46 protein-coding genes and 3 rRNA genes (2 of these 49 only partly in view) are annotated in these 57,671 nt (G+C 68.9%); 19 read left to right on the top strand and 30 right to left on the bottom strand.

Annotated features, from left to right (window positions below; all coding sequences use genetic code 11):
• The 3 genes from ACQPWU_RS12105 to dxr all read right to left on the bottom strand — a co-directional run.
• Positions 1–228 carry the 5' end (the start) of an alpha/beta hydrolase gene (locus ACQPWU_RS12105; RefSeq protein WP_433439228.1) on the bottom strand. The gene continues 1,347 nt to the left of window position 1, outside the view, so only the first 228 of its 1,575 coding nucleotides appear in the window; it begins with the start codon at positions 226–228; the stop codon falls past the left edge of the window.
• Positions 229–443: 215 nt separating this feature from the next.
• Positions 444–1,607, bottom strand: coding sequence for a flavodoxin-dependent (E)-4-hydroxy-3-methylbut-2-enyl-diphosphate synthase (gene ispG / locus ACQPWU_RS12100; protein WP_433439226.1), 1,164 nt, complete (start codon positions 1,605–1,607; stop codon positions 444–446).
• Positions 1,608–1,638: 31 nt separating this feature from the next.
• A complete protein-coding gene (dxr, locus tag ACQPWU_RS12095) occupies positions 1,639–2,817 on the bottom strand; it encodes a 1-deoxy-D-xylulose-5-phosphate reductoisomerase (protein ID WP_433439224.1) in 1,179 nt (392 codons plus the stop codon).
• 198 nt (positions 2,818–3,015) lie between these two features.
• Between dxr and ACQPWU_RS12090 the strand changes: the two genes are divergently transcribed.
• Entirely contained in the window at positions 3,016–4,017 is a 1,002-nt protein-coding gene (locus tag ACQPWU_RS12090; RefSeq protein WP_433439221.1) for a trypsin-like serine peptidase, read from the top strand.
• 55 nt (positions 4,018–4,072) lie between these two features.
• Positions 4,073–5,137, top strand: coding sequence for a trypsin-like serine peptidase (locus tag ACQPWU_RS12085; protein WP_433439218.1), 1,065 nt, complete (start codon positions 4,073–4,075; stop codon positions 5,135–5,137).
• A 33-nt stretch (positions 5,138–5,170) separates the two neighbouring features.
• Here ACQPWU_RS12085 and ACQPWU_RS12080 read toward each other — a convergent pair whose 3' ends face one another.
• Complete coding sequence (locus ACQPWU_RS12080) at positions 5,171–6,598, bottom strand: aldehyde dehydrogenase family protein (RefSeq protein WP_433439217.1); 1,428 nt, start codon at positions 6,596–6,598, stop codon at positions 5,171–5,173.
• A 291-nt stretch (positions 6,599–6,889) separates the two neighbouring features.
• Between ACQPWU_RS12080 and ACQPWU_RS12075 the strand changes: the two genes are divergently transcribed.
• Together ACQPWU_RS12075 and ACQPWU_RS12070 are read left to right on the top strand one after the other, a co-directional pair.
• Positions 6,890–7,516, top strand: a complete 627-nt coding sequence (locus tag ACQPWU_RS12075; protein WP_433439215.1) for a TetR/AcrR family transcriptional regulator — start codon at positions 6,890–6,892, stop codon at positions 7,514–7,516.
• Positions 7,517–7,564: 48 nt separating this feature from the next.
• Complete coding sequence (locus tag ACQPWU_RS12070; RefSeq protein WP_433439212.1) at positions 7,565–8,677, top strand: extracellular solute-binding protein; 1,113 nt, start codon at positions 7,565–7,567, stop codon at positions 8,675–8,677.
• Positions 8,678–8,774: 97 nt separating this feature from the next.
• Here ACQPWU_RS12070 and ACQPWU_RS12065 read toward each other — a convergent pair whose 3' ends face one another.
• On the bottom strand, positions 8,775–8,975 hold the full coding sequence (locus ACQPWU_RS12065; protein ID WP_433439210.1) for a hypothetical protein: 201 nt from the start codon (positions 8,973–8,975) through the stop codon (positions 8,775–8,777).
• A 210-nt stretch (positions 8,976–9,185) separates the two neighbouring features.
• Positions 9,186–10,514: a 4-aminobutyrate--2-oxoglutarate transaminase gene (gabT, locus tag ACQPWU_RS12060; protein ID WP_433439208.1), complete on the bottom strand. Its 1,329-nt coding sequence runs from the start codon at positions 10,512–10,514 to the stop codon at positions 9,186–9,188.
• 90 nt (positions 10,515–10,604) lie between these two features.
• Between gabT and ACQPWU_RS12055 the strand changes: the two genes are divergently transcribed.
• A complete protein-coding gene (locus tag ACQPWU_RS12055) occupies positions 10,605–12,452 on the top strand; it encodes a PucR family transcriptional regulator (protein ID WP_433439206.1) in 1,848 nt (615 codons plus the stop codon).
• A gap of 3 nt (positions 12,453–12,455) precedes the next feature.
• Here the strand turns inward: ACQPWU_RS12055 and ACQPWU_RS12050 are convergent, their stop codons facing one another.
• Together ACQPWU_RS12050 and ACQPWU_RS12045 are read right to left on the bottom strand one after the other, a co-directional pair.
• Positions 12,456–13,961 carry a CoA-acylating methylmalonate-semialdehyde dehydrogenase gene (locus tag ACQPWU_RS12050; protein WP_433439203.1) on the bottom strand — a complete coding sequence of 502 codons (1,506 nt, stop codon included), beginning with the start codon at positions 13,959–13,961 and terminating at the stop codon, positions 12,456–12,458.
• The gene (locus ACQPWU_RS12045) at positions 13,958–15,238 is read right to left on the bottom strand and encodes an aspartate aminotransferase family protein (protein ID WP_433439200.1); all 1,281 of its coding nucleotides are present in this window, start codon (positions 15,236–15,238) and stop codon (positions 13,958–13,960) included. Before ACQPWU_RS12045 ends, ACQPWU_RS12050 begins: the two co-directional genes overlap by 4 nt.
• 385 nt (positions 15,239–15,623) lie before the next feature.
• On the opposite strand from ACQPWU_RS12045, the gene ACQPWU_RS12040 reads away from it, so the two are divergent.
• Complete coding sequence (locus ACQPWU_RS12040; RefSeq protein ID WP_433439197.1) at positions 15,624–16,322, top strand: alternative oxidase; 699 nt, start codon at positions 15,624–15,626, stop codon at positions 16,320–16,322.
• On the opposite strand, the gene ACQPWU_RS12035 is transcribed toward ACQPWU_RS12040, so the two are convergent.
• Positions 16,319–17,692: an MFS transporter gene (locus ACQPWU_RS12035; protein WP_433439195.1), complete on the bottom strand. Its 1,374-nt coding sequence runs from the start codon at positions 17,690–17,692 to the stop codon at positions 16,319–16,321. The two genes, ACQPWU_RS12040 and ACQPWU_RS12035, sit on opposite strands and share 4 nt — an antisense overlap.
• Before the next feature lie 133 nt (positions 17,693–17,825).
• On the opposite strand from ACQPWU_RS12035, the gene ACQPWU_RS12030 reads away from it, so the two are divergent.
• The 4 genes from ACQPWU_RS12030 (at position 17,826) to ACQPWU_RS12015 (ending at position 23,203) form a co-directional block, all read left to right on the top strand.
• Entirely contained in the window at positions 17,826–18,527 is a 702-nt protein-coding gene (locus ACQPWU_RS12030) for a TetR/AcrR family transcriptional regulator (protein WP_433439192.1), read from the top strand.
• An 81-nt stretch (positions 18,528–18,608) separates the two neighbouring features.
• Positions 18,609–20,312: an AMP-binding protein gene (locus ACQPWU_RS12025; RefSeq protein WP_433439190.1), complete on the top strand. Its 1,704-nt coding sequence runs from the start codon at positions 18,609–18,611 to the stop codon at positions 20,310–20,312.
• A 57-nt stretch (positions 20,313–20,369) separates the two neighbouring features.
• Positions 20,370–21,986 (top strand): PucR family transcriptional regulator, encoded by a 1,617-nt coding sequence (locus ACQPWU_RS12020; RefSeq protein WP_433439188.1) that lies wholly within the window; start codon positions 20,370–20,372, stop codon positions 21,984–21,986.
• Positions 21,987–22,168: 182 nt separating this feature from the next.
• Positions 22,169–23,203, top strand: coding sequence for a methyltransferase (locus ACQPWU_RS12015; protein ID WP_433439185.1), 1,035 nt, complete (start codon positions 22,169–22,171; stop codon positions 23,201–23,203).
• Here the strand turns inward: ACQPWU_RS12015 and trpS are convergent.
• Positions 23,190–24,152, bottom strand: coding sequence for a tryptophan--tRNA ligase (trpS, locus tag ACQPWU_RS12010; protein ID WP_433439183.1), 963 nt, complete (start codon positions 24,150–24,152; stop codon positions 23,190–23,192). The two genes, ACQPWU_RS12015 and trpS, sit on opposite strands and share 14 nt — an antisense overlap.
• Positions 24,153–24,421: 269 nt before the next feature.
• Here trpS and ACQPWU_RS12005 point away from each other — a divergent pair, with 269 nt between their 5' ends.
• Positions 24,422–25,891, top strand: a complete 1,470-nt coding sequence (locus tag ACQPWU_RS12005; RefSeq protein WP_433439181.1) for a phosphodiester glycosidase family protein — start codon at positions 24,422–24,424, stop codon at positions 25,889–25,891.
• 116 nt (positions 25,892–26,007) lie between these two features.
• Here ACQPWU_RS12005 and ACQPWU_RS12000 read toward each other — a convergent pair whose 3' ends face one another.
• On the bottom strand, positions 26,008–26,466 hold the full coding sequence (locus tag ACQPWU_RS12000) for an Lrp/AsnC family transcriptional regulator (protein WP_433439179.1): 459 nt from the start codon (positions 26,464–26,466) through the stop codon (positions 26,008–26,010).
• A gap of 96 nt (positions 26,467–26,562) precedes the next feature.
• Here ACQPWU_RS12000 and ACQPWU_RS11995 point away from each other — a divergent pair, with 96 nt between their 5' ends.
• Positions 26,563–27,189 (top strand): LysE family translocator, encoded by a 627-nt coding sequence (locus ACQPWU_RS11995; RefSeq protein WP_433439177.1) that lies wholly within the window; start codon positions 26,563–26,565, stop codon positions 27,187–27,189.
• A gap of 45 nt (positions 27,190–27,234) precedes the next feature.
• On the opposite strand, the gene rrf is transcribed toward ACQPWU_RS11995, so the two are convergent.
• The 3 genes from rrf to ACQPWU_RS11980 form a co-directional block, all read right to left on the bottom strand.
• Positions 27,235–27,351: ribosomal RNA gene (gene rrf, locus ACQPWU_RS11990) — 5S ribosomal RNA — on the bottom strand.
• A 62-nt stretch (positions 27,352–27,413) separates the two neighbouring features.
• Positions 27,414–30,519 (bottom strand): 23S ribosomal RNA (locus tag ACQPWU_RS11985).
• A gap of 303 nt (positions 30,520–30,822) precedes the next feature.
• Positions 30,823–32,342 (bottom strand): 16S ribosomal RNA (locus ACQPWU_RS11980).
• Together the 16S, 23S and 5S rRNA genes form the textbook arrangement of a ribosomal RNA operon.
• Positions 32,343–32,781: 439 nt before the next feature.
• Here ACQPWU_RS11980 and ACQPWU_RS11975 point away from each other — a divergent pair.
• On the top strand, positions 32,782–33,822 hold the full coding sequence (locus ACQPWU_RS11975) for an AI-2E family transporter (protein WP_433439175.1): 1,041 nt from the start codon (positions 32,782–32,784) through the stop codon (positions 33,820–33,822).
• Here the strand turns inward: ACQPWU_RS11975 and ACQPWU_RS11970 are convergent.
• Both ACQPWU_RS11970 and ACQPWU_RS11965 read right to left on the bottom strand, forming a co-directional pair.
• Positions 33,808–34,509: a DUF6597 domain-containing transcriptional factor gene (locus ACQPWU_RS11970; RefSeq protein ID WP_433439173.1), complete on the bottom strand. Its 702-nt coding sequence runs from the start codon at positions 34,507–34,509 to the stop codon at positions 33,808–33,810. The genes ACQPWU_RS11975 and ACQPWU_RS11970 overlap by 15 nt on opposite strands.
• A gap of 19 nt (positions 34,510–34,528) precedes the next feature.
• Positions 34,529–35,392 (bottom strand): hypothetical protein, encoded by an 864-nt coding sequence (locus ACQPWU_RS11965; RefSeq protein WP_433439171.1) that lies wholly within the window; start codon positions 35,390–35,392, stop codon positions 34,529–34,531.
• A 52-nt stretch (positions 35,393–35,444) separates the two neighbouring features.
• Between ACQPWU_RS11965 and ACQPWU_RS11960 the strand changes: the two genes are divergently transcribed.
• Positions 35,445–35,873: a hypothetical protein gene (locus tag ACQPWU_RS11960; protein WP_433439169.1), complete on the top strand. Its 429-nt coding sequence runs from the start codon at positions 35,445–35,447 to the stop codon at positions 35,871–35,873.
• A 1-nt stretch (position 35,874) separates the two neighbouring features.
• Here ACQPWU_RS11960 and ACQPWU_RS11955 read toward each other — a convergent pair whose 3' ends face one another.
• From ACQPWU_RS11955 to ACQPWU_RS11915, 9 genes are read right to left on the bottom strand one after another with little or no spacing between them, the layout of a single operon-like run.
• Positions 35,875–37,071, bottom strand: coding sequence for an ABC transporter permease (locus ACQPWU_RS11955; protein WP_433439167.1), 1,197 nt, complete (start codon positions 37,069–37,071; stop codon positions 35,875–35,877).
• Positions 37,068–37,730 carry an ABC transporter ATP-binding protein gene (locus ACQPWU_RS11950; RefSeq protein WP_433445191.1) on the bottom strand — a complete coding sequence of 221 codons (663 nt, stop codon included), beginning with the start codon at positions 37,728–37,730 and terminating at the stop codon, positions 37,068–37,070. The genes ACQPWU_RS11955 and ACQPWU_RS11950 overlap by 4 nt, the downstream gene beginning before the upstream one ends.
• The gene (locus tag ACQPWU_RS11945) at positions 37,730–38,821 is read right to left on the bottom strand and encodes a peptidoglycan-binding protein (RefSeq protein WP_433439164.1); all 1,092 of its coding nucleotides are present in this window, start codon (positions 38,819–38,821) and stop codon (positions 37,730–37,732) included. The genes ACQPWU_RS11950 and ACQPWU_RS11945 overlap by 1 nt, the downstream gene beginning before the upstream one ends.
• Positions 38,818–39,342, bottom strand: a complete 525-nt coding sequence (locus ACQPWU_RS11940; RefSeq protein WP_433439162.1) for a hypothetical protein — start codon at positions 39,340–39,342, stop codon at positions 38,818–38,820. The genes ACQPWU_RS11945 and ACQPWU_RS11940 overlap by 4 nt, the downstream gene beginning before the upstream one ends.
• 23 nt (positions 39,343–39,365) lie before the next feature.
• Positions 39,366–40,781, bottom strand: coding sequence for an ATP-binding protein (locus ACQPWU_RS11935; protein WP_433439160.1), 1,416 nt, complete (start codon positions 40,779–40,781; stop codon positions 39,366–39,368).
• Positions 40,778–41,455 carry a response regulator transcription factor gene (locus ACQPWU_RS11930; protein ID WP_360701233.1) on the bottom strand — a complete coding sequence of 226 codons (678 nt, stop codon included), beginning with the start codon at positions 41,453–41,455 and terminating at the stop codon, positions 40,778–40,780. The genes ACQPWU_RS11935 and ACQPWU_RS11930 overlap by 4 nt, the downstream gene beginning before the upstream one ends.
• 44 nt (positions 41,456–41,499) lie before the next feature.
• Positions 41,500–42,588, bottom strand: a complete 1,089-nt coding sequence (locus tag ACQPWU_RS11925; RefSeq protein ID WP_433439156.1) for a vWA domain-containing protein — start codon at positions 42,586–42,588, stop codon at positions 41,500–41,502.
• Complete coding sequence (locus ACQPWU_RS11920; protein WP_433439153.1) at positions 42,585–43,274, bottom strand: hypothetical protein; 690 nt, start codon at positions 43,272–43,274, stop codon at positions 42,585–42,587. Before ACQPWU_RS11920 ends, ACQPWU_RS11925 begins: the two co-directional genes overlap by 4 nt.
• A complete protein-coding gene (locus ACQPWU_RS11915) occupies positions 43,271–44,332 on the bottom strand; it encodes an AAA family ATPase (RefSeq protein WP_433439151.1) in 1,062 nt (353 codons plus the stop codon). The genes ACQPWU_RS11920 and ACQPWU_RS11915 overlap by 4 nt, the downstream gene beginning before the upstream one ends.
• 254 nt (positions 44,333–44,586) lie before the next feature.
• Between ACQPWU_RS11915 and erm the strand changes: the two genes are divergently transcribed.
• Entirely contained in the window at positions 44,587–45,408 is an 822-nt protein-coding gene (gene erm, locus ACQPWU_RS11910; RefSeq protein WP_433439149.1) for an ErmE/ErmH/ErmO/ErmR family 23S rRNA (adenine(2058)-N(6))-methyltransferase, read from the top strand.
• Here erm and ACQPWU_RS11905 read toward each other — a convergent pair.
• Entirely contained in the window at positions 45,397–46,791 is a 1,395-nt protein-coding gene (locus ACQPWU_RS11905) for a hypothetical protein (protein ID WP_433439146.1), read from the bottom strand. The genes erm and ACQPWU_RS11905 overlap by 12 nt on opposite strands.
• Positions 46,792–46,909: 118 nt before the next feature.
• Here ACQPWU_RS11905 and ACQPWU_RS11900 point away from each other — a divergent pair, with 118 nt between their 5' ends.
• The gene (locus ACQPWU_RS11900; protein WP_433439143.1) at positions 46,910–48,481 is read left to right on the top strand and encodes a molybdopterin-dependent oxidoreductase; all 1,572 of its coding nucleotides are present in this window, start codon (positions 46,910–46,912) and stop codon (positions 48,479–48,481) included.
• Here the strand turns inward: ACQPWU_RS11900 and ACQPWU_RS11895 are convergent.
• From ACQPWU_RS11895 to ACQPWU_RS11885, 3 genes are read right to left on the bottom strand one after another with little or no spacing between them, the layout of a single operon-like run.
• Positions 48,474–50,285 carry a chitinase gene (locus ACQPWU_RS11895; protein ID WP_433439141.1) on the bottom strand — a complete coding sequence of 604 codons (1,812 nt, stop codon included), beginning with the start codon at positions 50,283–50,285 and terminating at the stop codon, positions 48,474–48,476. The two genes, ACQPWU_RS11900 and ACQPWU_RS11895, sit on opposite strands and share 8 nt — an antisense overlap.
• Positions 50,286–50,336: 51 nt before the next feature.
• Positions 50,337–51,749: a carbohydrate-binding protein gene (locus ACQPWU_RS11890; RefSeq protein WP_433439139.1), complete on the bottom strand. Its 1,413-nt coding sequence runs from the start codon at positions 51,747–51,749 to the stop codon at positions 50,337–50,339.
• A complete protein-coding gene (locus ACQPWU_RS11885) occupies positions 51,746–53,308 on the bottom strand; it encodes a chitinase (protein WP_433439137.1) in 1,563 nt (520 codons plus the stop codon). Before ACQPWU_RS11885 ends, ACQPWU_RS11890 begins: the two co-directional genes overlap by 4 nt.
• A 283-nt stretch (positions 53,309–53,591) precedes the next feature.
• Between ACQPWU_RS11885 and ACQPWU_RS11880 the strand changes: the two genes are divergently transcribed.
• The 3 genes from ACQPWU_RS11880 to ACQPWU_RS11870 are packed head-to-tail and all read left to right on the top strand — an operon-like array spanning position 53,592 to position 56,844.
• Positions 53,592–54,503 (top strand): ATP-binding cassette domain-containing protein, encoded by a 912-nt coding sequence (locus tag ACQPWU_RS11880; protein WP_433439135.1) that lies wholly within the window; start codon positions 53,592–53,594, stop codon positions 54,501–54,503.
• Complete coding sequence (locus tag ACQPWU_RS11875) at positions 54,500–55,261, top strand: ABC transporter permease (protein ID WP_433439133.1); 762 nt, start codon at positions 54,500–54,502, stop codon at positions 55,259–55,261. Before ACQPWU_RS11880 ends, ACQPWU_RS11875 begins: the two co-directional genes overlap by 4 nt.
• Positions 55,258–56,844, top strand: a complete 1,587-nt coding sequence (locus ACQPWU_RS11870; RefSeq protein WP_433439128.1) for a CocE/NonD family hydrolase — start codon at positions 55,258–55,260, stop codon at positions 56,842–56,844. The genes ACQPWU_RS11875 and ACQPWU_RS11870 overlap by 4 nt, the downstream gene beginning before the upstream one ends.
• Here the strand turns inward: ACQPWU_RS11870 and ACQPWU_RS11865 are convergent.
• Positions 56,817–57,671: the 3' portion of a BTAD domain-containing putative transcriptional regulator gene (locus tag ACQPWU_RS11865; protein ID WP_433439126.1), read on the bottom strand. It continues 2,211 nt past the right edge of the window; 855 of the gene's 3,066 nt are visible here — the last part of the coding sequence; its start codon lies off the right edge, out of view; its stop codon occupies positions 56,817–56,819. The genes ACQPWU_RS11870 and ACQPWU_RS11865 overlap by 28 nt on opposite strands.

Below are 57,671 nucleotides of genomic sequence, written 5' to 3'. Positions count from 1 at the left end.
GGCCAGCGTGATCGTCTGGCCCCAGGGCTCGTTGTAGTCGAGCGGTACGCGTACCGTGGCGCACTCGAGGTTGGCCGACGTGGCCCTCCCGGCCTCCTTGGGACACGGCTGCCAGGCCACGGTGCCCGGCGCCATCCTCGCGCCGCTGGCCAGCGCCGCCCCATCCGCGCCCACGATCCCGCCGACGAGCACCGCAACACCCGCGACAACCCCCACGACCCGTTTCATCCGGCCCCATTCCCCCGTGTTCATAGGCCTGCGATGCTCCCGTGCGCGGCCGTGGCATCACTCTGGGTATGGGGAAAGGCTTGCCAATTTGTAATTGCCTGATTGCATCCCGTAACCGTCCCACGGCGCGGGCGCCGGGCGCGGGTTATCGCGAGCCGGACGCGCGCAGAGCCCAGGAGCTCAGCCGCGAAGCCCGCAAGCCCCGGAGGAAGGGATCAGCCGACGACGACCTGAGGGCCGGAGTCGTCGTCGAGGTCGACCTCGACGCCCATCTCCTCGGCCAGCCGGAGCGCCTCCTCGATCAGCGTCTCCACGATCTGCGACTCCGGCACCGTCTTGATGACCTCGCCCTTGACGAAGATCTGCCCCTTGCCGTTGCCGGAGGCCACCCCGAGGTCGGCCTCCCGAGCCTCCCCGGGCCCGTTGACCACGCACCCCATCACGGCCACCCGCAGCGGCACCTTGAGCCCTTCGAGCCCCGCCTGCACCTCGTCCGCGAGCGTGTACACGTCCACCTGGGCCCGCCCGCACGACGGGCAGGAGACGATCTCCAGCCCCCGCTCCCGCAGCCCGAGCGACTCCAGGATCTGGGTGCCGACCTTGACCTCCTCCACCGGAGGTGCGGAGAGCGAGACGCGGATGGTGTCGCCGATGCCCTCCGCCAGCAGGGCGCCGAAGGCGACCGCGGACTTGACGGTGCCCTGGAAGGCCGGGCCGGCCTCCGTGACGCCCAGGTGCAGGGGGTAGTCGCACTTGGCGGCGAGCAGCCGGTACGCGTTGATCATCACGACCGGGTCGTTGTGCTTGACCGAGATCTTGATGTCGCGGAACCCGTGCTCCTCGAAGAGCGAGCACTCCCACAGCGCCGACTCCACCAGCGCCTCGGGCGTGGCCTTGCCGTACTTCTGCAGCAGGCGGGGATCGAGCGAGCCGGCGTTGACGCCGATCCGGATCGGCACCCCGTGGTCGGAGGCGGCCCGGGCGATTTCGCCCACCTTGTCGTCAAATTTCTTGATGTTTCCGGGGTTGACCCGGACAGCCGCGCACCCCGCCTCGATGGCGGCGAACACGTACTTGGGCTGGAAGTGGATGTCGGCGATGACCGGGATCTGCGACTTCTTGGCGATGATCGGCAAGGCGTCGGCGTCGTCCTGGGACGGCACGGCCACACGCACGATCTGGCAGCCCGACGCGGTGAGCTCGGCGATCTGCTGCAACGTGGCGTTGACGTCGGCAGTCACCGTGGTCGTCATCGACTGCACCGAGACGGGCGCGTCGCCGCCGACGGGCACGCTGCCGACCATGATCTGGCGAGAGTGTCGGCGTTCGGCGAGCGGCTTGGGACGGACCGTCGGGATGCCGAGAGCTACAGAAGTCATTTCAACCCTTACTGTGACGACGGTTTCCAGTCTAGGTAGTGAGTTCCACCGCGCGGGCCCGGGCCCAGGCATCGGCCGCGAGCACCTCTTCGACGGAGTCGGCCGGGGTCACCTGATGCTCCTCGACGACCTTGGCCACGGTGTCGACGATCGCCAGGAACGGCAGCTCGCCGCGGATGAACGCCTCGAGGCACACCTCGTTGGCCGCGTTGTAGACGGCGGGCGCGGTGCCGCCCGCGCCGCCGACGTGCCTGGCCAGCGCGACCGAGGGGAACGCGACATCGTCGAGCGGCTCGAACGTCCACGTGTGCGCCTTGGTCCAGTCGATGGCCCGCGCCGCGCCGGGGATGCGGTGGGGGTGGCCGAGCGCGAGCGCGATCGGCAGCCGCATGTCGGGCGGGCTGGCCTGGGCGATGGTCGAGCCGTCTACGTACTCCACCATGGAGTGGATGATCGACTGCGGGTGGACCACGACCTCAATACGGTCGAAACCGATGTCGAACAGCAGGTGCGCCTCGATCACCTCGAGCCCCTTGTTGACCAGGGTGGCGGAGTTGATCGTGATCATCGGGCCCATCGACCAGGTGGGGTGGGCCAGTGCCATCTCGGGTGTGACGCCGGCCATCTCCGCGCGCTTCATCCCCCTGAACGGCCCGCCGCTCGCGGTGATCACCAGCTGCTTGACGCTGTCGGGGTCGTAGCCGTCGGGCCCCGAGGCCCACAGGGACTGCTGCAGCGCCGAGTGCTCGGAGTCGACCGGCAGGATCTGCCCGGGCTTGGCCAGCCGCTTGACCAGCGGCCCGCCGATGATCAGGGACTCCTTGTTGGCCAGCGCGAGTATCCTGCCCGCCTCGAGCGCGACCAGCGTGGAGGTCAGCCCGAGCGCGCCGGTGATGCCGTTGAGCACCATGTCGCACTGCCACGCCGCCACCTCCGCGACCCCTTCGGGCCCGCCGAGCACGGTGGGCGTCACGCCGTGCGCGGCCAGCGCGTCCTTCAGCGCGGGAACGGCCGCCGCGTCGGCCACCGCCACCACCTCGACGCCGAACTCGGCCGCCTGCCTGGCCAGCAACTCGACCTTGCCACCCCCCGCCGCCAGCCCGGCGACCTTGAAGCCGCCCGGGTTGGCGGCCACGACATCGAGGGCCTGAGTGCCGATGGAGCCGGTGGAGCCGAGCACGACGACAGTGCGGAGGGTCTCTTCATGCACCTGTCCATTGTCCCCGCTGCGGGACGTACTCAGGCACGCGGCGCCGATCGTGCCAAAATCCCGTCACTTATGTGACCTGAGATAACGCAGTTAATTTATGTCGGAATATTGCTATATCGGTATGCGCAAATCTTGAGAAATCTGGATATTGATACCGCTACCTTCCGAACCTCAGGTCCGGTTTCCGGGAGGTACGTAATGCACCGCAGAGTCGTTCTGCTTTCCATCCTCACCCTCGCCGCGGGGAGCGCCGCCCTGCTCCCGGCGAGCACGGCGCAGGCCAACGTCCAGATGCGGCCGAAACCCGCCCAGCACGCCGCGGCGGACTCGGCCTCCGAGCAGCGGCAGGTCCTGACGTACTGGACCGAGCAGCGGATGGAGACGGCCAAGCCGCTGGACGCGCCGAACCCCAAGACGGGGACGAAGCTGACCATGGACGAGCCCGCGGAGGGCACCCCGTGGACGGCACCGCCCACCGGCACGACGCGCGCCGGCGTGGAGTTGCAGGCGGCCAGATCGTCCGGCCAGGCGTGGACCGGCGGCGGCACGGTCGTGAAGACCACCGGCCGGATCTTCTTCACCACGCAGGGGCGGAACGCGTCGTGCTCGGGCTCGGCGGTGACCAGCGCGAACAAGAGCGTCGTGCTGACCGCCGGCCACTGCGTGAAGCTGAATGGCACGTTCCACACGAACTGGGTCTTCGTGCCCGGCTACAACAACGGCCAGCGGCCGTTCGGCACCTGGGCGGCCACGAAACTGCTGACCACGCCGCAGTGGAACTCCGGCGAGGACATCAACTTCGACGTCGCCGCCGCGGTGGTCGCGCCGCTCGAGGGCAAGACGCTGGTGGACGTCGTGGGCGGCCAGGGCGTCGCGTTCAACCAGCAGAGAAGGCAGCAGATGTACGGGTTCGGCTACCCGGCGGCGGCGCCGTACGACGGCTCGAAGCTGATCTACTGCAGCGGCCGGACCTTCGACGACTACCTCATGAGCGACGACCAGGGCCTGACCTGCAACATGACCGGCGGTGCGAGCGGCGGTCCCTGGATGCTGAATTTCAACGAGTCGACCGGGCTCGGCACGCAGAATTCGGTCAACAGCTTCAAATACAACTTCGCCCCCAACTGGATGTTCGGCCCATATTTCGGGAACGAGGCCCAAGCCGTCTACCAATCGGCACAAAGCACCAACGCACTCTGAGTCTTTTACCGAAAGTAGTCACAAGAACACACCTCGTGGTGCAGACTCCGGGGGCATGACCTTGAGCACCCCCCTGCTTGCGGCCGCCCCGCTCCTGGCAGGACTGATCGGCCCCGCCCTCCTCGGCGGAACCCCCGTCCCGCAGCAGGCCCACAGGGCAGTGCGCACCCAGATAGTCGAGCACGTGGCCGCTCGCACGGCCGCCGAGCAGCGGCGCGTGCTCGACTACTGGACGCCTGAGCGCATGGCCAGGGCGCTGCCGATCGGCATGCTGGACGTCGTGACGGACAGTGCGGGCCTGCTGAGCGACCTGACGGGCACCGCGGGCGTACACACCGCCCCGGACCTGTCGGGCCGCCGCCTGGGCCCGTCCGGTGCCGGTCTGTCCGGTCCAGGAACGCTGCGCCACCAGGCGGCCGGGCGGCCGCAGACCAACACGGTCGGCTCGCGCTGGATCACAGGCGGCGCCGTGGCCAGGACTACAGGCCGCGTCTTCCTGACGGTGGCCGGGGCCGACTTCGTCTGCTCGGCGAGCACGGTAAAGAGCGCCAACAGGGACGTCGTCGTCACCGCCGGCCACTGCGTCAAGGACGGCGCGGGCGAGTGGGCGGCGAACTGGACGTTCGTCCCCGGGTACGCGACGACCGGCCTGCAGCCGTACGGGCAGTACGCGGCGCGCCGCATGTTCGTCACCGGCCCGTGGTCGCGCAGCGGCGACGACAACTTCGACGTGGGCATGGTCGCGCTGGCCACGTCGGCCGGCAGGCACGTGGCCGACGTGGTGGGCACGCAGGAGATCGCCTTCAACGCCGCGCGCGGGGGGCAGGCGTTCGGCTTCGGCTACCCCGCCGACCCGCCGTACAGCGGCGACCACCTGGTCTACTGCGCGGGGCGGCTGAAGAACGACTCCAACGGGCAGAGCCGCGACCAGGGCCTGGCCTGCGACATGACGGCGGGCTCCAGCGGCGGGCCGTGGATGACCTCGTTCGACCCGGGCACGGGCAAGGGCACGATCACGTCGCTGAGCAGCTTCAAGTACAGCGACGACCACCGCACCATGTACGGCCCGTACTTCGGCGACACCGTCAAGGCCCTGTTCAACACGGCGGAACACGCATAGCCCGAGCGACCCGCTGCATCAAGGCTGCTGCCGTCAGAGCGTCAGACCGGTCAGAACCATGACCTTCTCGTACGTGAGGTCGTCCATCGCCGAGTGGAGCCCCTCGCGTCCGATCCCCGAGTCCTTCACACCGCCGTAAGGCATCTGGTCCGCCCGGTACGAAGGCACGTCGCCGATGATGACCCCGCCCACCTCCAGTTCCCGGTTCGCGCGGAAGGCGGCGTCCAGCGACCGGGTGAACACCCCGGCCTGGAGCCCGTACTTGGAGTCGTTGACCATCGCGTACGCCTCGTCGATCGAGGCGGCGGGCTGGAGGATCATGACGGGTCCGAAGACCTCCTCGCACGCCACCTTGGCGTCGTGCGGGACGTCGGCCAGCACGGTCGGGGCGACCGTCGCTCCCTCGCGGGTGCCGCCCGCCAGCACGCGGGCTCCGGCGGCGACCGCCTCCTTGACCCACTGCTCGACCCGCTCGGCCGCGGCCTCCGACACCAGCGGGCCCACCTGGGTCTTCTCGTCCGCCGGGTCGCCGGTGACCAGGCCGGAGACGGCCGGGAGGAGGCGTTCGACGAAGGCGTCGTAAACAGGCTGCTCGACGATCACCCGCTGCACGGCGATGCAGCTCTGGCCGGCCTGGTAGTTGGAGTAGAGGGCGATGCGCTGGGCCGCCCAGTCGAGGTCGGCGTCGGCCAGCACGACGGCCGCCGCGTTGCCGCCCAGCTCGAGCGTCACGTGCTTGCGCGGCACCTGGTCGGCGATGGCGTAGCCGACGGGCGCGGAACCCGTGAACGACACCACGGGGAGACGAGAGTCCTGGACCAGTGCCGAGGCGCGCTCGTTCTCGATCGGCAGGACCGAGAACATCCCCTCCGGCAGGTCCGTCTCCGCCAGGATCTCACCGAGCAGGAGCGAGGAGAGCGGGGTGGCGGGGGCGGGCTTGACGATGACGGGGGCGCCGACGGCGATGGCGGGAGCGACCTTGTGGGCGACCAGGTTCAGGGGGAAGTTGAACGGGGTGATCGCCAGCACCGGCCCGTAGGGCACGCGGGAGACGTACGCCAGCCGCCCGGCCGCGGCGGGCTCGGTGTCGAGCCGCTGCACCTCGCCCGACCAGCGCCGGGCCTCCTCGGCGGCGAAGCGGAACGTGGCGACGGCGCGGCCGACCTCGCCACGCGCCCAGAGGATCGGCTTGCCGTTCTCGGCCGTGATGAGGTGGGCGATCTCGTCGGCCCGCTCCGCGAGGCGGCGCGACACGTGGGCCAGCGCCTCGGCCCGCACGTGCACGGGCAGCGCGGCGGCTTCCTTGGCCACCGCGTGGGCGGCCGCGATGGCCTCCTCGACCTGGGCGTCGGTCGGCACGGAGTGCCGCCCGATCACACGGCCGTCGTGGGGGTTGGTCACATTGAGCTCGGAGTCCCCGGTCGCGGCGCGGCCGGCCAGCCAGAAGGTACGCACGTCCATACACATGACGTTATGCCAAGCCGGTGATGGGGGATTTACACCACGGTGCACAAGACTCCCATGAGGGCTCACCGTTAAGTACAAGCTCCGTGGTATACCCATGATGTAACAGAAGTAGACCCAATTCGGGATGTTTACCATGCGGAGTGGTTTGAGCGATCTCCGCCATGGCTAAGTCATCGTGTGCGGGTCTCCAGCGCGGCGGGCCCCCAATCAGAAAGGCGTGGGCCCCGTGACCGAACAACGTGAGGTCACAAGGACGCTTAGCTCCTTGGCCACAAGGGAGGTCTCATGACCTCGGCGCCGCTGGGGCTGCAAGGCGCCTACCTTCTGGGTGAGCGCGCCAGCCACGACCAACTTCGCTCCCGCCTCCTCGACGTGGCGGTGAACCTCCTCGAGACGGACGGGGCCGACAGCCTCACGATGCGCAGGATCGCCGCGGAGGCGGGCTGCACGACGACCGTCATCTACACGATGTTCGGCAACAGGGAGGGGCTGGCGGAGGCGCTCTATCTGGAGGGGTTCGAGCGGTTCCGCCGATTTCTGGAGGCGGTGCCGGCGCGGCGCAACCCGTTCGAGCACTTGACCGCGCTCGGGCCCGCGTATCGGGAGGCGTGCCTGGCCGAGCCCGGCTACTACAGCCTGATGTTCGAACGGGCGATCCCCGGCTTCGAGCCCAGCGAACGCGCCAGGACCCTGGCCCGCGCGGCCCTGAACATCCTCGACCGCGTGATCGCCGACTGCATCTCGGCCGGATACCTGATCCCGACCCAGCCCCGCAAGATCGCGGACGCGCTGTGGGCGGGGGCCCAGGGGGCGATCAGTTTGGAACGCGCCGGTCACCTGCGCGACGGGAGCACGTTCGAGGCGGTCACGACGGCGATCATCTGCTGCTACCTGGTGGAGAAGCAGGAGTAGTCCTCCCGTCCCCCTGTAAGCTCCAGCACACGGACAAGGGGGGACATCGTGAATCGTCGTCGTGCTTACGCCCTGGCGCTCGCCGCATCGGCGCTGGTCGCCGGCATGGGCGCGGCGCGGCCGACCCCGACTCCCAAGCCCACGCCCAGCCCGACCCCCACCCCGAGCGCGACGCAGAGCGACGGCACGCTGCAGATCCTCACCTACCGCGGCTACGCCGAATACGGCGGCATCAGCCCCAAGGCCAACTGGGTGGGCTCGTTCGAGAAGGAGACCGGCTGCCGGATCGCCAGGCTCGACACCGTGCAGACCGCCGAGGACATGAAGCGCATGGCCGGCCAGCGGCCCTACGACGTGATCTCCGCCGGGCCCGTGCTGGCCGCCGACCTGATCGACGCCAAGCAGGTGCAGCCCATCGACCCGGCCAAGGTGACCGGGTACGACGACATCGACGAGCGCTTCCGCGACATGTCCACCGTGTCGGGCAAGGTGTACGGGGTGCCGTACCTCTGGGGCTATCACGAGTTCATCTACGACTCGGCCAAGGTCAAGGGCGACATCAAGCAGGCGTTCGCGTCCGACCGGGTCGCGCTCAGGGACACTCCCCTTACGATCGCCGACGCCGCGCTGGCCGAAGGGTCGGTGAAGGAGCCGTTCGAGCTGACCAAGGACCAACTCGATCGGGCGATGGCCCTGCTCGAGCAGAGCAAGGGCCGCACCTACTGGCAGAACCCGATCGACCTGGTCCAGGGGTTCGCCACCGGGGCGCTCGACTACGCCCAGGCCACCCCGTACTATCGCCTGCTCCTGCAGAAGGCCGGAATGCCGGTCAAGACGCTCAAGACGCACGAGACCACCGGATGGATGGATTCCTGGATGCTGGGCGCGAGCGTCCCCGACACCACCTGCGCCTACCGGTGGCTCAACTGGATGACCGCGCCGAACGCGCAGCGCGACGCCGCCGCCTGGGCAGGACTGGCGCCGGCCAACGCCAAGGCGTGCAAGGGGCGGGCCAAGCTGATGTGCGAGACGTACGGGCGGGGCAAGGAGCTGGACCGCGTGGCCTTCGCCGTTCGGCCGCCCGGGGGTTGCCGGGCGGATGACGGGGAATGCACTGAATACAAGACCTGGACCGACTGGTGGCCGACGCTCACCAAATGACGATGACGCGGGCGCGCCCGCTTCCCCCCGCTGGGCGCCGCCTGTAGGGACGCCCCGGGCCTTCCCCCCCGTCCCGGGGCGTCTCGTTTCGCTGTGGTCAGCGGGACGGAAAGGCCACCACGGTGGCCTTGGGAGCGGGAACGAGCGCCTCGGCGCAGTCGCCGCAGGCCAGGACCGCCGAGTTGTCGGGCAGCCGGCCCACGCGCACGCGCGGGCGCGGCCATCTCTTGTGGCAGACGACGCAGGCGTCGCCGTCGCGCTGGGCCAAGGTCAGGCCTTCAGGGTCGAACGTCAACATACTCCGCGCCGTTCTGGTCGGACTCCAGTTCATCACGCTCCCTGCAGCCATCGCCCATCCGCATGTCGGAACCGTTATAACCCTGACCGAGGCCGTGAGCGTCCAGCTGAGCGTCAAGTCAGGGTGAATTCTCTACCCGACTGAGGCCTCTTACACCACAAAATCGGGCATCCAGCCGCAAGCCGGATGCCCGATTGGTGGAGGTTTCTACTACAGTTCGGCGATCGCCTTCTCCAGGGTGCCGAGGCCCTCCTCGAGCAGGTGCTCGGGGATGACCAGCGGGGGCAGGAAGCGCAGCACGTTGCCGTACGTGCCCGCGGTCAGCACCAGCAGGCCCTCGGCGTGGCAGCGCTTGACGACCTCCTGTACGGCGGTGGGGTTCGGCTCCTTGGTGCCCGGCTCGACCAGCTCGATCGCGATCATCGCGCCCCGGCCGCGGACGTCGCCGATCACGTCGAAGCGCTCCTGGAGCGCCTTGAGCCGGGGCAGCATGATCTCGCCGATGCGGCGGGCCTTCGAGACCAGGTCCTCCTCCTCGATCGTCTCGAGCACGCCGAGCGCGGCCTCGCAGGCCAGAGGGTTGCCGCCGTACGTGCCGCCCAGGCCGCCGACGTGCACCTTGTCCATGAGCTCCGCGCGCCCGGTCACCCCGGCCAGCGGCAGGCCGCCCGCGATGCCCTTGGCGGTGGTGATGATGTCGGGTACGACGCCCTCGTCCTCGCACGCGAAGAGGTCGCCCGTCCTGGCGAAGCCGGTCTGCACCTCGTCGGCCACGAACACGATGCCGTTGGCCGCGCAGAACTCCGCGATCCGCGGCAGGAAGCCCCTCGCCGGCACGATGAACCCGCCCTCGCCCGCGATCGGCTCGATCACCACGGCGGCCACGTTCTCCGGGCCGATCTGCTTGGTGATCGCGTCGATGGCCTGCGCGGCGGCCTCCTCGGCGCAGTTCTCCGGCCCGGTCGGCCAGCGGTACGGGTACGCCAGCGGCACCCGGTACACCTCGGGCGCGAAGGGGCCGAAACCGTGCTTATACGGCATGTTCTTGGCCGTCAGCGTCATCGTGAGCAGCGTGCGGCCGTGGTAGCCGTGCTCGAACACGACGACGGCCTGCCTGCCGGTGGCGTGCCTGGCGACCTTGACGGCGTTCTCCACGGCCTCGGCGCCCGAGTTCACCAGGAACGTGCGCTTCTCGTGGTCGCCCGGGGTCAGCTCGTTCAGCTTCTCGCACACCCGGACGTACGACTCGTACGGGGTGACCATGAAACACGTGTGGGTGAAGTCGGCGACCTGCTTCTGGACGCGTTCGACGACCTTGGGGGCGGCGTTGCCGACGTTCGTCACGGCGATGCCGGAGCCGAAGTCGATCAGCGAGTTCCCGTCGGCGTCCTGCACCACGCCGCCGCCGGCGCGGGTGACGAAGACCGGCAGGGTGGTTCCGATGCCGGGCGGGACGGCGGCCTGCTTGCGGGCCAGCAACTCCTGCGACTTGGGGCCTGGGATCGCGGTCACGACACGCCGCTCCTGGGGAATGCTCATGGCTCGACGCTACGTTGGCCTCCCACCTGCGCCGATACGTCGATATGTAACACTGAATTGGTTGTCTTTGCCAGAATGGACAAAACCTGCATGCCGCCTTCGCTCCACACCGTGATACGCCGCATGGGCCTCCGGCCGGTAGCCGGAATCCCGGGTCACGCGCGTGGGCTGGACGCGGTGGTGCGGTGGGTGGCGGTCAGCGAGCTCGCGGATCCGACACCCTACCTGGAGGGCGGAGAGCTCCTTCTCACCACGGGCATGCGGATGGAAGGCGACCAATCCCAATATGTCGCCCGGCTCGTGGCCCGTGGCGTCGCGGGGCTCGGGTTCGGTGTCGGCGTCTCGCACGAGGAGGTGCCGCCCGCCCTGATCGCCGCCGCCGACGAGGCCGGGCTGCCGCTGCTGGAGGTGCCGCGCGAGACCCCGTTCATGGCGATCGGCAAGGCGGTCAGCGAGCTGCTGGCGACCGAGCAGTACGAGGAGATCACCCGCGCCTTCGCCGCCCAGGGCCGCCTGACGCGGGCGGCGCTCCGGCCGGAGGGCATGCACGCGGTCATCGACCGGCTCGCCAAGGAGGTCGGCGGCTGGGCGGCGCTGCTGGACGAGTGGGGCGAGGTCCGCCACGCCACCCGCGGCGCCAACACGGACGCCGTCGTGGCCGAGCTCACCCGCCTCCGCACAGGCCGCCTCCCCGCCCCGCCCCGCCGCCGGCAACCCGGCGACCACCTGGAGCCCGGCCACCGCGCGGGGCTCGGCGGCCCCGAAGGCGTCGGAGGCGGAGAGCCGAGCGGCACCGGCGGCGTCGAACACGGAGCCAGGGACGCCACGCACGTCAGCGACAGTGCCGCGTACGAGGACAAGGACCTTGCGGGCACGCCCGGAGGCACACCGCACGCGCGCTGGGGCGGCGCCGGAGGCGCTGAGCGCGCGGGCGGGAGTGGCGAACGTGCGGGCTGGGGTGTCGGGCGGGCGGGTCCGTTGCCTGCCAGCCTGGCGCTGTCGGGCCCCGGGGAGCACATCGTGGTGCAGCCGCTGGGCGGCGGGGCGCGGCCGCGGGGGTTCTTCGCCGTCGGGGCCAAGGAGCCCTTCTCGCCGGTCACCCACACCGTGATCAACGCCGCGGGATCCCTGCTCACCCTGGCCATGGAGCAGGGCAGGACCCACCTGGAGGCCGAGCGGCGGGCCCGTTCCGCCGTACTGGAGCTGCTGCTCGCCGGCGAGAAGAAGCAGGCCCGCGCGGTGCTGAGGCCGCTCGGCGGGCGGCTCCCGGAGGAGCCGCTGGCGGTGCTGGCCGCGGACGCCGACGCGCTGGAGTCCCTGGAGCCGCACGCGTTCGCGGCGTTGCTCGGTGACGACGGCACCCAGCAGGGGGCACGGGAAGCCGGAGGCTCCCTGGCCGTGGCGCTGGTGGCGGACGCGGTGGCGGAGAAGGCGGCGCTGGAGGCGGACGCGCCGGTGGGTGTCAGCCTGCCGTGCGGCTACGCCCCGGAGGCCCTGTACGGCGCGCTGGACCAGGCGAGGCGCGCGCTGGAAGCCGCCAGATGCGGCTGGGCGCCGACACTCGGCGCGTCCTTCGTCGCGGCCACCGGCCGAAGCGGCGCAGGAGCGGGTGACCGAGGACGCGGGCGGGTCGTGAGGTTCGGAGAGCTGGCCGGGCAGGGGCTGCTCGGGCTGCTCGACCAGGCCGCCGTCCAGGCGTTCGCCGCCGCGCTGCTGGCACCCCTCACCGCGTACGGCTCCAAGCCCGACCTGGTCGAGTCGCTACGCGCGTACCTGGACAGCAACGGCCACTGGGACGCGGCGGCGCAGCGGCTCGGCGTGCACCGCCACACCCTGCGTTACCGCATGAAGCGCGTCACGGAGCTGCTGGGCCGCGACCTCGACGACCCGGGAGTGCGAGCCGAGTTGTGGCTCGCACTCGAAGCCACCCGCCGCTGACGGCTACTTGTTGGTGGGGAAGCCCAGGTTCACGCCGCCGTGCGAGGGGTCGAGCCAGCGGGAGGTCACGACCTTGCCGCGGGTGTAGAAGTGCACGCCCTCGGTGCCGTGCACGTGCGTGTCGCCGAAGAGCGAGGACTTCCAGCCGCCGAAGCTGTAGAAGGCCATCGGCACCGGGATGGGCACGTTGATGCCGACCATGCCGACCTCGACCTCGTTCTGGAAGCGCCTGGCCGCGCCGCCGTCGTTGGTGAAGATCGCGGTGCCGTTGCCGTACAGGCCGCCGTTGATGATCTCGAGCCCCTCCTCGTAGGAGGACACCCGCACGATCGACAGGACCGGCCCGAAGATCTCGTCCGTGTGCGTCCGCGAGCCCGGCGGCACGTGGTCGAGCACGGTCGGGCCGAGCCAGAAGCCGGGCGTCTCCGCGGCCTTGCCGCCGCCGAGCACGGCCGTCTCCCGGCCGTCCACGACCAGCTTGGCGCCCTCCTCGACGCCGAGGTCGAGGTAGGAGGCGACCTTGTCGCGGTGCGCCTCGGTGACGAGCGGCCCCATCTGGGACTTCGGGTCGTCGCCCGGGCCGATCACCAGCTCGTCCACCCGCTCGACGATCTTCTGCACGAGCTCGTCGCCGATCGGGTCGACGGCCAGCACGACGGAGATCGCCATGCACCGCTCCCCCGCCGAGCCGAACCCCGCCGACACGGCCGAGTCCGCCACCAGGTCGAGGTCGGCGTCGGGGAGGACGAGCATGTGGTTCTTGGCGCCGCCGAGGGCCTGCACGCGCTTGCCGTGGGCGGTGCCGGTCTCGTAGACGTACTTGGCGATCGGGGTGGAGCCGACGAACGACACGCCGCGCACGTCGGGGTGCTCCAGCAGCCGGTCCACGGCGACCTTGTCACCCTGCACGACGCTGAACACGCCGTCGGGCAGCCCCGCCTCCTTCCAGAGCCGCGCCATGAGCAGCGACGCCGACGGGTCCTTCTCGGACGGCTTGAGCACGAACGCGTTCCCGCAGGCGATCGCGATCGGGAACATCCACATCGGCACCATGGCCGGGAAGTTGAACGGGGTGATCCCGGCCACGACGCCCAGCGGCTGGCGGATCGAGTAGGAGTCGACCCTGGTCGAGACGCCCTCGGAGAAGCCGCCCTTGAGCAGGTGGGGGATCCCGCAGGCGAACTCCACGACCTCGAGGCCGCGGGCCACCTCGCCGAGCGCGTCGGAGTGGACCTTGCCGTGCTCGGAGGAGATCAGCGCGGCCAGTTCGTCGCGGTGCGCGTACATGAGCTCGCGGAAGCGGAACAGCACGTGTGACCGCTTCATCAGCGACGCGTCCCGCCAGGCGGGGAACGCCGCGACGGCGGCCGCGACGGCCGCGTCCACGTCGGCCACGGACGCGAGGGCCACGTGGCCGCTGACCTCGCCGGTCGCGGGGTTGTAGAGCTCCGCGGCGCGGGCGTCGCCGTCCGCCGGAGCTCCGTTGATCCAATGCTTGACGGACTTCACTGGGCTGCTGCCTCTGCGTCGATGGTTTCCAGGGCGGTGACGATGATGCCGAGGCCCTCGACGGCCTCGTCCACCGTGAGGGTGAGGGGCGGGGCCATGCGGATCGCGGTCCCGTACAGGCCGCCCTTGCCCGCCAGCAGCCCGGCCTTCTTGGTCTCCTCCATGAAGCGGGCGGCCTGGGCGGGGGTCTCCAGCTCGACGGCGAACATCAGGCCCTTGCCGCGCACGCCCTTGACCACGGGCAGGCGCTTGGCGGCCTCCTTGAGGCCGCTGATGATGATCTCGCCGGTACGCGCGGCGTTGGCCTGCAGGTCGTGGTCGAGCACGTAGTCGAGGGTGGCGTTGGCGGCGGCCATGGAGATGGGGTTGCCGCCGAAAGTGGCCAGGCCCACGGCGTGCGGGGCGTCCATGAGGTCGCGGCGTGCCACCACGCCGCCGACCGCGAAGCCGTTGCCGAGTCCCTTGGCGAACGTGATCATGTCGGGGGTCACGCCGTGGTTCTGGATGCCGAAGAACGCGCTGCCGGTGCGGCCCCACCCGGTCTGCACCTCGTCGGAGATGAACAGGATGCCCTGCTCGTCGAGCACCTCCTTGTAGGCGGCGAAGAGCCCGTCGGGGGCCATCGTGAACCCGCCCACGCCCTGGATCGGCTCGGCGATCAGCGCGGCCACGTCGTTGGAGACCGCGGTGGCCAGCACGTGGCGCAGGTCGTCCACGCACGCCTGGATGTACTCGGCGTCCGACATGCCCTTGAACTGGGTGAGGTGCCGGTCGGCGCCGTGCAGGAACTGCACGTTGAGCGGGGAGAGCGAGTTGTTCTTCCAGGAGCGGTTGGAGGTGACGCCGATCGTGCCGAAGCTGCGCCCGTGGTAGCTCTGCCGCATGGCGAGCACCTGGTCGGTCTTGCGCGCGTACGTGGCCAGCAGCAGGGCGGTCTCGTTGGCCTCGGTGCCGGAGTTGGTGAAGAAGACCTTGGCGTCGGGGATGCCGGAGAGCCGCGCGATCTTCTCGGCCAGCTCGATCTGGCCGCGCAGCAGGTAGACAGTGCTGGTGTGGACCACTCCGGTGGCGATCTGGCGCTCGACCGCCTCGCGCACCTCGAGCACGTCGTACCCGATCATGTTGGTCAGGATGCCAGCGAAGAAGTCCAGGTAACTCCTGCCGTCGGCGTCGATGACGCGGTTACCTTTGCCGCTGACGATCTCGATGGGCTCGTTGTAGTTGAGTGCCAACCAGTTGGGCATCACTGCCCGATGGCGCGCAAGAAGCTCCGACATGATAACGAGTATCCCTTTTCCCTTACGCGTACTCCCACCTACAACCTGTCGGGAGAGCGCAAAAATCCCTTACATCCTGCAAACCACCCGGATTTCCCAAATGACCAGGTAAACACGACAAGATCATCGGCGTGGTACGGAACTCCTCGCGGGCGCGGCGATCGTGGCGAGGCTGGCATGCACCGCCTCCACCAGTTCCGCCACGCGGCCCTCCGGGACCGCCTTGCCGACGCCCCTTAGGGGATGTCCCGTCCACCTGGAGGTGTACTTCGCGCCGATCCGGTACGCCGCGGGAGGCACCCCGAAAGACCACTGGCGGCCGACGCCAGGGACCATGCCGGTCGAGCACCATCGGATCATCTCGAAACGTGAAGGAGAGAGCGAGATGACCGTCACCATCGACCACCGCCCCGAGGCGCCCTCCGGTCCGCCCAAGCTCGACCGCGACCGGCTCCGCCAGGCCCAGGAGGACACCCTGGCGACCCCGCGCATGGACTACAGCCTGCTGGCCAAGATGATGTTCAAGCCCGTCGACATCATGTACGGCAAGAAGGGCTCGTACACGAAGTTCGCCATGCTGGAGATCATCGCCCGCGTGCCGTACCAGGCGTGGGAGCGGATGGGCTATTGGGCCGTGCACCGCTACCGGGGACGATCGACGCTGGCCAGGAAGATCTTCGAGCGGATCGTGGAGGCCCGGGCCGACCAGGACAACGAGCAGTGGCACCTGCTGATCCTGCAGGACCTCGTCCAGCGCACCGGGCAGAGGCAGACGTGGCTGCTGCACAGGGCAGCACCGTGGCTGATCGCGTTCTTCTACTACCACGTGTCCTGGATGCTGTTCCTGGTCAGGCCCGAGTGGAGCTACCGGCTGAACGCGGAGTTCGAGGACCACGCCGAGCACGAGTACATGACCTTCGTGGCCGAGAACCCGGACCTGGACTTCGTGCCCGACCCCGGCACGTACGCCGCCGAGTACGGCCGCTACCGCTCGGTGGCCGACCTGCTCAGGCAGATCGGCCACGACGAGCGCACCCACAAGCTCGACAGCTTGGAGAGCATGCGGGATCCCCGCGTCCGTTAGACCTTGCTGCCTTCCGGCACCGGCACTGGAGCCGCGACCGGGCGCAGCACGGCCACCGCGAGCAGCGCGGCGGCCACGCAGAACGCGCCCCCGACCCACGAGCCGAGGTGCATGGCCGACGTGAACGCCTGGTTGCCGGCCTCCGCGAAGCCCGCCAGATGCGCGCCGCCGATCGACTCCCTGGCGGCGGCGGGCAGGTCGGCCGGCATCTGAGAGGTGTACTGCCCGGCCAGCACGCTGCCCAGGATCGCGATGCTCAGCGCCATGCCGACCTGCTGGACGGTGTCGTTGAGCGCCGAGCCGACGCCGGCGTGCTCCATGGGGATGGCGCTCATGAGCGAGGAGTACGCGGACGGCCCGGCCAGCCCGCCGCCCACACCCATGATCACCAGCCCTGTGAGGAGCGGGAGATATCCGGTGGTCGTGGCCATGACGACGAACCCGCAGGCCATCACCAGCAGCCCCGCCCCGATCAGCGCCCGGTTGCTGGCCCTTTTGCCCAGCCCGGCGCCCACGCCGTTGAAGATCGCGGCGGCCACGCCGTAGGGCAGCATGGCGAGGCCCGCCTGCATCTCCCCATAGCCCAGCACGAACTGCAGGTACTGGGTCAGCATCAGCATCACGGCGCCCGCCCCGAACGCCATCAGCAGGATCGAGAAAGACGCGCCGCTGAAGTTGCGGTTGGCGAACAGGTGCAGCGGCAACATCGGCTGAGTCTGCCTGCGCTCCCAGACCACGAACGCGCCCAGCGCGACGACCGCGACGGCGATGCCGATCACGTTCCATTCGCGCTCGATGATGACGTACACGGCCGACGTCAGCCCCAGGGTCGACAGCACCACACCGACGGGGTCGATCTTCCGTCCGCTGCTGCGGCTCTCGGGCATGAGCACGACGGCGGCCACGATGGCGACGGCAGCGATCGGGATGTTCAGCAGGAAGACCGAGCCCCACCAGTAGTGCTGCAGCATGAAACCACCCAGCGTCGGCCCCGACACCATGCCGACCAGGGCCACCGCGCTCCAGGACGCCATCGCCTTGCGCCGCTCCGCCTCGTCGAAGACGGTCATCAGGATCGACAGCGTCGAGGGCATGACGAGCGAGCCGCCGATGCCCATCAAGGCACGAGCGGCGATGAGCTGCCAGGGCTCGGAGACGAGCACGGCCAGAAGGGACGCGCCGCCGAAGAACACCAGGCCGATGATCAGGAACCGCCTACGGCCGTACTTGTCGGACAGGCTGCCCGAGGTGAGCAGCAATCCGGCGTAGGCCAGCACGTACGCGTCGATGATCCACTGGATGTCCGACGGGCTCGCGCCCATCTCCTCGTTCAGCGAGGGGATGGCGAGGTTGAGGACGGTGTTGTCCACGACAAGCACCAATAGCGCCAAGCAGAGTACGACGAGAATCCACCAGCGACGGGGGTCTCGTACAGTGTTCGAGTCCACTCGCACAGCGTACGGCAATCATCGTACAGTGTGCGAGTGGATTTATCCTGGGAGGATGACCGGCAAGCAGTTCGCCTCCGTCTGGCTCCGCGAGCCGCGCAAGACCGCGAGCCCGGGGCGCAGCCGCGAGGAGATCGTCAAGGCCTCCCTCGAGCTGCTCGACGCGGAGGGGCTCGGCGGGCTCAGCATGCGCAAGCTGGGCGCGAAGCTGAGCGCGGGCGCCACCAGCATCTACTGGTACGTCGCCAACAAGGACGAGCTGCTCGAGCTGGCCTACGACGAAATCTGGGGCGAGATGAGCGTGCCCGACCCCGAGGAGGTGGGCTGGCGCGACGCCGCGTCGGTCCTGGCCCACAGCATGCGCCAGGTAATGCTGCGCCACCCATGGTCGGCCGACCTGCTCGGGCGCGTACCCGCGCTCGGCCCCAACGCCCTCCACGTGGCCGACCGGATGCGGGTGATGTTCAGGCACGCGGGGTTCAGCGGGGTGGAGATCGACTACGCCGGCGCCGCGCTCACCGCCTTCGTGTACGGCATGACGATCCCGGAGATCGCCTGGAACACCGCGATGTCCGGCCAGGCCTACGACACGGATGAGATGCGCGCGTCGGTGGCCAGGGCCGCCGCCGACTTCCCTGACCTGCTGGAGCGCATCGACATGGACACTTACGAGGATCCGCAGGTCGTTCGCGCCCTGTGTTTCGACTTCGGGCTGGTGTCGGTGCTCGACGGCCTTGAGCGGCGGCTGGCGACGTAGCAGGATTCGGGCATGAGCGAGCGAAGCGAGCGACCCATCGAACACAGCCCATTTCTCGCTCATGCGGACGAAGGCGGCCGCATGAGCGATTTCCGTGCCGCCCGCGATTTCCTCCTCCACACCGACGCCGCCACCGCCCGCCGCGACTTCCGCTGGCCGGAGCTGGCGGAGTTCAACTGGGCGCTCGACTGGTTCGACGGGGTGCTGGCCGCCGAGACGCCCGATGCCGTAGCGCTCAAGATCGTGGGCGCGAGCAACGCCCGCTACACGTTCGCCGAGCTGTCGGCCCGCTCCAACCAGGTCGCGAACTGGCTGCACCAGCAGGGTGTACGCCGGGGCGACCGGATCCTGCTCATGCTGGGCAACCAGGCGGAGCTGTGGGAGTCGCTGCTGGCCGCGATGAAGCTGGGCGCGGTCATCATCCCGGCCACGACGCTGCTGACGGCCAAGGACATCGCCGAGCGCATCGATCGGGGCGGCGTCTCCCATGTGATCGCCAACGCCGCCGACGCGGGGAAGTTCAGGGCCGGCGAGTACACGAAGATCGCTGTGGGCGACGCCTTCAACTGGCTGCCGTACCACGAGGCTTACGAGGCGGGAGAGCACTTCGCGCCCGACGCGCCGACACGGGCCGGCGACACGCTGCTGCTCTATTTCACCTCGGGCACGACCTCGCAGCCCAAGCTGGTCGAGCACACCCACGCCTCCTATCCGGCCGGGCACCTGTCGACGATGTTCTGGATCGGGCTCAAGCCCGGCGACGTGCATCTCAACGTGTCCTCGCCGGGGTGGGCCAAGCACGCGTGGAGCAACGTCTTCGCCCCCTGGAACGCGGGCGCGACCGTGCTGATCCACGACTACCAGCGCTTCTCGGCCCAGGCGCTGCTCGAGGTGCTGCGGGACGAGCAGGTCACCACGTTCTGCGCGCCGCCGACCGTCTGGCGGATGCTCATACAGGAGGACCTGGCGGCGTGGAAACGGGGAACGTTCGGGCCCGAGAGCGGCGGCTCGCATGACCAGCGAGAGCCAGGTGAGCGCGACCATGAACCGCAGCTGCCCCTGCGTACGGCGGTGGCCGCCGGCGAGCCGCTCAACCCGGAGATCATCGACCAGGTGGCCAAGGCGTGGGGCATCACGATCAGGGACGGCTACGGCCAGACCGAGACCACCGCGCAGATCGGCAACGCTCGGGATGAGGCGGTCAGACCCGGATCGATGGGGCGTCCGCTGCCCGGTTACGACGTCGTGCTCATCGATCCGATCACCGACGAGCCCGGGGACGACGGCGAGATCTGCCTGCCTCTGGACGGCCGCCGCCCCCTTGGCCTCATGTCCGGATATGTCGGTGGATCGAGTGATGCGATGCGCGGCGGGTTCTACCACACCGGCGACGTCGCCACCCGCGACCAGGACGGCTACATCACCTACGTGGGCAGGACCGACGACGTCTTCAAGGCCTCCGACTACCGCATCTCGCCGTTCGAGCTGGAGAGCGTGCTGCTGGAGCACGCGGCCGTGGCCGAGGCGGCGGTGGTGCCCGCCCCCGATCCGGTACGGCTGGCCGTACCGAAGGCTTATGTGACGCTCGCGCCCGGGTTCGAACCGGACGAGGCGACCGCGCGGTCGATCTTCGAGCACTGCCGCAGGGAGCTGGCTCCCTACAAGCGGGTGCGGCGGCTGGAGTTCGACGAGCTGCCCAAGACGATCTCCGGCAAGATCCGCCGGGTCGAGCTGCGGGTGCGGGAGCCTCGGAGGGAATACCGGGAGGAAGACCTTAACCAATGACAAAGCGTAAATGGGCGCATGGCCGTTCTTACAGTCTGATCGGCTAGGCTCTGCCCCGTGTTGCCCACCATCGCCGACGTCCTCGCCCTTGAGACCGTACGCCGGGGCAGCCCGCGCGTGGTCGCGGGCGCCGACCGGCTAGACACCAAGGTGCGGTGGGTGCACGTCGGCGAGATCGCGGACATCGCCCACCTGCTGCGCGGAGGGGAGCTGGTGCTCACCACTGGCGTCGCGCTTCCCGAGGACCCGGAGAAGCTCGCCGACTACATCGGCGAGCTTTCCTCTGTAGGCGCCTCCGGGCTGATCGTGGAGCTGGGCCGCAGGTTCGTCCGCGAGCTGCCGCGTGCCGTGGTCAAGACGGCCGAGGAGCACGGCCTGCCGGTCATCGTGCTGACCCGCGAGACGCCGTTCGTGCAGATCACGGAGTCCGTGCACTCGCGGATCATCGACATCCAGCTGGAGGAGCTGCGGGCCTCCGAGCAGCTCCACGAGGTCTTCACCGAGCTGTCGGTCGAGGGCGCGTCGCCCGCCGAGGTGCTCGCCCAGGTGTCCAGGCTGTCCAACCGGCCCGTGCTGCTGGAGAACCTCGCGCACCAGGTGCTGGCCTGTGAGTCCGCAGGTCGCGACGCCGGTGCGCTGCTGGCCGGCTGGGAGACGCGGTCGCGTGCGGTGGCCCCGGCCGAACGGACCGCGTTCGACCCCGCCTCCGGCTGGCTGGTCACCACGGTCGGGGCGCGAGGGCAGGACTGGGGGCGGCTGATCCTGATCTGCGACTCGCCGCCGACACCGCGCGACATGGTGCTGGCCGAGCGCGCCGCCACGACCCTCGCCCTGGGCCGCCTGCTGGAGCGCCACCAGGAGTCGCTCGAACGCCAGGCGCACGGCACGATCATCACCGGCATCCTGACCCACGCCTACGCCGACCCCGACGAGGCCGCCGCCCGCGCCCGCGCCGTCGGCGTACCCCTCACGGGCCGCAAGCTGATCAGCGTGGTCATCAGGCCCACCGACCCGGCCGACCAGGCGCTCGACGGCCAGGCGCAGCTCGGCGAGCTGGCCGAGGCCACCGCCGCCGCCTGCCGCGACGCCCGTCTGCCCGCCCTGGTCGGCGCGCTCGACCAGGAGCGGGTCGGGGTCCTGCTGCCCCTCCCGCCCCGCAGCCAGGCCGAGCCCGCGCTGACCGCGCTCTCCGAGCGGCTGCGCGTGCTGTGGCGGCCGGGGTCTTCTTTCGTGCTTGCGGCGGGCTCGGTGGTGGAGTCCATCAGGGACGTACGGCGCAGCTTCCTCGAGGCCGAGCAGGTGGCCGACGTGGCCGTTCGCCAGCCGGACGGCCGGGCCTTCTACCGGCTGCCGGACCTGCGCCTGCGCGGGCTGCTGCACCTGCTGCGCGATGACGCGCGGCTGCAGACGTTCGCGGAGCGGGAGCTGGGGCCGCTGCTGGCGCACGACGCGCAGCGGGGCGGCGACCTCACCCGGATCCTGCGCATCTACCTCGACGCTGGGCGTAACAAGGCGGTCGCCGCGCAGAAGGCCCATCTGTCCAGGCCCGCCTTCTACGACCGGCTACGGCGCCTGGAGCGCATCCTGGACACGGACCTCGACGACGTCGAGTCGTGCATGTCCCTCCACGTGGCCCTGCTGGCCCTGGAGTCCTTCCGCCGCGAAACCCGCTGACGTTCTCATGGAAGGGAGGCGCGACGCCACCGGCTAATGAACCGCCGGACGCGCCCGGCCCCCGCCAAAGACCCAGCCGAAGTGCGGAGGGTGAGTGAGGCCGAGAGGGTCAGGACGACGTGGACCGCGCACGAGACGCCGCGTACCGGATCCGCCGGTCGGAGTAGCCTACCGTCGCATTTGTGCCCCTCTTCTTCAACGCCCTCGAGGCGACAGCGCACCGGCTGTCGATCGTGCCTCCGATGTTCGACTACTTCGGCGCCCTGGGTCTCCACACGCTCGTCGCGGCGGCCAGGATGGGCGTCTTCGACGCCCTGCGCGAGCACCCGTCAACCAGCGGGGAGCTCGCCACCGCGCTCAGCCTGGATCCCCGCTCCACGGACGTGCTGTTACGCGCACTGACCGGGCTCGGTTATCTGCGCGCCAGGGGCGGCCGGTATCGCCTGACCCGCGCGTCGAGGCTGTGGTTCGTGACCGACTCGCCGACGTCGCTGGTGGCGGGGCTGGAGTTCTGGGAACGTACTGCGTGCGTGATCTGGCCCAGGCTGGAGAAGACGGTACGTGACGGGGCGCCCGCCACGCCGTTCTACGCCCTGCTGGAAGGCGATCCCGACCTGTCGAGGTCGTTCCAGGCGTGGACGGCGGCGCTGGCCAGGCAGCAGGCCCCGGCGGCGGCCCGCGCCATCCCGGTGCCGCGCGGCTCCAGGCAGGTGCTGGACGTGGGCGGCGGTCACGGCCAGTTCAGCGTGGAGTTGCTGCGGCGGCACCCCCGGCTGCACGCCACGGTGCTGGACCTGCCGCAGGCGCTGGAAGCCGCCGCCGGCCATCCCCGGCTCACCGCGCGCGCCGGGTCGTTCCTGGACGACGACCTGGGCGACGGGTACGACATCGTCCTGCTGTTCAACGTCGTGCACGGGCTGGACGACCAGGAGGCGGCCACGCTCCTGCGACGGGTGGCGGCGGCGCTCAACCCGGGGGGGACGGTCGTGGTGGGCGAGCAGTTCGGGGACAGCGTCATGCCGGGACGGGCCAGCCGCACCCTGCTGCACCTGCTCGACCTGAACTACCTGGTCGCGGCGGGCGGCAGGGTGCGGGACTTCCGAGACGTGTCCGGCCTGCTCCGGGATGCGGGCTTCCGCAGGCCCCGGCACCGCCGCCCCCTGCGCTCCGTGCCCACCGAACTGGCCGTCGCCCGGACTCCCTTCAGAAGCCCATAGCGGCCCGTACCTCGTCGAGCGTGGTGATCGCCCGCTCCCGGGCCTGCTCATTGCCGACGGCCAGAATGCTCAGCACATCGGCCTCGGTGTGCTCGGCGCGGCGTTTCCTGATCGGCCGCAGGAACTCGTTGACCGCCTCGGTGACCAGGCCCTTGAGCGCGGCGGCGCCGCCGTACCCGATCTCCTCGGCGATGTCCTGCGGCGGGCGGCCGAGACAGAGGCCGGCCAGCGTGAGGAGGTTCGCCACCTCGGGGCGGTGCGTCTCGTCGAACGTGATCAACCGGTCGGAGTCCGTGCGGGCCTTGCGGATGAGAGCGGCCGTCTCGTCCTCGGTGGCCGACAGGGCGATCGCGTTGCCCCGGCTCTTGCTCATCTTGCCGCCGTCGAGCCCCTTGAGCATCGGCTGCTCTCCCATCATGGCCTCGGGCAACGGGAACACCTCGCCGTACCGCTCGTTGAAGCGGCGCGCCACCAGCCGCGTCACCTCCACGTGCGGCAACTGGTCCTTGCCGACCGGCACCAGCGTGCCCTTGCAGAACAGGATGTCGGCCGCCTGGTGCACGGGATAGGTGAACATCAAGCCGCTCACCGCCTGCTGCGAGCTGTGTGCGATCTCGTCCTTGACCGTGGGGTTGCGGCTCAGCTCGGCCACCGACACCAGGCTCAGGAACGGCAGCAGCAGCTGGTTCAGCTCGGGGATCGCGCTGTGCTGGAAGATCGTGACCTTGGCCGGGTCGATCCCGACCGCGAGGTAGTCGAGCAGCAGCTCGGTGATGTTGCGCTGGATCTCGCCGGGCAGGTCGCGGTCTGTGATCACCTGGTAGTCGGCGATCAGCACGTACATCGGGTACGTGTCCTGCAGTCTGACCCGGTTGGCCAGCGAGCCGAAATAGTGGCCCAAATGCAGGGATCCGGTCGGGCGGTCACCAGTGAGCACGACGTCGTTCATTCCGGTCTCTCTCCTTTAGGTTTTCGCCGTCCCGGAGAGGACCCGCACGCTCGGAGGGCCGTCTCGGAGACGGCCCGTGCATGGGGATTCAGCGGCCGTCTGTCGGCCGCCACCACATGCTGATGCGTGTCATATACGAATGGTATCTGATCATAGCCGCGCGCGATGTCAATCTTGTAACCTCTTCTGCCGATTGGCGCGTTCGGCTGCCTTGGAGACCTTGATCTCGTCAGTATGGTGCGGTCCCTTTTCCGCCCTCTGGAGAATCCATGTCTCGACGCACCCTCGCCGGCGGTCTGGCCATAGCCGCCACCCTCACTCTCACCACCCTGCCCGCCTTCGCGGAACAGTTGTCGGTGGGGTTCCCGTCGGCCAAGTTCCCTCTGGGCACCAGGCCCGTGCCGACCAAGAAGGCGACCGCCGTCGCTCAGGGCATCGACATGTACGACGTGAAGGCCGGCACGTCGACCGACGGCTACACGGTGACCGTGCTGATGCCGAGCGGCCGCGACTACGGGACGCAGTCGACCGCCGAGGCCAAGGCCGCCGAAGTGGAGGCCGCCGGGGAGATCCCCAGCGTGCAGAAGGTGGTCCGGCCGAGCGTCGCCGACGCCCCCTCCCAGACCGTGTACATGGTCAGGGTCGGCCTCTGGTCCCTTGATGACAAGAAGAAGGCCGAGGAGACGGCCAAGAAGCTCAAGGACGCGGAGCTGAAGGTCAAGGTCGACTACCTCGGCGACGACGGCCTCAAGACCACCGGTCCCTGGGACGTCAAGGTCGTGATGATCGACGCCAGGACGTTCCGCGGCTCGTACGTGTCCTCGCTCGGCACCAGCGTGGCCAAGCGGGAGACCGTCTCCTCGATGTCCAAGGCCCGGCACGCGCTCGTCGGGGTCAACGGCGGCTTCTTCAACATCCACACCGACAAGGCGCTGCGCGGCGAGCCCGTCGGCGCGTCCGTGGTCGGGGGCAAGCTGCTCAGCGAGGCCGTCCCCGGTCGCTCGGCCGTGATCCTCAAGGGCCACACCGCCAAGATCACGGAGCTGGACACCAGCGTCACCGCGACCTCGCAGGACGGTCAGAAGACCAAGGTCAACGGGGTGAACCGGGCCGCCGCGACGGACGAGCTGGTGCTGTACACGGAGGAGTACGGAGCCAAGACGCCCACGGGCGGGACCGACGCCGTGCTCGACGCCAACGGCAAGGTCATCGGCCAGCGCGAGTCGGGCGCCGCGGTGGCCGCGGGAACGCGGGTGCTGCACGGCAACGGCCTGGCCGCCGACTGGCTCAACGAGCACGCTTTCCAGGACTGGACGGTCAAGGTCGACACCAAGGTCGTGGACCTGCGCACCAAGAAGGCACTCAAGCTGACCCCGGACCTGAACGTCATCGCGGGCAACGTCGGCCTCGTGCGCAACGGCCAGGTGAAGATCACCGCCAAGCGCGACGGCCACGACTCCGTGAACATGATCCTCCGCCGCCACCCGCGCACCCTCCTCGGCGTCACCAGCAACGGCAGCCTCATCCTGGCCGCCATCGACGGCCGCAACCCAGGGCTGAGCGTCGGGGCGAACTTCCACGAGGCCGCCCAGTTCATGCGATGGCTCGGGGCGAAGCAGGCCGTCAACCTCGACGGTGGCGGCTCGACGGCGATGGTGGTCGGCGACAAGCTGGTCAACCGGCCCTCGGACGGCGTGGAGCGCGGCGTGGGCGACGCCCTCCTGGTCCTGCCGCAGTAACCCACCACACACACGCCTCGCCTGGGTCACGGCCCAGCGCCTCCACCCGGGCGAGGCACGTCCCGGCAGGGCATGCGCCCTCCCTCTGGGGCCGGGTCAGCTGGACGCGTACGGGCTCAAGCGTCCAGCGGCAGTCCCGTGTCCGGCTTAACGGACTTCATCGCAAGATGAGAGGTAACCTGCGCCACCCCCGGCAGCCCAGACAGCGTCTCCGAGTAGAACCGCTCGTACGCCGCCAGATCCGCCACCGCCACCCGCAGCAAGAAGTCCGGGTCCCCGAACAGCCGGTGCGCCTCCACCACCTCTGCCATCCCCGCCACCAGCCGCTCGAACTCAGCCACCGTGTCGTGATCCTCATACCTCATCACGACCGTGACGAACGCCTGGAACCCTCGCCCCACCGCGGCCCCGTCGAGCAGCGCTCGATATCCACGGATGACGCCTGACTCCTCCAGATGCCGCACTCTGCGCAGGCACGGCGACGGCGTCAGACCGACCCTGTCGGCCAGCTCGGTGTTGCTGAGCCGCCCATCTCGCTGCAGCTCTTGAAGGATCCTGCGGTCGATTCCGTCCACAGCGCAATATCCTGCCACATCTGGGACCTGGCCAGCACGAATACACCATCGGCTGCCAACCTTCCTCGACTACCGTCACGTAAGGAGGTGGAACCCATGGACACCCGGCTGCTGCTGCTCTTCCTGGGCATGGACCTGCTGCTGATCTTCACTCCGGGCCCCGACATGCTCTACGTCGTGGCCCGCTCGCTCGGCCAGGGCAGGCGCACCGGACTGACGGCGGTGGCAGGCATCTGCTCCGGCTACGCCGTGCACACCGTTCTGGCCGCCGCCGGCCTCGCCGCCGCACTCCGCGCGGTCCCCGCCGCACTGCCCGCCATGCGGTACGCCGGCGCCGCGTACCTGATCTACCTCGCGATCAGGACCCTGGCGTCACTGAGGAACCCCGCCGCCCCGCCACCCGGCGCGTCCCCCCAGCCCACGGGCACGGTGTTGCGGCAGAGCATGCTCACGGCCCTGCTCAACCCGAAGGGCGTGCTGCTCTACCTGTCGCTGATGCCGCAGTTCATCTCCACAGAGACCGGCGTCCCATTGGGCTTCCAACTCGCCTTCCTCGGCCTGCTCCACGTCGTGAACTGCGGGATCCTGTACGGCCTGATCGCCCTGGCCACGGCCCGAGCCAGCCACGCCCTGACGCGAACCCCGAAGGCCGCCCGCCGGATCTCGGCCATCTCGGGAACGATGCTCCTGGTCGTCGCGGCCGCCACCCTCGGCACCCATTGAACACAAAAAGGGCCACCCCGAAGGGTGGCCCTCTCATTAAATATTGTGCGGCGGTGACCTACTCTCCCACACCCTCCCGAGTGCAGTACCATCGGCGCTGGGAAGCTTAACTTCCGGGTTCGGAATGTAACCGGGTGTTTCCTTCCCGCCATAACCGCCGCAACCCTGCGAAACAGCTGTTTGCTGTCTCAGAATTGCCTAGTGGACGCGAGCAAAAATGCTTTGTGGTCAAGTCCTCGGCCTATTAGTACCGGTCAGCTCCACACGTTACCGCGCTTCCACTTCCGGCCTATCAACCCGGTCGTCTACCGGGAGCCTTACCCCTCACAGGTGGGAGACCTCATCTCAAGGCAAGCTTCCCGCTTAGATGCTTTCAGCGGTTATCCCTCCCGAACGTAGCCAACCAGCCGTGCACCTGGCGGTACAACTGGCACACCAGAGGTTCGTCCGTCCCGGTCCTCTCGTACTAGGGACAGCCCCTTTCAAGTCTCCTGCGCGCGCAGCGGATAGGGACCGAACTGTCTCGCGACGTTCTAAACCCAGCTCGCGTACCGCTTTAATGGGCGAACAGCCCAACCCTTGGGACCTACTCCAGCCCCAGGATGCGACGAGCCGACATCGAGGTGCCAAACCATCCCGTCGATATGGACTCTTGGGGAAGATCAGCCTGTTATCCCCGGGGTACCTTTTAGCCGTTGAGCGACACCGCTTCCACACGCCGATGCCGGATCACTAGTCCCAGCTTTCGCTCCTGCTCGACCCGTCAGTCTCACAGTCAAGCTCCCTTGTGCACTTACACTCAACACCTGATTGCCAACCAGGCTGAGGGAACCTTTGGGCGCCTCCGTTACCCTTTAGGAGGCAACCGCCCCAGTTAAACTACCCACCAGACACTGTCCCCGATCCGGATCACGGACCAGAGTTAGACATCCAAAACGACCAGAGTGGTATTTCACCAATGACTCCACCCGAACTAGCGTCCGAGCTTCCCAGTCTCCCACCTATCCTACACAAGCCGTTCCAAACACCAATGTCAAGCTGTAGTGAAGGTCCCGGGGTCTTTCCGTCCTGCTGCGCGAAACGAGCATCTTTACTCGTACTGCAATTTCACCGGGTCTGCGGTTGAGACAGCGGGGAAGTCGTTACGCCATTCGTGCAGGTCGGAACTTACCCGACAAGGAATTTCGCTACCTTAGGATGGTTATAGTTACCACCGCCGTTTACCGGCGCTTAAGTTCTCACCTTCGCATGATTACTCACACTAAGCGGTCCCCTTAACGTTCCGGCACCGGGCAGGCGTCAGTCCGTATACATCGTCTTACGACTTCGCACGGACCTGTGTTTTTAGTAAACAGTCGCTTCCCCCTGGCCACTGCGACCCCCACCAGCTCCGAGTGCAAAACTCATCACCAGCAGAGGTCCCCCTTCTCCCGAAGTTACGGGGGCAATTTGCCGAGTTCCTTAACCACAGTTCACCCGATCGCCTCGGTATTCTCTACCTGACCACCTGAGTCGGTTTAGGGTACGGGCCGCCACAACACTCACTAGAGGCTTTTCTCGGCAGCATAGGATCATCCACTTCACCACAATCGGCTCGGCATCACATCTCAGGATCAATACGAGGCGGATTTACCTACCTCGCTCCCTACATGCTTACCCCAGGACAACCATCGCCTGGGCTGGACTACCTTCCTGCGTCACCCCATCGCTTACCTACTACCCAATCAGGCCGAGCGTTCACCCTGACCCCAAGCCCGAAGGCCCGAGCGAGTTAAGGACTCTTAGTATCAAGGGGTTCGATATGGGCGCATTGAAGCGGGTACGGGAATATCAACCCGTTGTCCATCGACTACGCCTGTCGGCCTCGCCTTAGGTCCCGACTTACCCTGGGCGGATTAACCTGCCCCAGGAACCCTTGGTCATCCGGCGCGAGGGTTTCTCACCCTCGATTCGCTACTCATGCCTGCATTCTCACTCGCACAGCCTCCACAACTAGATCACTCTGCTGCTTCACCGGCTGCACGACGCTCCCCTACCCATCAACAACCCGAAAGCTGTCAATGCCACGACTTCGGCGGTGTACTTGAGCCCCGCTACATTGTCGGCGCAGAATCACTTGACCAGTGAGCTATTACGCACTCTTTCAAGGGTGGCTGCTTCTAAGCCAACCTCCTGGTTGTCTCTGCGACTCCACATCCTTTCCCACTTAGCACACGCTTAGGGGCCTTAGTCGGTGATCTGGGCTGTTTCCCTCTCGACTACGAACCTTATCGCCCGCAGTCTCACTGCCACGCTCTCACTTACCGGCATTCGGAGTTTGGCTGACGTCAGTAACCTTGTCGGGCCCATTAGCCATCCAGTGCTCTACCTCCGGCAAGAAACACGCAACGCTGCACCTAAATGCATTTCGGGGAGAACCAGCTATCACGGAGTTTGATTGGCCTTTCACCCCTACACACAGATCATCCCCCAGGTTTTCAACCCTGGTGGGTTCGGTCCTCCACCCAGTCTTACCTGAGCTTCAACCTGCCCATGCGTAGATCACTCCGCTTCGGGTCTACAGCATGCGACTCAAACGCCCTATTCAGACTCGCTTTCGCTACGGCTCCCCCACACAGGTTAACCTCGCCACACACCATAACTCGCAGGCTCATTCTTCAAAAGGCACGCAGTCACATCACAGCCGCTCCGAAGAACGACTAAGCTCCTACGGCTTGTAGGCACACGGTTTCAGGTACTATTTCACGACCCCTCACCGGGGCACTTTTCACCTTTCCCTCACGGTACTCGTGCACTATCGGTCACCAGGGAGTATTTAGGCTTACCAGGTGGTCCTGGCAGATTCACACAGGATTTCTCGAGCCCCGTGCTACTTGGGATCCCCTCAAACAGTCGACAAGGTTTCGCCTACCCGGCTCTCACGGTCTACGGCAGCCCTTCCCAGAGCTTTCAACTACCCCACCGATTTATCACTGTTCGCAACCCCGGCAGAGACTGCTAGAAGGTCCCACGACCCCGGACATGCAACGCCTGCCGGCTATCACACACGCCCGGTTTAGCCTCATCCGCTTTCGCTCACCACTACTCACGGAATCACATATTGTTTTCTCTTCCTACGGGTACTGAGATGTTTCACTTCCCCGCGTTACCACCAACCGCCCTATACATTCAGGCGGAGGCAACACCACATGACTGGTGCTAGGTTTCCCCATTCGGACATCCCCGGATCAACGTCTGGTTGGCGACTCCCCGAGGCTTAACGCAGCCTCCCACGTCCTTCATCGGCTCCTGATGCCAAGGCATCCACCGTGTGCCCTAAAAAACTTGGCCACAAAGATGCTCGCGTCCACTATGCAAATCTCAAACAACAAACAGCAAACCAGCTCGCGCCCCACCACATGTGAAGCGTCCGCTGGCCCTGTCTCCGAAGAACCAGACACGCATGCCCGTTCCTTCAGGACCCAACAGTGTGTCCAACCAGTCCGAACCCCCACAGCCGCGTTCCCACTCCGCTGTCACCAGCGACGGTACTTACAGCCAGACGATCACAGCCTGGTTGAGTAGCCAGTGCTCCACTAGTGAGCTGTCACCCCACCGAACACGCGCCGGTGAAAGGTGAAAGTAGCTCCTTAGAAAGGAGGTGATCCAGCCGCACCTTCCGGTACGGCTACCTTGTTACGACTTCGTCCCAATCGCCAGCCCCACCTTCGACCGCTCCCCCCACAAGTGGTTGGGCCACGGGCTTCGGGTGTTGCCGACTTTCGTGACGTGACGGGCGGTGTGTACAAGGCCCGGGAACGTATTCACCGCAGCATTGCTGATCTGCGATTACTAGCGACTCCGACTTCATGGGGTCGAGTTGCAGACCCCAATCCGAACTGAGACCGGCTTTTAGGGATTCGCTCCACCTCACGGCATCGCAACCCTCTGTACCGGCCATTGTAGCATGTTTGCAGCCCAAGACATAAGGGGCATGATGACTTGACGTCATCCCCACCTTCCTCCGAGTTGACCCCGGCAGTCCCCCATGAGTCCCCACCACCCCGAAAGGCGTGCTGGCAACATGGAGCAAGGGTTGCGCTCGTTGCGGGACTTAACCCAACATCTCACGACACGAGCTGACGACAGCCATGCACCACCTGTCACCCAGTCCGAAGAAGCCCACATCTCTGCAGGTGTCCGGGTGATGTCAAACCTTGGTAAGGTTCTTCGCGTTGCGTCGAATTAAGCAACATGCTCCGCCGCTTGTGCGGGCCCCCGTCAATTCCTTTGAGTTTTAGCCTTGCGGCCGTACTCCCCAGGCGGGGCGCTTAATGCGTTAGCTCCGGCACGGAGATCGTGGAAGACCCCCACACCTAGCGCCCAACGTTTACAGCGTGGACTACCAGGGTATCTAATCCTGTTCGCTCCCCACGCTTTCGCTCCTCAGCGTCAGGTAAGGCCCAGCAAGCCGCCTTCGCCACCGGTGTTCCTCCTGATATCTGCGCATTTCACCGCTACACCAGGAATTCCACTTGCCCCTACCTACCTCTAGCCGGCCCGTATCCACCGCAGACCCGCAGTTAAGCTGCGGGCTTTCACGGCAGACGCGACCAGCCACCTACGAGCTCTTTACGCCCAATAATTCCGGACAACGCTTGCGCCCTACGTATTACCGCGGCTGCTGGCACGTAGTTAGCCGGCGCTTCTTCTGCAGGTACACGTCAACTTCGTCCCTGCTGAAAGAGGTTTACAACCCGAAGGCCGTCATCCCCCACGCGGCGTCGCTGCGTCAGGCTTCCGCCCATTGCGCAATATTCCCCACTGCTGCCTCCCGTAGGAGTCTGGGCCGTGTCTCAGTCCCAGTGTGGCCGGTCGCCCTCTCAGGCCGGCTACCCGTCGTCGCCTTGGTAGGCCACTACCCCACCAACAAGCTGATAGGCCGCGAGCCCATCCCCAACCGAAAAATCTTTCCACACGCATCCCATGCGAAAGCGCGTCATATCCGGTATTAGACCCAGTTTCCCGGGCTTATCCCAGAGTCAGGGGCAGGTTGCTCACGTGTTACTCACCCGTTCGCCGCTCGAGTACCCCGAAGGGCCTTTCCGCTCGACTTGCATGTGTTAAGCACGCCGCCAGCGTTCGTCCTGAGCCAGGATCAAACTCTCCAAACAATGTCTTGTCCGGAAATCAATCCGAGCTATCCGTCAAAAAGACGGGGTCATGCATGTAAATCTCATGCACTGGCTTTTAACACACTGTTGAGTTCTCAAGAAACGGACGCGTACCCCTCACTCGAAACCATTCAGGCTTTTCGCTCGGAGGCGTTCATTTCGTTGTGTCTTAATTCTTTCAGCCGTTCAAGTCCCTGTCAAATTGACTCGACTCGCTCGATCTGCAGAAATTAAGCCGCGCCCCGTTTCCGGGACAACCCCTCTAACTTACCAGCCCTCACGAGCAGACGCGAACGCCGCCGCAGTGGAAGTTCTGGGGGTCGCCCCCGAGTGAGATCGGCGATCAAGCGCCGCCCTCGCGGGACTGGTGAACTCTATGTACGCCTCCGGGAACCGTCAAATCGATGGTTCGGGAGCGCGCCAGGGGTACGTACCCGACGTGCGAGATCATCCCGCGCCCCGGGCGCTCATCATCCTGGCGGGCATCGCCGCCGCGATGGTCGTCCTCTACGGAATCCGCGAGGTCGCGTCCATCGCAGGCCCGGTCGTGCTGGCACTCGTGCTCGTCATCGCCGTTTCCCCCATCCGTGCGCGGCTCGCTGTATGGCGCGCGCCCATCTGGCTCCAGGTGGCCGTGCCGTTCCTCATCGTCGTGCTCGTGCTCCTCGGCATGGCCGGCATCGTGACCATCTCTGCCACCGAGCTCGTATCGCTGCTCCCCACGTACGCAACCCAGTTCGACCGCCTCCTCACCGACGCGCAGCACTGGGCAACCACGCACGGGCTCAGCAACGCAATGATCAACAAAGGGTTGCAGGCGTTCGATCCGGCCAAGATCGTGGAATTGGCGCAGAGTCTGCTCGGCAGTTTGATCGGCATTCTGTCGGCGATGTTTCTCATCGTCGTGTTGTTGCTGGCGATGTGTCTCGACGCGCCGGGGACCGCGAAAATTCTCACCACCGGCGAAGGGCACAGACCGGGACTGGTGACGGCCCTGGGCACGTTCGCGCACAAAACGCGGCGTTATCTGATTGTCTCGACCGTCTTCGGACTGATCTACGCGGTCTTCGCGATGATCGCCCTGTCGCTGCTGCACGTGCCGCTGCCGCTGCTCTGGGGCGTGCTCGCGCTGATCGCCAACTACATCCCGAACATCGGTTTCGTCATCGGCCTGCTGCCGCCCGCCATGCTCGCCCTGCTGGACGGCGGCGTGCAGAAGATGTTGCTCGTCATCGCCGCGTACACGGTCACCAATGTCGTCACCCAGTCGTTCATTCTCCCCAAATTCCTCGGGGACGCCGTGGGGCTCTCCACGACCATGACGTTCATCTCGCTGATCGTGTGGACTTTCGTGTTGGGGCCGCTGGGCGCCATTCTCGCCATTCCGCTCAGTTTGCTGGCGCGGGCGTTGTTCATCGACAGCGATCCGAGCGCCGGGTGGGCACAGGCGCTGGTGTCGGGGAAGCTACCCGGAAAGTGAGACCCCGGAAAAGGAGACGAGGTCGCGCATGGACACCCCGCTCAGCCGCTTGACGTCGTGTGACAGGTGCGCCTGGTCGGCATAGCCCGCCGTGACCGCCACCTCCGCCAGCGGGACGCCGGTGCGGGCCAGGGAAAGCGCACGCTGGAAGCGGACGATGCGCTGGAGAGTCTTGGGCGCGTAGCCGAACGAGGTCAGGCTGCGGCGATGCAGCTGGCGCTCGCTGAGGCCCAGGTCCCACGCCACCTCCCCCACCGTGCGGCCGTTCCTGAGCGCGTCGGCGATGGCGGAGCTCGCGGGATCGACCGATGTCCCCTGGGCCAGGCGCCCTCTGACGGCGACACGCATCGCGTCGAGCCGCCACGTAGGGCCGGTGTCCGGGACGTGCAGGGGCGGGAGATCGGACAGCGGGACGCGCCGGTCGCGGAGCTCCTGGAGCGGGACGCCGAAGAAGTCGCCCGCCGCGCCCGGCTTGAAGCGGATGCCCACGAACGTGTCGCCCGAAGCCATGGGCGTCGGCATGGGCCCCGTGTCCGGGCCCGCCACGAACAGCCCCTCCGGCCCCCAGATCAGGTCGACGCAGGCGTCGGGCACCACGAGCTGCGTGCTGTCCGCCTCGCTGACCTGGTGCCACACGCAGGCGACGCGATCGGCGAGATCCGCGCCGGGGGGCCGTTCCACGTACATGCCCCCAACGTACGCGAGCTCACCGACAGAACCCCGGCAGCCGCCCGTACGCACGCAGCGTCTTGAGCCTCAGCATGGTGACGTATCCGCCCCATTCGTGCGCCACCACCGGGGTCCACATCAGCCAGTTCCCGCTCCATCCCCCGTCGTCGGTCTGCGCGGCGATCAAGGCGTCGAGGTGGGTGTCCAGGACGTCCTGGGCGAACAGCGGCAGCCGCAGCGGCTCGGGCGCGAAGTCCAGCGGGAAGTGCGCGTGTCCCGACGCGTCAGGATCGAAGGAAACGGTCGCGAGGATGGCCTCGCGCAAGCGCGCGAGCTCCGCCTCCGCACGGGATCGGTCCGGCACCAGGTCCAGGAACGTCACCACGGCCCTGGCCTCGTACGGGTTGGTCTCGGTGATCGCGGCGATTTGCGACCAGCAGAAGTCGGTGGCCGCGGCCAGCCAGGGATGCGTGCTGCCGTGCTTGTGCAGCAGCCCCGCGATCGAGGCGGTGGGCACGAGGCTCCCCGGCGGCTCGTCGGGGGTCTCCCACCACGGCGCGTGAAGCGTGTCGCGTACGGACGGCAGGACGAACGGCACTCCGCCGTCGGGCGCGCTGACGCGGGCCAGGTAGTCGCAGGCGGCGGGCACCATCGGCGAGTCGAACGCGCCGAGCTCGTCCAGGATCCAGAACGCCACCTCGACCGGCTCCGGCTGGCTGCCCGCGCCGCGCAGGTCGGGCTCGAGCGCGTTGCCGAAGCCGCCGTCCGCGTTCTGGTAGCAGCGCAGCACGTCGAGCACCCGCTCGCGCGGCCCGTCTTTGAAGAGCGTCTCGAAACGCAACCTGTCGATGAGGCGCCCGTTGAGATGCAGGTATCGCTCTGCGCGGTCGATCACGTCCATGGAGGCGAAGTTACCCCTTCCCTCGAGCCGTTCTCTTGTAAGAATCGGACGTGTGGAGCGGCAGCGGCGATGGTACGAGGACGAGCGGTTCACCGGCGTGAGCGACGCGGCGGCGATGCTGCCCGCCGTGCGGCGGCTCGACGAGATGATGCGCACAGAGGGGTGGGTGACCGAGGAGCCCGAGGCGCATCTCCTCCCCCACCTGCGGCGCGTGCCCGGCTGGGAGGTGCTGGGCGAGCGGCTGCTCGACGACGGCTTCTACGAGGTGCGGGCTCGCCCGGAGGAGGAGCTGGAGGGCATCGACGTGCAGCGGGCCGTGATCAGGCTGCTGTCGGTGATCGCCGAGCCCTCCTTCTTCGTACGCCAGGCGGGCGGCGACGTGTACGACTGCGTGACAGGCGTGATGCCCGGCGACCCTCCGGGGATCTTCAAGTCGCACGGGCACCTCGTCCGGGTCATAGTCGTCACGGAGCACGAGTAGGTCAGGGAGTCGCGAGCGCCTCCGTCGGCGACATTCGCGCGGCACGTACGGCCGGGTAGAAGCCCGCCACGCCACCGATGATCAGCGTGGCGAAGACGCCGCCGAGCATGGCCCAGAGCGGCACGACCGCGGGCCAGCCCTGGAAGCCCGCGTAAGCCGCGGTGACGCCGATGCCGATCAGCACGCCGCCCACGCCGCCGATGGCCGACAGCAGCAGCGACTCCGCCAGGAACTGCAGTCGGATCTGGCCGCGCGTGGCTCCGAGCGAGCGGCGCAGGCCGATCTCCGCGCGCCGCTCGAGCACCGAGATGACCATCGTGTTGGCCACGCCCACGCCGCCCACCAGCAGCGCGACGCCGCCGAGGCCGAGCAGGAGCGCGTTCAGCGTGGCGTCGGTGGCCTGCTTGGCGGCCAGCACGTCCGACGGCCTGGAGACCTCGACCTCGTTGGGCTGCTCCGGGTTCGCGGTGCCGGCGAGCACGTCGCGCACGGCGACGACGTACGCCTCCTGCGCCCTGGTGTAGATCGTGGTCGCGTAGCCGTCGAAGCCGAGCCGCTGCTCCGCGACCGGCCAGCCGACCAGGGCGGCCGTGTCCAGCTCGGGGGCGAGCGGCGCGGGTGCCAGCACGCCCACGACGGTGAACCACCGCCCGCCCAGCCACACCTGCTGGTCGGGGCCGGCCTGGACGACGCCGAGCCGGTCGGCCGCCTTGGCGCCGAGCACGGTGGCCGGGTAGCGATGGGTGGCCTCGTTCAGCCAGGTGCCGCTGACGACGGTGGCGCCGACGTCCTCGAGCAGGTCGAGGCGGGCGGCGGTGACGGAGACGCTGCTGGTCTGGGCCTCGGGGATGTGGTCGTTGCGGTACACCTTGGCCGGTGTCGTGCCGGTGGCGGTGACCGAGGTGACGGGGCCGATCCGGCCGATCATGCCTTCGGCCTCCTCGGGCAGGTGCGACGCCTCGCCGAACAGGGTCTTGCCGGGCGAGACGGTGAGCAGGTTCGTGCCGAGCGCCGCGAGCTGCCGGTTGAGGTCCTCCTGGCTGGAGGCGGAGATGCCGACGACTCCGAGCATCGCGGCTATGCCGATGGCGATGCCGAGCGCCGACAGGAACACCCGCAGCGGCCTGGCCCGCAGGCCCGCGCCGCCGACCCTGACCACGTCGCGCGGCCGCATCCGGGATGTCACCAAGGCGGTCATATCCGAACTCCCTCCACCACCTGGCCGTCGAGCATCTCGACCTGCCGGGGCAGCGAGGCGGCGATGTCGCGGTCGTGGGTGATGATGACCACGGTGGTGCCGCCCGCGTTCAGCTCGCGCAACAGTTCCATCACGCCGGCTCCGGAGCGGGAGTCCAGGTTGCCGGTCGGCTCGTCGGCCAGCAGCAGCTGCGGCTCGCCGACCACGGCACGGGCGATGGCCACCCGCTGCCGCTCGCCGCCGGACAACTCGTGCGGGCGGTGGCCGAGCCGGTGCCCGAGCCCGACACGTTCCAGGGCGTCGTACGCGCGCAGCCGCCGCTCTCGCAGGGACGGGCCCGCGTACAGGAGCCCGTCGGCCACGTTGTCCAGTGCGGAGACGCCGGCGGCCAGGTGGAACTGCTGGAAGACGAAGCCGATGACGTTCGCGCGCAGCGCGGACAGTTGCTTGTCGGTGAGCGAGCCCACGTCGTGCCCCGCGATGCGGACCTGGCCGCCGGAGGGGCGGTCGAGCGTGCCGATCATGTTGAGCATGGTCGACTTGCCGGAGCCGGAGGGACCGACGATGCCCATCAGCTCGCCGTGGTCGATGCCCATCGAGACCCCCTGGAGGGCGGTGACGTCACCGTAGTGCTTGCTCACGTCGTGCAGTTCGACGATCACTTGGGCACCGCCACGGTCATGCCCTCCTGCACGCCGGTGACCTCGACCTGGCCGTCGGCGAACATGCCGGTCTCGACCGCGACGTAGCGGGTGGACGAGCCCTCGACCACCTGCACGCCGTAGCCGCCCTCGGCCAGCGCGAGCAGCGCGCCGACGGGCACGGCGAGGACGTTCTTCCGCTGTTCCGACACGATCGTGACGTCCACGGGGGCGGCGTCGTACGACTTCTTCAGGCCGCTCACCGACACTTTGACCTCGACGGTCGTGGTGGCGTCGTTGCTGTTGGCGGTCTCGGTGGCGACCTTGCCCACGCTGGAGATCTTGCCGTTCACGGTGCTGCCGTCCGGCAGCTCGACGGTGGCCTTCATGCCCTTCCTGACCAGGTGTTCGTCGGCCACGTCGAGGTTGACGAGCACCTCGCGGGTGGTGCCGGTGGCGGTGAGCACGGGGCCGCTCGCAGTGTCGCCGAGCGTCTTTTTCAGCTCGGCGACCCGGATGGGACCGTCGGCGATCACGACGTCGCCGGGCTGCACCCTGCCGGTGACGCCGAGCCCGAGGTCGTCCTGCCAGTCCTCGACCGCTTCCCTGGTGGCCCAGGTGAACGTGTCGTCCACGTCGAAGCCGGTGTAGCCGAGTGCCTTCAGGTTGCGTTCGAGCAGCTCGACGTCCTTGCCCTCGACGCCGTCCTCCAGGGTGCGGTAGAGGGGCATGGTGCCGTACAGGAGGGGGCGGCGATCGGCGTCCACGCTGTAGACGCCGTGGCCCCGGGTGATGGTGGTGCCCTCGCCGGGAAGCCAGGTGATCGTGCCCTGGGACTTGCCGGTGATGGTCAGGGTGTCGCCGTACCCGAGGGTGCCGTCCACGGTCTCGGTCTCAGTGAGGGTCGTGCGGGTCACCTTGGCGGTGGCAGGGGGCGTGCGGGTCGCGTCGGCCGTGCCGTCGCCGTTGCCGCCGAAGCCCAGGGCAGCGGCCGCGACGGCGGCGGCGAGCAGCGCGGCGCCGCCCGTCCACGCCAGCGTCCGCAGCGGGCGGCGGGGCCGTGGCGGCAGGGCACGTGAGGTGAGTAAAGGCTCCTTGACCTCCGTCACTTCTTCCCTCCCTCCCGCGGGAACTTCTGGTTGCAGGCTTCGAACGCCGTCTTGAACTTGGGGTCGTCGCGCTTGAGCTTGCCCATGCTGCCGCTGGGGAAGGTGCCGTCGGGATTGGGGTCGGGCATGTCCACGCCGTTCTCGCGCATGCACTGGGCCAACTGGCGGAGCTGCTCGACGTCCTCCGGCTTGAGGCCTTCGCGAAGCTTCGCCGGTGCGTAGGCGCGGCAGGCGTCGAGGGCCTCCGCGAGCTTCTTCTTGTTGGTGTCCGTGCCGATCGACCTGAGGCCACCGCCCTTGTTCGGGTCGGGATCCTCCATCGGCACGCCGTGGTCGCGCATGCACTGCGCGAACTTCCTGCCCTGCTCCTGCGGATCTGCCGTCGCGGTCGCGCCGGCGGAGGCGGAGGGCCGCGCTGAGGCGCCCACGTCCACGGAGGCGACTCCGGGTGGGCTCTGCCGGCTCCCGCAGCCGACGGCGAACGCGGCCAGCAGGGCCGTCGCGATGAGTGTCCTTGTCATGCTCCGAATGTGCCGAGCGCGCTTCAATGCCGGCTGGGAGCCGCCTCGGAGTCAGGTAGGAGCACGCGGAAGGTCGAGCCCTCGCCGGGCGCGGTGTCCACCTCGACGCGGCCGCCGTGGGCTCGGACGATGGCGGAGACGATGGCCAGGCCGAGCCCGGCGCCGCCATCGGCCCTGGTCCTGGCCTGGCTGACGCGGTAGAGGCGGTCGAACAGGTGCGGTACGTGGTCGGGCGGCACGCCGGGCCCGGTGTCCGACACCTCCAGCACGGCCATGCCGCCGGACCTGCCGACCTTGACGGTGACGGAGGCGTCGGGGGGCGTGTGGCAGAGCGCGTTGCCGACGAGATTGACGGCCACCTGGCGCAGGCGGGCGTCGTCGCCCGTGATCGAAACGGGCGCCAGCCGGCCGTCCAGCCCGGCCAGCTTGACCTGCCGCTCCGGCACGCGTACGCGGGCATCGCGGATCGTGTCGGCGGCCACCTCCAGCAGGTCGACGGGGCGCCGGTCGAGCGGTCGCTCCTCGTCGAGCTGGGCCAGCGTGAGCAGGTCGTTGACCAGCACGCCCATCCTGGCGGCCTCGTCCTCGATCCGGCGCATCGCCTCGTCGGCGTCGCCGCCGCCCCTGCGGTGCAGTTCGGCGAAGCCGCGTACGGAGGTGAGCGGCGTGCGCAGCTCGTGGGAGGCGTCGGCCAGGAAGCGCCGCATGCGGGCCTCGGAGTCGGTCCTGGCGGCGATCTCGGACTGGAGGCGGTCGAGCATGACGTTCATGGCTCCGGCCAGGCGGCCGGGCTCGGTGTGCGGGTCGTGGGCGGGCACCCGGCGGGCGAAGTCGCCGCGCGCGATGTGGCCCACGATGGCCTCCATCCTGGTCAGGGGGCGCAGGCCGAGGCGTACCAGCGCGTCGGCGGCCAGGCCGAGCAGGAGCAGCACGAACGCGCTCACCGCGACGGCGATGGCGATGGCGGAGTTCTGGGTCTGCTCGAGTTCGGCGAGCGACTGGGCGAAGACCCAGGTGTTGCCGTTGGGCAGCGGCGCGGCGCGCACCCGCCACGAGGCCCCGCCGGTGCCTGGCACGGTGTAGGTCTCTCCGGTCCTGATCTCGTCGATGACCGGGGCGGGCTGGGTCTGGTCGCCGGAGGACTTGAACTGCAGCGTGCCGTCCGCGCTGTAGACCATGATCTGCTGGACGGCGGCGAACCGCTTCGTGAGCAGGTTGTAGACGTCGTTCCCCACGATGGACTTCTGCTGCGGGATCGCCTGGACGCCTTTGGCCGAGGCGATCTTGGCGATCTGTTCGAGCTGGTGGTCCACGCGGTTCATCAGGTTGTCGCGGAGCAGCACGATGCCCACCAGGTTGGAGAGCACCAGGCCGAGCGTGGCGAGCCCGAGCACGGCCATGACCAGGCGGGTACGCAGGGTCCAGGTGGCGGGTCTCACCGCGGGGTCCTCAGCGTGTAGCCGACACCGCGCACGGTGTGGATGAGCTGCGGCTCCCACTTGTCGATCTTCTTGCGCAGGTAGTAGACGTACGACTCGACGATGCTGGAGTCGCCGTCGAAGTCGTATCGCCACACACTGTCGAGGATCTGGGCCTTGCTCACCACCCGGCCGGCGTTGGTCAGGAGATATTCGAGGAGGTTGAACTCGGTGGGCGACAGGTCGACCGGCACACCGGCTCTGCGCACCTCGTGGGCCTGGGCGTCAAGCTCCAGGTCGGCGTAGCGGAGGATCTCGTCCTCGGGCTTGGCGCGGCTGCGGCGCAGGATGGCGCGGATGCGCAGCACCACCTCCTCCAGGCTGAACGGCTTGGCCACGTAGTCGTCGGCGCCGAGCGTGAGCCCCTGCACGCGATCCTCCACCCGGTCGCGGGCGGTCAGGAACAGCACGGGGATGCGCTCGCCAAGCCGCCTGGCGACCTCGAACCCGTCGAAGTCCGCCAGCATCACGTCGAGCACCACGATGTCGGGTTTGAACTCCCTGGCGGCCGTCACCGCCTCCGCGCCCGTCTCCACGGTCCGCACCTCGAACGACACCAGTCGCAGCGTCTGCGAGAGCAGCGCGCGGATGTTCGGCTCGTCGTCGACGACGAGCACCCTGGCCGGTCGGTCCATGGTTAAAGGTCTACCCGAGCCACTTCAAAGCGGGCTCAAAGCGCTCACTTCACGAAGAACACCGGCCCGCGCGGCCGGAACGGCAGCGACGCGCCCTGCGGCACCAGGAACGCGTGCTCCCTGCGGATGTGCAGCACGTCACACGCGCCGTCGGTGATCACCAGGATGGGGCCCTCCGGCGGGAAGTCGTTGGCCTGCTCGAGCAGCCTGACGCCCGGCTGGAGGACCGTGCCGCCGCGGCCGCGCACCCTGACCTTGCCCGCGATCTCCTCCACCGGCAGGTATCCGGCGTCGTAGGCGGCGGCGTCGCAGAAGACCACACGGGCGCGGGGCACGTCGCGGGCCGCCGCGTAGGAGGCGATCGCGCCGAGCGCCTTGCCGAGCAGCGTCACGTCCATGGACCCGGAGGTGTCCAGCACGACCCCGAACGTGGCCTTGCGCACGACCTCCTCGGGCCGTACCCAGCCGGGCCGCGGGATGCCGGGGCTCGACGCCTGCCTGCGCGACGCGCGGGCGTAGGAGCGCCGCTTCTCCTCGGGCTGGAAGTGCTCGTCGAACCAGCGGGCGAGCCGGGCGTCCCAGGGCAGCGGCGGCTGGTCGAGCGCGCGGATCTCCTGCTCGAGCCCGGCGGGCAGCAGGCCGCGGCCGCTGCTCTGGTGGTAGGCCAGGCCGGTGCAGAGCGCGTTGCGGTAGTACTCGTCGAGGTCGACGTATCCGCCGATGCGGCGCGGCGGCTGGTCGAGCACGTCGCCGAGCCCGCGCCCGCGCAGGGTGGCGAGCTTGCGCAGGCGGCGCAGGTCGGTGGCGATGCGGTCGTAGACCGCCTCCGCGGACATGCCGCTCAGCGACTGGTCGAACAGCAGCCCTTCCGGCATCTCGCCGACGCCCATCTCGATCAGCCACCCGTTGATCACGTAGTCGCAGGCGATGTTCCACAGGTACGGCTCCCGCATGCCGCACCGCTCACCGTGACGCAACGCGGCGTGCAGCATCTCGTGAGCCAGCACGAAACGCCATTCGGGCTCGGAGTGCTGGGCGAGCGGGTTGATGTAGATCTCCCCCGCCTCGGCGCTGACCGCGGCGATCGAGATGGCCCAGCCCCTGGCCAGCTCGGCGTCCGAGACGATCTTCATGCCCGCGGCCAGCGCGCCGAGCAGCGGGTACGAGGACGTGAACCAGCGCAGCGCCAGGTCCCAGGGGCCCTTGACGTGCCCTTCGACGGGGTGCGGGGCTCGCCGGCCCGGTCGAGCGCGCTGGTGGCCGCCTCGGCGATGCCGATCGCGAACGTGCGCTGGAAGTCGAGGTCCTCGGCCAGCTTCGCCGAGCCGATGCGGAAGTCGGGCTCGCCCAGTGGCTTGAACGGGGCCGGGACGCCGAGCCTGCGCCAGCGCTCTGACAGCGCCACCTCGTCCTGTTCGGGCAGCTCGTCGGGCAGCGGCCAGGGGCAGCGCCCGATCTTGAGGGTGCGCAGGAACCGCTCCACGGCCAGGCAGCAGGCCGCGTGGTAGGCGGGGTCCGGGCGGTCGCCGTCGATGTCCTTCGGCGCGCAGGCACGCGGGTCGGCGTGGCCGAAGCCGAGGTGGAGCAGCAGGTGGGCGAAGACCCACGTCCACTCCTCGGCGGGGGCGCGGCGCTTGGGATGGAAGCGCACGTCGCCGTCGTCGGTGGCGACGGCCCAGGTGTCGCTCCCCAGCTCGTCCTGCTCGGCCTCCAGCAGGTAGCTGTGGAAGACGCGGAAGAGCGGTTGCCGGAGGACGGTGTTCCAGCCGTTGTGGACCTCTGCCCGCCACGGATCGACCTTGGGCTTGGCGCGGCTCATGACCGGGCCGCCATCAGCCGCGGCACGTCCCTGCCGACCTCCACCAGGAACCAGGTGGGCAGGGCGGGCGCGCCGTCGGCGTTGTTGGCGATGACCAGCTGGGCGCATTCGAGGGAGATCTCGGCCAGCTCCACCAGCAGGGTCTTGGCCCGGAAGCCCAGGTCGCGACCGCGGGCGGAGGATCCGCGCTTGTCCGCGGGCAGCTCCTTGATCAGGCGGGCGCGGAACGCCTCGGCCAGGAAGTAGAGCAGGTCGCGCTCCTCGGGCTTGCGGGGCCAGGGGGCCTCGCCCTTCAGCACGGCCTCCAGGTCGTACGCGTGCCGCACGGTCTTGACGTACGCGCGGAAGGCCGAGGCGTGCGTGGCGGTCAGCGTCCCGAACGCCAGCATGGCGATCGTCTCGTCGGGCACGTCGTCGCCGTACGAAAGCAGCACGTCGGACAGCATGTGCCAGGCCCGCGGCGAGGAGAACGGCTCCTCGGTCTTCGGCGGCGGGCTCCACAGGTGGTCGGGCCGCTGCACCAGGTAGTCGACGATCCACGGGTGGATACCGTTGGCGGCGGCCCACTTCAGCCAGTCGTCGGCCGAGGCCCGCAGGTGCACGTGGACCAGCCGGTTGATCAGCGCGGACGCCATCGGGCGGGCGAGCGCGTTGTCGGTGGCGCGGTTGCCCGCGCCGATCACCACCGAGCCGGCGGGCAGGTCGTACGTGCCGATCCTGCGGTCGAGGATCAGCGAGTAGAACGCCTTCTGCACCTCGGGCGCGGAGGCGTTGAGCTCGTCGAGGAACAGGCAGTACGGCTCCGCGCGGGCGATCGACTCGGGCGGCGCGAACCGGCTGCGCCCGTCGACCAGCTCGGGCACGCCGATCAGGTCTTCGGGGGCGAGCTGGGTGCCGAGCAGCGTCACGCACTCCAGGCCGAGCGAGTCGGCGAAGTCGCGTACCAGCGAGCTCTTGCCGATGCCGGGGGCGCCCCACAGGAACACGGGCCGGACCACGGCGACGTGCAGCAGCAGCTCGGGGAGCTGCGCCGGGGTGACCGTGACCGTTGCCTGCACGCATTCCAGGGTGGCGAATCACGCGCCGCCCGCGCATCACATTTAATTACGTTGCCCGGGTGACCGGCCGCTGCCTACTGTGACCGGCATGACATGCATGTTCACCTGCCAGGTTTTCATTCGCATCCGCCACGGCCGGGCTCTGGCCCGCTAGCGGACGCGACGATCTGAGCAGAGCCTGATCCGGGCGTCCGCGCGCGTGCCCAGGGCCCTTCGAGACACGTCAATCTCGAGGACCCGGAAGGGCAAGTGCTGTGGCGCAGAATTTCGCGCACGGAAACTATTCACATACTCAACGCAAAGCCAGGAACAGCGGCGGCCGCACGCCCACGGACCGGGCGCGGCGCACTCTCTCGCAGAATTTCCTGGCCGACAGGCATGCCGTCGAGCTGGTGGTGAAGGCCGCCGCCCCCGAAGGGCTCGTGCTGGAGCCCGGCGCGGGCGAGGGTGTCCTCACTTTCGCACTGGCCGAGGCGGGCGCGAGGGTCGTCGCCTACGAGATCGACCCGAGACTCGCCGTACGACTGGCCGGCCGCACACGCGACGATCCCAGGATCGACGTGGTCAGGGGCGACTTCACGGTCGCACGGGCGCCGCGGGAGCAGTTCGCGGTCGTGGGCAACATCCCGTACTCGATCACGTCGAAGATCGTGGACTGGTGCCTGCGGGCGCCGGCGCTGACCTCGGCGACACTGCTCACCCAGCGGGAGTACGCCCGCAAGCGGGCGGGCGACTACGGCCGCTGGAGCCTGGTCACGGTCGAGTCGTGGCCGTGGTTCAGCTGGCGGCTCGGCGACACGATCGGCAAGGAGGGCTTCCGCCCCGTCCCGTCCGTCGATTCGGCGATCCTGCGCATCCAGCGCAGGCCGCAGCCGCTCGTACATGGGCGCGGCTCCTACCAGGAGCTGGTCGAGCTCGGGTTCGGCGGTGTGGGCGGCTCGGTGCGCGCCTCGCTGAAGACGCGCTACCAGGGGGTGGACGCCGCGCTGGAGGCAGCGGGCGTCGCCCGTGACACCGTCGTGGGCCACGTCCACCCCGACCAGTGGATCACCTTGTGGGAGCGCCTATGCCGGTGACTTGACCCTGGCCGGCTCCGAACGGCCGACGATGGGAGCCAGTCCTGGGGCCGCGGTCGCGATGCGGCGGCCCCAGGGCATGGCCAGCGCCAGGATGGGGAGCAGCACGATCGACGCCCGTGACCAGTCCTGGTGCAGGTACCACCAGGTGTTGACGTCGAACTGCGTCATGTAGAGGTAGCCGTATCCGGACCAGATCGACACGCCCACGATGGCCGGCCAGGCGAACTTGGTGGGCCTGGCGACCAGGAACGGCATGAACCACAGCAGGTATTGAGCGCCCAGCCGCGGCGTCACCACCATGAAGATCAGCAGGATGGCGATGGTCATGTCGATCGGGTCGGCTCGCCGCCAGATGAGGATCACCGCGATGACGCACGCGTAGATGAGGTTCGTGCCGAAGGAGGCCAGCGCCGGTATCAGCGCCCAGTCGCCGCCGGTGAACCACGGCGTCCAGCCCCATTCGCCGATGATCGGCCGGATGTCCCGGATCGTGTTGATGACCGCGGGGATCTGGTCGAGGGACGTGCCCGCGAAAATCGGCAGCGTGACCAGGAAGAACAGCGGCAGGAGCCCGGTGGTGAACAGGGCGGCGACGCGGGAGCGCAGGTTGGGCAGGAGCAGCAGCATGCCGGGGATGAGCCAGATCGGCCAGCTCTTGGCGCACAGCGCGAGGCCCATCAGGACTCCGGCCAGCGCGCCCCGCTTGAGATCGGACTTGTCGTCGGGCCCCGGCAGCAGGGCGCGGTGCAGCATGCCGCCCCGGCCGATCACGCGCGGGATCGAGGAGCGCACGCCGTAAGCGGCCACGCCGGCGCGTACTTTGGCGACGACGTCCGTCGCGACGCCGGGACGCTCCAGCGGGCCGGAGCCGCGGGCCACCACGAACGCGGCCACGCCGAACACGAGCGCGACCGGCTCGACCTGGCCGTGGATGCAGGCGATCATCAGGGCGAGCGGGTTGAGCGCGTACTGCAGGGCGCGCAGCGACGCCTTGGGGCCGCCGGCCAGCTTGGCCACCAGCGGGATGAGCACGATGTCGGCGACCACGGTGACCAGGCGCCCGGCGAACTCCCACGGGATGCCGAGCCAGAGCAGGATGCCGTACACGTACGGGATGGTCGGCAGGAAGTGCCAGCCGCCCTCGCTGGCCAGCACCGGGTCCTGGCCGCGCAGCACGGCCTCGCCCGCGGGCTTGAAACTCTCCATGAAGTCGACGGGCTGCCACGAGTCGATCGCCGACGTGTACATGATCAGCAGCCGCACGGCCACGCCCACGAGGACGGCGACAATGAGCGGCGGCCGCCAATCGCGCCATTGGGCGATGAGAGCGAACACGACACCGGCGACGAGGACTATCCCCGTGAGAACTGCGTAATCCATGGCGGCCTCTAGCCTGCCGCAACATCGGCGGTGCTTGCCACCAGGGCTTCCAATTCTTATCCCCGACATGCCGATACGTATGGCGATAGTGCATCACTGTCTGTGTTGAACTTTTTCCATGGGGGGATCGCAGGTCAACCAGGCACTGGTCAGGCTCTATTTCGAGGTGAGGGATGGTACGCGCGACCCGGTCGCCACCTGGGCGAAACTCACAGCGAATTCACAGCAATATCGGGCGGGCAGAGGCGAGCGACGGGTGCCGCTCGACGACGCCACGGCGGCCGAGCTGACGGCCGCGGCGATAGTGCACACCACCGCCCAGCACGGGGCCGACCGGGTGGCGGCGCTGTCCACCTCGCCACTGGCGCGGCTGGTCGGCGGGCTCGGGGGCGCGGTGCTGACGGAGCATCCGTGCGCGCCGGATCAGGTGCTGGGGCCGCGGTTCGCGGGCCCGGGCGCCGACGACTGGGCGCGTGCGGCGTACGTGCTGCAGTGGGGTGAGAACAACCGGCTGGTACGCACGCCGGACACGCCGTGGGTGATCGCCGGGCGGTACAAGGGGCAGAAGGTGGTCGCGGTGGGCACGCATCCCACGCGGCTGTCTGACGAGACGCTGGTCGTGCGCCCCGGCACCGACGGGGCGCTCGCGATGGCCATGGGGCACGTGCTGCTCAAGGAGTTCTACCTGGACAGGACGCCGTTCGCCGAGCACGCCATGGAGCACACCGACCTGCCGTTCCTGGTGCGGCTGCGGGCGCGCGAGGACGCGTACGTGCCGGGCGGGCTGCTGGGGCGCGGGTGCGACCGGCTGAGCGTGTACGGCGGCGAGGCGGTGGAGGTGCTGCTGCCGCGCTTCGACGACGGGCCCGGTGTGCTGCGCCGCGGCGTGCCGGTGCTGCGGGAGGGCGACGAGCTGGTGACGACCGTGTTCGACCTGCTTCTCGCCGTCTATGGCGTGTCGCGCCCCGGGCTGCCCGGCGTGTGGCCGTCCGGGTACGCGGACCGGGGTGAGCCGTACACGCCCGCCTGGCAGGAGGCGTGCACCGGGGTGGCCGCGTCGCGGACGCTGAAGATCGCGCGTGAGCTGGGCGTGACGGCCGAGAAGACCGGAGGGCGGTGCCTGCTCGTGCCGGGGCGGCTCGATACACCGCACGCCGACACCGCCTACCGGGCGATGCTGTCGCTGCTGGTGCTCACCGGGTGCGGCAGCGGGTGGGCGCAGGCGGGCGGGGCGGGAATCCCGCTGGTGCCGTACCTGTGCCTGCACGCGTGCGGCGAGGACCTGGCGGACGTGGGCGCGCTCAGCTGGGCGCTGGCCGAGGGGCTGTTCGCGCGCAGGACGGCGCGCTCGGTGCTGCTGGAGGCGGTGCGCGACGGCTGGCCGATGGCGCCGCCGCCGCGCGTGCTGGCCCTGCCGCGGCCGATCTACCCGCTGCCGCCCGACGTGGACCTGCTCATCGGGCCCGACGACCATTGCGACCTGTCAACGCCCGACGTGGAGCTGGTGGCCGGCTCGGTCGAGAAGCTGACCGGGCGTACGCCCACCGCCGAGACCCCGAGCGGGCCCGGCGGGGGGCGGATGCGGCTGCTGGTGGACCACGCCTGGATGCACGAGTACGGCGAGGCGCTGCCCACCTACCGGCCGCCGGGCCTCGGCATCCCGCTCAAGCCCACTCAACTCGTCAGGTGAGCCCGTTCAGGTACGCCCGGTGGCTCCGGGAGAACTCGAACCCGTTGTACTTGTCCCAGTTGATCGACCAGGTCATGAGGCCGCGCAGGTTCGGGTAGACGCCGCGCGGCCGGTAGGTGTCGCAGTTGGCGCCTTTGGCGAGGCAGTCGAACGCCTTCTGCACCTCCGCCACGGTCGTGAACCCGTTGCCCGCGTTCGGGGAGGCGGGCAGCCCGATGGCCACCTGGTCCTGGCGCAGCGGCGGGAACATGTTGCCCGCGTTGCCCATGATCGGGAAGCCGGCCAGCAGCATGTCCGTCATGGCCACGTGGAAGTCGTGCCCGCCCATCGTGTGGTACTGGCCGTCGAGCCCCATGATCGGGCCCGAGTTGTAGTCCTGCACGTGGAGCAGGGTCAGGTCGTCCCGCATGGCGTGGATGACGGGCAGGTAGGAGGCGCTCCTGCTGTCGGCCGTACCGTTCGGGCCCGGGCCGTAGAACTGGTAGCCGAGCTGGACGAAGAACGTCTCCGGGGCCATGGTCAGCACGAACTTGGCGCCGTACCGGCTCTTGAGCGTTTTCAGCGCCGAGATCAGGTTGACGATGACCGGGGTGGTGGGGTTGGCGAGGTTCGTGTCGCCGGGGTTGAGGTAGAGCGAGTGGCCCTCGAAGTCGATGTCCAGGCCGTCGAGGCCGTACCTGTCGATGATCGCGGACACCGACTCCACGAACTTGTCCCGCGCCGCGGCGGTCGTGAGCTGCACCTGGCCGTTCTGGCCGCCGATCGAGATCAGCACCTTCTTGCCCTGGGCCTGCTTGGCCCTGATGGCGGCGACGAAGTCGGCCTCGGGCTCGACGTTCGGGCATTCGGCCGCCGGGCACTGGCGGAACCTGATGTCGCCCGAGGTGACCGAGGTGGGCTCGCCGAAGGCGAGGTTGATGACGTCCCACTCGTTGGGCACATCGCTCATCCGGATATATCCGGATCCGTTGGCGAAGGACGCGTGCAGGTAACCCACCATCACCCGCTTCGGCAGCGCGCCGCCTCCACCGCCGCCGCTCGTCGTCGTGCCGCTCACTTCGGGCGTGTACGCGGAGCAGTTGTTCGCGGCGTCGCAGGCGCGGACCTTGAAGCGGTACGTGGTCGACGCGGCGAGCCCGGTCGCCTGGTGGCTCGTCCCGGTGACGGCGACCGGGGCGCCTCCGTCGCGGGAGACCTCGTAGCGGGCGACCCCGACGTTGTCGGTGGCGGCCGACCAGCTCACCGTGAGGCTCGAGCTCGTGGCGCCGCCGGCGGACAGGTTGCCCGGGACCGTCGGGGCCTGGGTGTCCGGCGTGCCGCCCGGGCCGTCGAGCACCACGTCGTCGGCGAGATAGGCGCCCTGGCCGTACCAGCCGTTGACGTAAACGGTCACGGACGTGGTCGAGGGGCCGGTGGTGAAGGAGGTCTTCAGCTGGGTCCACGCCGCGCCCGGGGAGCCCCAGGTCTGCGGGTCGGTGCCGCCGGTGCCGGTCGCTCCGAGGAAGACGTAGCCGCCCTGGACCCAGGCCGAGAGCTGGTAGGCCGTGCCGGGTTTGACCGTGACGACCTGCTGGCAGCGGGCGGTGTCGCTGCCTGCCGGGGTGGCCCGCAGCGCCGCGGCGCCGCCGTGCACGGGTGACGTGACGGCCTGCGCGCCCGATGTGGCACTGCACGTCCAGCCGCTCAGACCGGACTCGAAACCGGGGTTGGCCAGGATGTTCGCGGCCGCCCCGGCAGCGGACGGGGTGATGGCGTGGAGCGCGGCGAGCGCCAGGGCGAGTGCGACCGGTCCTCGGAGTTTCATGGATGCCTCCATGCGGCCCGCCCCCGGCGCGGGGACGGGCCGCTCAGCGGGTCAGAAGCCGGCGGTGGTCCTGGTGAACTCCCAGTCGGCCTGGGAGATGCCGCTGCAGTTGGAGACCACGCCGCCGCCCGGGCAGGGGCGGTCACGGTTGACGGCCCAGTAGGCGAGCCTGGTCAGGCCATGCGACTTGGCCCAGTCGCGGATCTGCGTCCAGGTGGATGGGGACGTCAGCTCCTGCTGGTCGGACAGGCCGTTCATGCCCGAGATGCCCATGTGCGCGTACGCCTGGGCGTCGGTCCACCCGAAGGCGCTCTTCAACGCGTTCTTCAGGCCCTCGGAGGCGTTGACCGTGTCCTGGTACATGTTCGTGCCGCCGAAGTCGAACGGCATGATCGTGTAGTTGTCGATCGGCACGCCGAGCGCCTTGGACTGGTTGATGAGCCGCACGCCGGGCGCGGTGGGGCCGGTCTTGGAGGTCCCGAAGGTGACGACGACCTTGACGTTCGGGTTGTTCTGCTTGACGATCTTGAGGCCGTTCAGGATGCGGTCCTGGACGGTGTAGTTCTCGAACTCGTCGGTGTTCTCGATGTCGAAGTCCACGACGGCGGGACCGACGGCGTTGATGACCTGCTGCACCGCGCCCGCGAACGCCTGCGGCGTGGAGCAGTTGGGGCCGAGCTTGTTGCCCGACCAGCCGCCGAAGGAGACCTGGACGCTGCCGCCCTTCGACTTGACCGTGTTGATGGCCTGCTGGTCGGCGCCGCCGGTCAGCGGCCGGTTACCGTCCCAGGCCGGCGTGCAGCCGCCGCTGGACAGGATGAACGCCATCGTGAACGACTTGACGCCGGTCGCGTCCATGACGGTGCCCGGGTTGGGCGGGTTGCCCCAGCCCATGTAGAGGTAGGGGGCGCCGGGCATCTTGGTCCCGCCGCCGCCGGTGCAGCCGGTGGTGGTGGCAGTGGCGTCGCGGCCGGCCGACTCACCCGCCGAGTTGTACGCCTTCACCGTGTAGGTGTGCGTCGTGCATGTGCCGAGCCCGGAGACGGTCGCGCTCGTGCCGGTGACCTGGGCCCGCTGGGTGGAGCCCTCGTACACGCGGTAGCCGGTCACGGTGCCGGACGAGGCGCCCCAGCTCAGCGAGATGCTGGAGTTGGTCACGGACGTGCTGACCGTGCCGGGCTGGCCGGGCGCGCCGGGGTTGCCGCCACCCGAGCCGGGCTTCCAGAGCGCCGGCACGTTCGGCGGCTCCCAGCCGGGCTGCGAGGTGTGGGCCTGGATGCACACATAGTCGACGCCGTTGTAGGTGACGACCGCGCCGATGGCGTACGACGTCCACGGGGCCCAGGCGGCGGCCATCTGCTGCACGGCACCGTAGGCGGCGGGCGCGGCGGCCGTGAATCCGGCGCCGGTCAGCGCGAGGGCGATCCCGGCGAGTAATGCGAGGAGTTTGCTGCGAAATTTCATGGCATTCCCTGGAGGTGGGGCTTGACGGTCTTGGAGAACGACCAGTTGTTGCTCGCGTCCCAGTTGATGGACCAGGTCATCGCGCCCCTGATGTCCGGGTAGGCGCGCGGTGGCACGAAGGTCCCGCAGCTGGTGCGCTTGGCCAGGCAGTCGAGCGCCTGGTTGACGAGGGAGGGCGAGACGACGCCGCCGCCCGCGGCGCCGGGCCCGGCCGGCAGGCCCAGCGCCACCTGGTCGGGGCGCAGGCCGTTCTCGAGCTGGATGCAGGCGAGAGCGGTCATGAAGTTCACCGAGCCCTGCGCGTACGCCTGGGCCTGGTCACAGCCGAGCATGGAGCCGGAGTTGTAGTACTGCGTGTGGACGACCGTGAGGATGTCCTTGATGTTCAGGGCGAGCTTGAAGTACTCCATCCCGGTCGACTGCATGTCGATGGTCTGGGGGGCCATCGTGATGATCAGCCCGGAGCCGGCCTTCGCGCGCAGCGACCTGAGCGCCTGGGCCATGTAGGTGGCGTTGAGGCCGTTCTCCAGGTCGATGTCCACGCCGTCGAAGCCGTAGGACTGCATCAGCGCGTACACCGAGTCGGCGAACCTCGTCGCGGCGGCCGCGTCGGCGACCTGCACCCGGCCGGCCTCGCCGCCGACGGACAGGACGACCTTCTTGCCCCGCTGGTGCAGGGCCTGCACGTCGGCCCTGAACTGGGCGTCGGTGTACCCGCCGACCGCCGTGGCCAGCCCGGGGTCGAGCGTGAAGGCGACCTCGCCCGCGGTGGCGGTGGCCTCGCCGAACGCGATCGCGACCAGGTCGTACTCGTCCGGCACTGCCGACAGCTTGAGCTCGGCGGCGGCGTTGGCGAAGTTGTGCCAGTAACCGGTGAGGAAGTGTTTCGGGAGGGTCCCGCCGCCGCCTGTGCAGCCCGACGTGGTGGCGGTGGAGTCGCGGCCTGCCGACTCGCCCGCCGAGTTGTACGCCTTGACGGTGTAGGTGTGGGTCTCGCAGGCGCCGAGCCCGCCGATCGTGGCCGTGGTGCCCGTGACTGTGGCCTTGACAACGCTCCCTTCGTACACGCGATAGCCGGTCACCGTGCCCGACGACGCTCCCCACGTGAGGGTGACGGCGCTGCCCGTCGCTGTGGCCGAGACGGCGCCCGGCACGCCGGGGACCCCTGCCGACGAGCCGCCGCACGAGGCGCCGTTCAGCGTGCAGCCGGTGATGCCGGGGAAGTTGCCCGGGCTGCCGTTGAAGCCGAAGCTCGCGCTGGCGCCGGCCACGAGGGCGGGCGCCCAGCTCGGGTTGGTGAACGTGTAGTGCTGCCCGCTCCGCGACATGACCGCGTCCCATGCGGAGGGGATCGAGTAGCCGGCGGGGACGTCGAACTGGACGTTCCAGCCGGTCATGGCCGTGGTGGTGCCGTTGGTGACGGTGACCTTGCCCTCGAAGCCGGAACCCCAGTCGGAGACCTTGACGAAGGTCGCGGTGGCCGAGGCGGCCTGCGCCGGGAGGGCGTACAGGCTGAGTGCGAGGGTGGAGAGGGCCAGGAGGATCGCGCGATGTCTCACGAGTTCTTCCTTCGGGGGTGAGGTGCCGCACTGCTCGCGCCGGGGGGTGAGAACGCGAGCAGTACGGCACCGGCAAGGAGGAGCTGGCTCGGATCCGGTGAACTTATAGGAAACTTTCCTAAGTATTTGCGGCGATCGTAGCTTTGACACCGGAGGCTTACAAGACCCAAACATGACTCCGCCGTACAAGAGGAGGCTCTTGTACGGCGGTGCGGTCCACGGTTGCCGGGCCTGACAGGTAGCTGCCAGGTGGATGCCAGCGGACCCGGACACCGTTGGGGACATGACATACGCGATCGAAGCCGAAGGGCTCGTCAAGAGATACGGCGAGAAGGCCGCGCTCGACGGGGTCGACCTGAGGGCCAGGACGGGCGCCGTGCTCGGCGTCCTCGGCCCGAACGGCGCGGGCAAGACCACGGCGGTACGCATCCTCGCCACCCTGGCCGCCCCCGACGCGGGCCGCGCCGTGGTCGGCGGGTACGACGTGACCCGCCAGGCCGGAAAGGTACGCGAGCTGATCGGCCTGACCGGCCAGTACGCCTCGGTCGACGAGAAGCTGACCGGCACCCAGAACCTGCTGCTGATGGGCCGCCTGCTCGGCCTGTCCAGGTCGGCGGCCAGGGCCAGGGCCGCGGAGCTGCTGGCCCGCTTCGGCCTGGAGGAGGCGGCCGATCGCGCGGCGAGCGGCTACTCGGGCGGCATGCGCCGCCGCCTGGACCTGGCGGTCAGCCTGGTGAGCCGGCCGCGGATCCTGTTCCTCGACGAGCCGACCACGGGGCTCGACCCCCACGCCCGCGGCGGGCTGTGGGACGTGGTCAGGGAGCTGACCTCCGACGGCGTGACCGTGCTGCTGACCACCCAGTACCTGGAGGAGGCCGACCAGCTCGCCGACGACCTGCTGGTCATCGACCAGGGCCGGGTCGCCGCCGCCGGGACGCCCGACGAGTTGAAGGCGCTGGCCGGCGGGCACCGGCTCGACGTCAAGCCGCTGCGCGCCGCCGACCTGGAGAAGGCCGAGACGATCCTCGGCGCGAAGGCCGTGGACGGCAAGGTGAGCGTCCCGGTGCACGACCTGACCGAACCGCCCTCCGCGCTGAGGGCGCTCGACGACGCCGGCATCGTGCTCGCCGAGCACGCCCTGCGCCTGCCCTCACTGGACGACGTCTTCCTCACCCTGACCGGAGACCACCGATGACCACCGCGCTTTCCCAAGGGCTGACGCTGGCCTGGCGCAGCCTGATCCCGCTCAAGAACAGTCCTGGCCAGCTCGCGGGCATGCTGTTTCAGCCCGTCTTCATGATCGTCATCTTCGTCTACCTGTTCGGCGGCGCGGCCGGCGGCGACCGCGCGGGCGCGGTGGCGTACATGTTGCCCGGCGTGCTCGTCCAGGTGGCCCTGATGTCGACCATCACCACCGGCATGAACCTGGCCACCGACATCGGCAACGGCGTGTTCGACAGGTTCAGGACCATGCCGATCGCCAGGTCGGCGCCGCTGGCGGGGCGCATCATGGCGGACCTGCTCACGCTGCTGATCACGATCGCGATGTCGATGCTCGTGGGGTACGCCGTCGGCTTCCGCGTCACGACGGACCCGCTCAGCGCGCTGGCGGGGCTCGGCCTGGTGCTGCTGCTGGCCATGGCGTTGAGCTGGGGCTCGGCCTGGATCGGGCTGGTGGCCAAGTCCGTCACGTCGATGCAGGGCATGGCGACGGCCGTCCTCCTGCCACTCACGTTCGGCAGCAGCGCCTTCGTGCCCGCTACCGACATGCCCGGCTGGCTGACCTGGTGGATGAACGTCAACCCCGTCTCCCACCTGGCCGGCGCCCTGCGCGGGCTCCTGACCGGCGGCCTGCACGTGTCCGACGTGTGGATCACGTTCGGCTGGACCGCCGCGCTGCTCGTCCTCTTCGTCCCCCTTGCCCTTCGTGCTTACAACAGGAGAGTCCGATGATCGAGACCACCGAGACCATGACCTCCCGTGACGGCGCCGAGCTGGTGGCGACGCTGTGGCGGCCGGCCGAGCGCGGGCGTTTCCCCGTGCTCCTGTCGCGCAGCGCGTACGGCCGGGGCATCGAGGGCCCCGGGTTCCACCTCGACGTGCCCCGCCTGGTGGCGGCCGGGTACGCGGTCGCCATCCAGGACGTGCGCGGCACGGGCGCCTCGCAGGGCGAGTTCCGGTTCATCAGGGGCGAGGCGGCCGACGGTTACGACGCGGTCCGGTGGGCGGCGACCGCGCCATGGTCCGACGGAAATGTCGGGATGTACGGGGACTCGTACCTAGCCATCACTCAGCTCCTCGCGGCCCAGGAGCAGCCGGAGGGCCTCAGGGCCATCGCTCCGCACGTCTCCCCCGCCGGCCTGTACGAGTGCGTCTACCAGCCGGGCGGCGTCCCCAACCTCAACATCATCCTCACCGTCAGCGCGATGGTGCTGGCCGTGGACGAGCTGGACCGCCGGATCGCGCTCGGCACGGCCACGGAGGAGGACAAGGGCAGGTACCTGGCGGCCATCGGCCTGCCCGACAGGTTCGGCGAGCGTATGAGGGAGCTGTCGGAGCGGCTGCCGCTCGGCGACCAGCCGCTGCTGGCGGACCTCGTGCCCTTCTACTTGACGTGGATGGGCACCCCCGACCCCCTCGACCCGCTCTGGCGTGACGGGGTCGTCGACCACTCCCGGATCGAGGTGCCCGCGCTGGTCAGCACCGGCTGGTACGACTACTTCCGTGACGGCTCCATCGGGCACTACGAGCGGCTGCGCGGCGAGTCGCGGCTGATCGTGGGCCCGTGGACGCACTTCACACATGACCGGGGCATCTGCGGGCGCGACTACGGCGACCAGGCCGGCCAGGAGGCCGTCGACTGGACAGGAGTGCACCTCGGCTGGTTCGACCACTGGCTGCGCGGGGAGCCGATGCGCGACCAGGCCCGCGTGAAGATCTTCGTGATGGGCGACGACGCCTGGCGGGACGAGGAGGACTGGCCCATCGCGCGGGCCCGGCGCGTGCCGTACCACCTGGGCCTCAACGGAGTGCTGAGCACGACGCCGGTGGCGGGCGGCTCCGCGGAGTTCGTCAGCGACCCCGGCGACCCGGTGCCGACGGTGGGCGGCGCGGTCATGTCGTTCGAGGCGTTCGGCCCGCTCGACCAGCGGCCGCTCGACGAGCGCGGCGACGTGCTGCGTCACCAGACCGAGCCGCTCGGCGCGCGGGTGGAGGTGAGCGGCGAGGTGGAGCTGGTCGCGCGCGTCTCCTCGACCGCCGCGAGCGCGGACGTGACGGCCAAGCTGATCGACGTCCACCCCGACGGGCGGGCCGAGTTGCTGACCGACGGCATCGCGAGGGTGAGCGACCTGGCGCTCGGCGAGGTGCGCGAGGTCACGGTACGGCTCGGCGCGATCTCGAACGCGTTCCTGCCGGGCCACCGGATCAGGATCGACGTGGCGGGTTCGAACTTCCCCCGGTTCGGCAGGAACATCGAGAAGGGCACCACCACATTGCATGGCCCCTCCTACGTCGTGCTGCCGACCATCCCGTAGACCTCCTGCCGCGACATGGCCGCGCCCTTGGCGAAGCACTCGTCGAAGTGCTCGTCACCGAGCGCGGCCCTGGCCTTTTCCAGGCCCTCCGAGGTGTCGAACGAGGTGTCGCGCGGCTCGATCGCCGACGACGCGCCGAACAGCACGGCCGCCCGCTCCTGATCGCCCGCGGACTGCGCGGCCAGCGCGAACCCGGCCAGCACCAGTGAGAGCACCGGCCGGTCGGGGCTGGTGACCCCGAGCGCTCCGAGAGCCCGGCGGTGCTGCTCGAGCGCGGCGTCCAGCTCGCCGTTCCGTGCCAGCGCACGGCCGTACGACGTGCTGAGCGAGGCGGTGAGCTGGGGCATCGGCGGGCACTGCGCGAGCACGTCGAACAGCCCGCGATAGATCTCCAGGCCCTGGGCCAGATCGCCGCGCTGGCAGGCGTGCGCGGCCTCGGCCAGTCCGAGCAGCAGCCGCGTGAACGGCGCCGTCTCCCCGTCCACGCTCGCCCTGGCCCTGTCCAGGTCCTCGTTCGCGCCGTCCAGGTCGCCGCCGCGCGCACGCAGCTCGGCCAGCCTGATCAACGTGGAGATCGCCTCGTCGGCGCCGACCCAGTCGCTTGTCAGCGACCACGTCTCGGCGATCAGATCGTCGGTCGGCGCTCCCCTCGCGGCCCGCAGCTCGGCCAGCCCGATCAGCGCCTCGCTCAGCCCCCACCGGTCCCCGAGCTGCCTGAACCCGGCCACAGCCCGCTCCAGATTCTCTTCGGTACGCGCGGGGCCGCCGATCATGAGAGCGGCGCTGGACAGCCAGAGGTCGTCGCTCCGGGCGTACGCCTCGAGCAG

Origin of the sequence: Nonomuraea sp. CA-141351 (genome assembly GCF_050944675.1) — a bacterium.
GTDB lineage: Bacteria > Actinomycetota > Actinomycetes > Streptosporangiales > Streptosporangiaceae > Nonomuraea.
This window is presented reverse-complemented; position numbering and strand designations above follow the sequence as displayed.

Bases quoted from the DNA above. Each gene is read 5' to 3' on its own strand.
- ACQPWU_RS11875 (WP_433439133.1), top strand. From the start codon at position 54,500: ATGACCACCGCGCTTTCCCAAGGGCTGACGCTGGCCTGGCGCAGCCTG.
- ACQPWU_RS12005 (WP_433439181.1), top strand. From the start codon at position 24,422: ATGTCTCGACGCACCCTCGCCGGCGGTCTGGCCATAGCCGCCACCCTC.
- ACQPWU_RS12030 (WP_433439192.1), top strand. From the start codon at position 17,826: ATGACCGGCAAGCAGTTCGCCTCCGTCTGGCTCCGCGAGCCGCGCAAG.
- ACQPWU_RS11890 (WP_433439139.1), bottom strand. From the start codon at position 51,749: ATGAAATTTCGCAGCAAACTCCTCGCATTACTCGCCGGGATCGCCCTC.
- ACQPWU_RS11895 (WP_433439141.1), bottom strand. From the start codon at position 50,285: ATGAAACTCCGAGGACCGGTCGCACTCGCCCTGGCGCTCGCCGCGCTC.
- gabT (WP_433439208.1), bottom strand. From the start codon at position 10,514: ATGAGCATTCCCCAGGAGCGGCGTGTCGTGACCGCGATCCCAGGCCCC.
- ispG (WP_433439226.1), bottom strand. From the start codon at position 1,607: ATGACTTCTGTAGCTCTCGGCATCCCGACGGTCCGTCCCAAGCCGCTC.
- ACQPWU_RS11970 (WP_433439173.1), bottom strand. From the start codon at position 34,509: ATGTACGTGGAACGGCCCCCCGGCGCGGATCTCGCCGATCGCGTCGCC.
- ACQPWU_RS12025 (WP_433439190.1), top strand. From the start codon at position 18,609: ATGAGCGATTTCCGTGCCGCCCGCGATTTCCTCCTCCACACCGACGCC.
- ACQPWU_RS12075 (WP_433439215.1), top strand. From the start codon at position 6,890: ATGACCTCGGCGCCGCTGGGGCTGCAAGGCGCCTACCTTCTGGGTGAG.
- ACQPWU_RS11920 (WP_433439153.1), bottom strand. From the start codon at position 43,274: ATGAGCCGCGCCAAGCCCAAGGTCGATCCGTGGCGGGCAGAGGTCCAC.
- ACQPWU_RS11905 (WP_433439146.1), bottom strand. From the start codon at position 46,791: ATGGATTACGCAGTTCTCACGGGGATAGTCCTCGTCGCCGGTGTCGTG.
- ACQPWU_RS12085 (WP_433439218.1), top strand. From the start codon at position 4,073: ATGACCTTGAGCACCCCCCTGCTTGCGGCCGCCCCGCTCCTGGCAGGA.
- ACQPWU_RS11965 (WP_433439171.1), bottom strand. From the start codon at position 35,392: ATGGACGTGATCGACCGCGCAGAGCGATACCTGCATCTCAACGGGCGC.
- ACQPWU_RS12055 (WP_433439206.1), top strand. From the start codon at position 10,605: ATGCCGCCTTCGCTCCACACCGTGATACGCCGCATGGGCCTCCGGCCG.
- ACQPWU_RS11900 (WP_433439143.1), top strand. From the start codon at position 46,910: ATGGGGGGATCGCAGGTCAACCAGGCACTGGTCAGGCTCTATTTCGAG.
- ACQPWU_RS11880 (WP_433439135.1), top strand. From the start codon at position 53,592: ATGACATACGCGATCGAAGCCGAAGGGCTCGTCAAGAGATACGGCGAG.
- ACQPWU_RS12045 (WP_433439200.1), bottom strand. From the start codon at position 15,238: ATGTCGGAGCTTCTTGCGCGCCATCGGGCAGTGATGCCCAACTGGTTG.
- ACQPWU_RS11955 (WP_433439167.1), bottom strand. From the start codon at position 37,071: ATGACCGCCTTGGTGACATCCCGGATGCGGCCGCGCGACGTGGTCAGG.
- ACQPWU_RS12090 (WP_433439221.1), top strand. From the start codon at position 3,016: ATGCACCGCAGAGTCGTTCTGCTTTCCATCCTCACCCTCGCCGCGGGG.
- ACQPWU_RS11930 (WP_360701233.1), bottom strand. From the start codon at position 41,455: ATGGACCGACCGGCCAGGGTGCTCGTCGTCGACGACGAGCCGAACATC.
- ACQPWU_RS11995 (WP_433439177.1), top strand. From the start codon at position 26,563: ATGGACACCCGGCTGCTGCTGCTCTTCCTGGGCATGGACCTGCTGCTG.
- ACQPWU_RS12040 (WP_433439197.1), top strand. From the start codon at position 15,624: ATGACCGTCACCATCGACCACCGCCCCGAGGCGCCCTCCGGTCCGCCC.
- trpS (WP_433439183.1), bottom strand. From the start codon at position 24,152: ATGAACGACGTCGTGCTCACTGGTGACCGCCCGACCGGATCCCTGCAT.
- ACQPWU_RS11940 (WP_433439162.1), bottom strand. From the start codon at position 39,342: ATGACAAGGACACTCATCGCGACGGCCCTGCTGGCCGCGTTCGCCGTC.
- ACQPWU_RS11870 (WP_433439128.1), top strand. From the start codon at position 55,258: ATGATCGAGACCACCGAGACCATGACCTCCCGTGACGGCGCCGAGCTG.
- ACQPWU_RS11925 (WP_433439156.1), bottom strand. From the start codon at position 42,588: ATGAAGATCGTCTCGGACGCCGAGCTGGCCAGGGGCTGGGCCATCTCG.
- ACQPWU_RS12080 (WP_433439217.1), bottom strand. From the start codon at position 6,598: ATGGACGTGCGTACCTTCTGGCTGGCCGGCCGCGCCGCGACCGGGGAC.
- ACQPWU_RS12065 (WP_433439210.1), bottom strand. From the start codon at position 8,975: ATGTTGACGTTCGACCCTGAAGGCCTGACCTTGGCCCAGCGCGACGGC.